Below are 57076 nucleotides of genomic sequence, written 5' to 3'. Positions count from 1 at the left end.
GGCGGCTGCGCGTGCCACAGCAGTGGGCTGTCCGTGCAGTCTTTCCTGCGCGGGATTCATGTCATCGACTACTCCCGGGAGGCGCTCGCGGAGGTCGCCGCCCATGTCGTCACGCTCGCCCAAGCCGAGGACCTGCCGGCTCACGGCGAGGCCGTAACGGCCCGCTTCGAGACGATGGCGGAGCGCTGAGCTGATGTCCACCGAGAGCCCGTCGAGCGGGCTGCGTGCCCTGCTGCGCGAAGATCTGCGTGCCGAAAAGCCCTATGGCGCACCGCAATTGACGGTCAGCGCCGCGCTGAACACCAACGAAAATTCCTACCCGGTTCCGGATGAGGTGGTCGCCGACATGCTTGCCGAGCTCGGCGAGGCGCTGCCTACCCTCAACCGCTATCCCGATCGGGAGTTCACGTCCCTTCGGGAGGCGCTCTCGGCATACCTCACCCGCAGCGGCACGGCGATCGCCCCCGACCAGGTGTGGGCGGGCAATGGCTCCAATGAGGTGCTGCTGCACCTGCTGCAAGCCTTCGGCGGCCCCGGCAGGCGCGCCATCGGCTTCACGCCGTCCTATTCGATGCACTCGATCATCGCGACCACGACGGGCACGGCGTGGACGTACGGACGTCGCAGCGCTGACCCGGAGCGACTGTTCACCCTCGACGCTGACTCGGTCGCGGCCCAGATCGCCGACGCCGCGCCGCAGCTGGTCTTCATCTGCTCGCCCAACAACCCCACCGGCACCGCGGTCGGCCTCGACGTCATCGAGGCCGCCTATGCAGCAGCCCCCGGCGCCGTGGTCGTCGTCGACGAGGCCTATGCCGAGTTTGCCCGCCCCGGCACCCCGAGCGCCCTGAGCCTGCTCGCCGGCCGCGAGCGGCTCGTCGTCACCCGCACCCTGAGCAAGGCCTTTGCGCTGGCCGGGGGCCGGCTCGGCTATCTCGCCGCCGACCCCGAGCTGGTCGACCTGCTGCGCCTGGTGCGTATGCCGTACCACCTGTCCGCACCCAGCCAGGCGGTCGCGCGGGCCGCGCTGCGGCATACCGACACCATGTTGTCCACGGTCGGTGCGGTGAAGGACCAGCGGGACCGGCTGGTGACTGAACTGACCAGCCTCGGCTATGCGCCAGTGCCCAGCGACGCGAACTTCGTGCTCTTCGGCGGACTGGCCGACGCCGGGCACACCTGGCAGGGCCTGCTCGACCGCGGCGTCTTGGTGCGCGATGTTGGCATCCCGCACTATCTTCGGGTGACGGCCGGAACACCGGCGGAAACCACCGCCTTCCTCGACGCCCTCGCGGCGCTCGGACCGACCCACCGCATCAACTCTGGAGACACGAATTAGCATGGCGCGCAAGGCAACTCGCACCCGCACCACGAGCGAGTCCGACGTCCGGGTGGTCGTCGACCTCGACGGGACGGGGCGTTCGAGCATCAGCACCGGCGTCGGCTTCTACGACCACATGCTCACCGCGCTCGCCAAGCACTCCCTGATCGACCTCGAGATTCAGGCCACCGGCGACCTCCACATCGACGCCCACCACACCGTCGAAGATGTCGCCATCGTGCTCGGTGAAACGCTCGGCGAGGCGCTGGGGGACAAGGCCGGCATCTCGCGTTTCGGCGACGCCACGGTGCCCCTCGATGAGGCCCTGGTGCACGCGGTCGTCGATGTCGCGGGACGGCCATACTGCGTGCACACCGGCGAGCCGGAGGGGCAGGTGTATGTCCTGATCGGCGGGCAGTATGCCGGCAGCCTCACGCAGCACTTCTTCGAGACCATCGCCTTCCGCGCCCAGATCGCCCTGCACATTCGCGTCCTCGCCGGCCGCGACCCGCACCACCTCGTGGAGGCGCAGTTCAAGGCCTTCGCGCGGGCGCTGCGCGCCGCGGTCGCCGTCGACCCGCGGGTCAGCGGTGTGCCGAGCACGAAAGGTGCTCTCTGAGAAGTGAATTCCCGCGGTGACGATTTCACGACAGGTGCCATGGTCGGCAACCTGTTGCTCGTGCGTGCCCGGGTGGATCAGGTCTCGACGTGGGTCGGGAAGGGCCTGGTGGCCGCGCATGTCACGCCGCTGGGTGACTGGACGGCCGTGACCCCGGCACGGGTCAGCGCCAATGCCGCCCCGCCATATGACGATGCCCGCAGCACCCTGGCGGCCCGCCCGCTGAGCACCTCGCTGCGGCCCGCCGTCGGCTTCTTCGTCACCGGCCGGCGCGGCATCGTCGTCGTCTCACCGCCCGGCTGGCGGGCCGTGAAACGTTGGCTGATCTGGGAGCCGGAGGACGGGCCGGTCCGTGCGCCGCGCCTGGCCAATGCTCGCCCTGTCGATCTCGCGACGGTCTCGGGAGTCGGTGGGGCTGGCCTGCCGAGTGTCGTCGCGGCCGTGAAGTCCGCGCACTCGGCGCCGATTGCCTGGCTCGCCGCGGTGCACGCCGCCTTGCGGCTGCCCGGCCACAGCTTGCTGCTCGAGCCGGATGCCCCACGCGGCAAGCTGGTCGAGCCGTCGCCGAAGCGCGTCGCCGCCTTCGACAAGGTCGCCCGCGAGGAGGCGGCGCACCGCGCCGAGGTGGCCGACCCGCCATACCCAGGAACACTCGCATGAGCGCCCCCTCGGTTGTTGTCTTCGACTATGGCTCCGGCAATATCCGCTCCGCCGTCCGGGCCCTGGAACGGGTGGGCGCCGCGGTCACCTTGACCGCCGATCCTGCGGCCGCCCTCGCCTGCGACGGACTGTTCGTGCCCGGCGTCGGCAACTTCCACGCGTGTATGTCCGGCTTGCGCGCCGCCGACGGGCCGCGGATCATCGACATTCGGCTCGCCGGTGGACGGCCGGTGCTCGGCGTCTGCGTGGGCATGCAGGTGATGTTTGACGGCTCCGACGAGCCGAGCATGGCACGCGTCGACGGCATCGGTGAGTGGCCCGGCGTGGTGCGCCGGCTGCCCGCCGAGGTCGTTCCGCATATGGGCTGGAACACCCTGGATGTCGCGCCCGGCTCGCGGCTGTTCGCCGGCGTTGCGGACCAGGCCTTCTATTTCGTGCACTCGTATGCCGCCCTCACCTGGGATCTGCCGCCCGCCGATGGTGCGATGGCCGCCGCCGCGCCGCTGGTCAGCCGCTGCCGCTATGGCACCGACTTCATCGCCGCGGTCGAAAACGGCCCACTATCTGCCACGCAGTTCCATCCGGAGAAGTCCGGCGATGCGGGATTGCAGCTCCTCCAGAATTGGGTGCAATCCCTATGAGTGCGACGCGCAAAACCACCCGCGGCCGGTCAAGCAGCAAGACCACGTCGCGAAGCGGCGCGGGCCGCTCGACAACGAGCCGGTCCACAACGCGCCGCTCCACGACGAGCCGCACCACCATGCGGCGCCGGACAACGCGGCGACGCACCACGCCCACGGTTGCGACGACGATCGGCTCGGCGCTTGGCCTGCTGATCGTCACGGCCTTGACGCGCATGACCTGGCCGCAGCGATTGGGCCTTGTCGCGGTCGTTCTCGTCGCCGGGCTGGCATACATCCTGTGGAGCAATCGCGCCGAGATCGCTTCAGCCGCGGCGGGCAGCGCCGCGAGCGATCCAAGCACCCTCGCCGGACTGCCCGTCGACGGCGCATCGGCGCCTGGCGATCACACCTTCGATGACTCCCCTCAGGACTCCCCATCCTCAGACTCTGGTCCGCCCGACTCTGGCCCGAGCGATGCCGGGTCCTCCGACTGCTCGACCGATTCCTCCACCTCGGATTAGGAAGCCATGACCGACACCCCCCGTCTCGAACTCTTGCCCGCCGTCGATGTCGCAGACGGCCGAGCCGTGCAACTCCAGCAGGGTGTCGCGGGCAGCGGCTGGGAGTTCGGCGACCCGATCGAGGCGGCGCTGGCCTGGCAGGAGCAGGGCGCGGAGTGGCTGCACCTGGTCGATCTTGATGCGGCCTTCGGCCGCGGTTCGAACGCCGACCTCCTCGCGCAAATCGTTGGTCGCCTGGACATCAAGGTCGAGATGAGTGGCGGCATCCGAGACGAGGAGACCTTGCGTCGGGCGCTGTCCACCGGCTGCCGTCGGGTCAATGTCGGCACCGCCGCGCTGGAGAATCCCGAGTGGACCCGCCAGGCCATCGCCGACTATGGCGACCGGGTCGCCATCGGCCTCGATGTGCGCGGCGAGACGCTGGCCGCACGGGGCTGGACGCGCGAGGGCGGCAACCTGTGGGAGACCCTTGCCCGCCTCGATGCTGAGGGCTGCTCGCGCTATGTCGTGACCGATGTCAACAAGGACGGCATGCTCCAGGGCCCCAACCTGGAGTTGCTGAAATCCGTTGCGCAGCATACGAATGCGCCGCTCGTCGCCTCGGGTGGCGTGTCCACTCTCGCGGATATCGCGGCCATTCGCGAACTCGTCGGCGTCGGCGTCGAGGGTGCGATCATCGGCTCCGCGCTCTACAAGGGCGCCTTCACCCTGCCCGAAGCCTTGGATGTCGCCGGCCGACCGTGACCCGGTGGCCCGGACTCTCGGCCCGGTCCTGGATGCCGCGCGGGCCCGCTCGACGCGGGATCCTTCTCGTCAGCCTGGCGGCAACCGGCGTCCTCGCGTATGTCGCGCATCACCTGCCAGAGCAGCACCAGGCCGTCCGGTCCGCCCTCGCCCTCGGCTCGGTCCTCACCGGCCTGCTCATCGGAGCCCTCTTCTTTTATGCGCTTTTTCGACCCGTCGCCCCGCGTCATGTCCTCGCCGCCGGGCTGTGGTCGGGTGCCTTGGTCGGTGCAGCGCTCTTCGAAGTCCTCAAACAACTCTCCGGGCGCTTGCTCGCCTCGACCGCCGGCGCACCGGCCATCCAAGCGTTCGGGATCTCGATGATCCTGCTCGTGTGGATCTACTACTTCTCCCGGGTCGTCATGTTCGCTGCCGCCTGGGCAGCGACCGCCGACCCCCGCCGCCTCGGAGCCGCCAGATGACGAACCCCCGCGATCACGCGCACCACCCTTCTCACGTCCCCGCGGCCGAGGCCACCGATTCCGCCGGTATGCCGTGGGCCCGCCGCGACCTGAGCCCGTCGGGCTTCGAGGGCGACACGGGCATAAGTGATCCGGTCGTGCTCGCCGCCCTCGGCGGGTCGGACGAGGAGGCCATGATGGCGGCCTTGGCCAGCGCACGATTCCTGGTCGCCGTCGTCGCCCACGCCGACGAAATCGTCACCGGGGACGATGGGCTGGTGCACGACGCGAGCGTCGACATGGCCCTCGTGACGCTCGTCGCTCCGGACGGGCGCCGGGCGCTGCCCGCCTTCACCGGCCTCACCGAGTTGACCGCCTGGGACGCCTCGGCCCGGCCGGTGCCGGTGACTGCCGACCGGCTGGCCCAGGCGGCCGTGGCGGAGGGCTGCGAGGTGATCGTCGTCAACCTCGGCACCCCGAGTGCGCGCGAGCTGCGAGCAAGCCAGGTGTGGGCGCTGGCGATGCAGCGCGGGTGGGTGCCTCCGCATACGGACGAGTTCGTGGAGCGCTCCGTGGCCGCCGCCTGCGCGGCACTGCCGGAGGTCACCGAGCACGCGGTGTATGCTGCCCAGCCCGCCGGCACCCTCGGCGTTGAGTTGACGTTGAGGCCCGGGCTGAGTGAACAGCAGGTCCGCGAGCTTCTGACCGGGCTGGGGGAGCGGCTCGCCGCCGACGGCGAGTTCCGCGCCCGCATCGACGGCCTCGCCTTCCGCCTCGGCCGGGCCGACACCGCGTCGCCCTGACGCCGACATCAGTCGTCCGAGCCCACCGCTGCACCCTGGTATGCTGGATGTCAACTGATTCGCCATGCCCCGGTGTGGCGGATGCTCAAGAGAAGACGACGGCACTCGACTTCCACCCGCGTTCCATTGCTCTAGATGGCCGGGTCTGACGGTCCCGCCCCTGTGGCGAGCCCGTCGCGAGCGTCCCAACGGACGCGCGCGACGGTATACCGTCCCGACTGCCGCCCGACCTCTCGCGAGCCTCGCGGGGGGTCTTCGTCATTTCTGGCGGGGGCGCCCCGAGAGCGCAGCACCACCGCATACGACCAAGGAGAAGCACATCAGCGAGCCTCGCATCAACGACCGGATCCGCGTCCCCGAGGTGCGGCTGGTCGGCCCCAACGGTGAGCAGGTCGGAATCGTCCGCGTCGAGGACGCGCTCCGGCTGGCCGCCGAGGCCGACCTCGACCTCGTCGAAGTCGCGCCGATGGCCAAGCCACCCGTCGCCAAACTCATGGACTACGGCAAGTACAAGTACGAAGCCGCCATGAAGGCCCGGGAGGCCCGCAAGAACCAAGTCAATACCGTCATCAAGGAGATCAAGCTCCGCCCCAAGATCGACGCGCACGACTACGGCACCAAGAAGGGCCACGTCGAGCGCTTCCTCAAGGCGGGGGACAAGGTCAAGGTCACGATCATGTTCCGTGGTCGTGAGCAGTCCCGTCCCGAGCTCGGTTTCCGCCTGCTGCAGAAGCTGGCCGCCGATATCGCCGAACTCGGCTTCGTCGAGTCCTCGCCGAAGCAGGACGGCCGCAACATGGTCATGGTGATCGGTCCGACGAAGAAGAAGTCCGAGGCCCGCGCCGAGCAGCGTCGCCGGCAGGCCGACCACGACGCCCCGACTGCTGAGGTCGCGGACGTCGAGCCGGCCATGGACGCTCCCGAAGCGTCCTGAATGACCTGACGGGGCAACCCGTCGAATGCACACACCCGGTGGCAGCGTGCGCTGCCGCAGTTCATAAGAAGGAGATCGGCTGCCATGCCGAAGAACAAGACCCACAGTGGGGCCAAGAAGCGCTTCCGCATCACGGGCAGCGGCAAGATCATGCGCCAGCGCGCCAACCACGTCCACAAGTTCCACGAGAAGAGCCCGCAGCACGCGCGCCGTCTCGCGAATGACGTCGAGTTGGCTCCCGCCGACACCAAGACGGTCAAGCGTCTCCTCGGCCGCTGAGGCCCACCCTCGCGGCCTTCGCCGCTTCCCCACCTCGAGTTTGAAGAAGTAACAAGGAGAATCACGTGGCACGCGTGAAGCGGGCGGTCAACGCCCACAAGAAGCGCCGGGTCGTCCTGGAGCGCGCCAGCGGTTACCGCGGTCAGCGCGGTCGTCTGTACCGCAAGGCCAAGGAGCAGCTCAACCACTCCATGACCTACAGCTACCGCGACCGCCGGGCCAAGAAGGGTGACTTCCGTCGCCTCTGGATCCAGCGGATCAACGCGGGCGCCCGCGCCAATGGCATGACCTACAACCGCTTCATCCAGGGCCTGCGCGCCGCCGAGATCGACGTCGACCGTCGCATGCTCGCCGAGCTCGCCGTAAACGACGAGGCGGCCTTCGCCGCGCTGGTCGAGATCGCCAAGGCCAATGTGCCGGCTGGCGACGAGAAGGCCTCTGCCTGAGCTTGTCTCGCAACGCTGAACGCCGGGCCGGAGCCCCGCTGACCAACCCCCGATCCGATCGGGTGCGTTCGGTCCGGGCCCTGGCCCGGCGTTCCGTGCGTATGCAGTCCGGTCGCTTCCTCGTCGAGGGCCCGCAGGCCGTCCGGGAGCTGGTGCGGTATGCCGCCCCGTCGATCGTCGATCTCTATGTCACCGCTGCCGCGGGGGAGCGGTATGCCGCCGTGCTCGACTCTGCCTATGCCGCAGGCGTTTTCGTGCACTCCGTGAGCGATGAGGTGCTCGCGGCAATGGCCGACGCCGAGACCCCACAGGGCATGCTTGCCGTCGCGCAGCAGCCAGAGGTGTCGTTGACGTCGGTGCTGGCTGGTTCGCCCCGCCTGCTGGTGCTGCTGCAGGAAGTCCGCGATCCCGGCAACCTCGGCACCGTGATCCGCGGCGCCGATGCCGCCGGGTCCGATGCCGTGCTCATCACCGACTCCTCCGTGGATGCCTACTCGCCCAAGGTCGTTCGCTCCACGGCCGGCTCCCTGTTCCACTTGCCGGTCGTCACGGGCCTGGAGGCCTCGGCGACGATTCAGGAGTTGGCGAGCCACGGCATACGCACCCTCGCCACGGAAGGCGAGGCTGCGACTTCGTTGGCCGATGTTGACTTGACAACCCCGCACTGCTGGGTGATGGGCACCGAGGCCCAGGGCCTGCCGGATTCCCTTGCCACCCAATGCGATCAGCGGGTCGCCATCCCCATCTACGGCAAGGCCGAGTCGTTGAATATGGCGATGGCCGCCACGATCTGTCTCTACACCTCCGCCACCGCCCAGCAACCCCTCGCGCCCTACTGACCCAAAGGCCGGGAACCCGGTGGGACGGCGGCGGATGGCATGCGCGATGCTTGTCCTCGCAGAGCCGCCACGCCGAAGGAGCACCAATGGACCACCAGGCCAAGGAGCAGGTCAAGGCAACCCTGCTCGAGCGACTTCGGCGCGACCTCGCCGCCTCGAAGGCCAACCTGCAGACGTTGCATGACGCGGCCGAAGTCGATCAAGACTCCTCCTCATCCGTCGATGACCTGTCACAGTCCGACAGCTCCGGCGACCTGACCGGCATCTTCGAGGAATCCACCGCGGCGCAGGAGGCGGAGGTCGCCCGGGTGGAAGCGCTCGACTTCGGGCCCAAGGACACCATCACCCCGGGGGCGATCGTGGGCTTCGACGGCTCCCGCTTTGTGGTCGGAGTCGTGGCCGACGAGTTCGATTGCGATGGCACGACCTACGAAGGCATCTCCGCAGACGCCCCGATCTTCGACGCCATCCATGGGCTTCGCGCCGGCGACCAGTTCAGCTTCCGCGGCCGCGAGCACACCATCGACTTTCTCGCCTAGCACCTGCGTCAACCGGCGCTGGGCGGTCAGTCCGTGATCGGCGCCCGGTCACGATGGATGCGCAGGAAACCACCCTGCAGGACCGGCGCGAAAGCGTCGGGATTGTCCTCCACGGTGACCTCGACGAGATCCCCGTCGCGGGCCTTGAACCGCAGGGCTTCGCTGGAATAGATCCCGAGCCGCACGCGGACCACATGCGTGCCGGGGTCGAGAACGCGAGTGCACGCTGAGCCACCTCGCGGCGCGCTTGGGCGTCAACGCCTCGAGTGCCCAGCGCCAGGTCGACCGATTGCTGGCTCTCGACTTGGTGGCCCGTCGTGAGGACGCGGAGGACCGGCGGCAGGTGCGCCTGCGGTTGACGCGAGCCGCCGAACGCCTGGTTGATCGCGTGGTCCGTCATCGTCGTGCGGCCATCGCGCGGATTGTGGCGGACATGCCCGAGGAACACCGCGGGGGTCTGGTGGACGCGTTGACCTCCTTCGCCGACGCGGCCGGCGATCTCCTCCCGTCAGATCCTGCCGCCCGGCTCGGGTGGTAGTTCGGGGGTGCCGATCAGCTGGCGCGCTCGGCAGCGGCCGCGATATCGGCCAGATCGCGGCGCATCACTTTCGCCGTCGCCTTGGCCCCCAGCGGCCCCAAGACCGACCACGCCAGACGCGCCACTCGGCCGGGAGTCGCCTGCTCGGCATCGAAATGCATCGTGATCCGCGAGCCGGACCCGGCAGGCTCGACCTGAAAGACCGTGACGTAGGCGACACCCTTGTCCTGCGTACGCACCACGGTCCGCCGCGGCGCATCGACCTCGGCCACCCACATTTCTTGAGTCTCTTCCTTTCCAAACATCCGGCGCGTCTCCCGCCACCGGGTGCCCACGGCATACGGCCCGGGGGTGAGCATCTCGACCGCCGTCACCCCCGACAGGGTCTCGGCCGCGCCGGCGATATTGGTCAGCACCCCCCACACGGCCTCAGGTGCCGCCGTGCTCTGCTGCGTCAGGTGTATGCCGTGCCCGGCCATCCGCGCTCCTCGTCTCGAATCTGGGGTCGGGACATTCTCCCTGATCGCCGTCGTGGCATAGGTTGCCAGGAGAGTCAGGGGAGGCGACGGTGACAGAACAGCTGGTCGGGTGGGCGCGGCACCATGCCGCCGTTGAGGGGCTGCGCGCGCAATTGGCCGGTATGCCGCCCGGCAGCCCCGTCCGTCTCGCGAAGCGCACCTCGAATCTCTTCCGCCCGCGCGGCAGCACCGGCGTCGCCGGCCTGGACGTCTCGGACCTCGCAGGAGTCATCGAGATCGACCCAGGCATACGAGTGGCCCAGGTCCAGGGCATGTGCACCTATGAGAGCCTCGTCGACGCCACCTTGCCGCACGGGCTCATGCCCTACGTCGTCCCGCAACTGAAGACGATCACCCTCGGCGGGGCCGTCACGGGACTCGGCATCGAGTCGTCGTCCTATCGCGCCGGCCTGCCCCACGAGTCGGTGCGCGAACTCGACATCCTGACCGGCGCCGGCGAGATCCTCACGGCGAGCGACACCGAGCGGCCCGACCTCTTTCGCGCCTTCCCCAATTCGTATGGTTCATTGGGCTATAGCGTCCGCATCGCCATCGACCTGGCCCCCGTGCAGCCCTATGTCCGTCTCCGGCACCTTCGCTGTCACTCCGTGGCGGACCTGGTCCAGGAGCTCGAAAACCTTTTGGCGACAAGGACGTTCGACGGCGAACGCTTCGACTTCCTCGATGGTGTCGTCTTCTCGCCGAGCGAGAGCTACCTGATCGTCGCCACCTTCACAGACAGCGCTCCGTACACCTCGGACTACACGCATCGGCGGATTTATTACCGCTCGATCCAGCAGCGCGACGAGGACTATCTCAGCGTGCGCGACTACATCTGGCGCTGGGACACCGACTGGTTCTGGTGCTCACGCGGGCTCTTCGTGCAGAAGCCGGCGGTGCGCCGCGTCATACCCAAGAGGCTCTTGCGCAGCGAGGTCTATGGCAAGGTCATCCGCTTCGAGAACCGGCATGGCTGGTATGCCGCACTCCAGCAGCGTCGCGGCGGGTTGCCGAAGGAGCGCGTGGTTCAGGATGTCGAGATCCCGCTCGAACGCACCGAGGAGTTCCTCGCGTGGTTCCTCGACACGATCCCGATCGAGCCGATCTGGTTGTGCCCCATCAGGCTTCGCGACACGTCCCATGGCTCGCGTCCGTGGCCGCTCTACCCACTCACGACCGGCAGGGACTATGTCAATGTGGGCTTTTGGTCCGCAGTCGACATCCTCCCGGGTGCCACGGATGGTGATGTCAACCGCGCCATCGAGCACCAGGTGCACGCGCTTGACGGCCACAAATCGCTGTACTCGGATTCCTACTACGACGAGGACACCTTCGGGTCCCTCTATGGCGGTGAGGAGTATGCCCGCGTGAAGAAGATCTACGATCCGCACTCGCGCCTGCCGGGCCTGTATGCCAAGGCCGTGGGCCGGCGATGAGCCTCACGATCGGGGCAATCGTCGATCAGATCTTCGGCGAGTCCGCACCCTTCTTGCTCCGGGCGTATGACGGGTCGTCGAGTTCCAATGTCTCTGCGCCGGTCGTGCTGCACCTGAAGACCGAGCGCGGCTTGCGTTATCTGGTCAGCGCGCCGGGGGAACTCGGAGTAGTTCGGGCCTATGTGCAGGGCGACCTGGACATCGACGGTCTCGATGAGGGCGACCCCTACGATCTCATCGACCAGCTCAAGGATGCCCTCGCGGTTCGGGTGCCTAAGCCGCGCAAGGTCACGGAGATCCTTGCGAGCCTCGGCCCGCGGATGTTCATCCCGCCGGAGCTTCCGGAGCTCGAGAACCCACCGGGGTGGCGCCGGTTGGCCGAGGGTCTGCGGCATTCCAAAAGCCGTGACGCACAGGCCATCTCGCATCACTATGACGTCAGCAATGCGTTCTACGAATTGGTGCTCGGGCCGTCCATGGCCTACACCTGCGCCTGCTATCCGCGCGCTGACGCGAGCTTGGAAGAGGCTCAAGCGCACAAGTTCGATTTGGTCTGCCGCAAGCTCGGCCTCCAGCCAGGGATGCGCTTGCTAGATGTCGGCTGCGGCTGGGGCGGCATGGTCCGCCACGCCGTGCAGCACTATGGCGTCCGGGCCATCGGCGTGACGCTTTCCGGGGAGCAGGCGGCATACGGCCAGCAGTGGATCGCCCGGGACGGCCTCGCCGACCGCGCGCAGATCCGGCATAGCGACTATCGCGATGTCACCGAGTCCGACTTCGATGCGATCTCCTCCATCGGGCTGACCGAACACATCGGCGTCAAGAACTATCCCGGCTACTTCGCCTTCCTCCACGAGCGGCTCGCGGACGGCGGGCGGCTGCTCAATCACTCGATCACCCGGCCGAGCACGGCGCACGGATCGATCATGCGGGGCGGGTTCATCAACCGCTATGTCTTCCCCGACGGAGAGTTGGCGCCCGTCGGGACGATCATCACGGCGATGGCCGATCAAGGTTTCGAGATCCGGCACACCGAGGACCTGCGCGAGCACTACGCCCGCACCTGCCGCGCCTGGGCGCGCAATCTCAGCACGAACTATGACGCCGCCGTCGCCGAGGCGGGTCGCAGCACGGCGCGGGTGTGGGGGCTCTATCTCGCCGGCAGTTCGCTCGGCTTCGCGCGCAACGAGATTCAACTGCACCAAGTGCTCGGGCAAAAGGTCGGGCCGGGGGGAGCGGCGGCATACCCCCTGCGGCCGCGCTTCGAGGACTGAAACTCGTATGCCGCCCGCCCACCCGCCCACGTAGACTCGGGGGCTGTTCGCGAGCGCCCTCGGGCGGCCCCTATCGAAAGCATCGAGCCACCTCCTGATGTCCGGACCCAATACCAACTACGACCCGGTCGAGGTCGCGGCGTTGGCACCTGATGCGGTCGAGGCCGCCCAGGCCGCCGCGCTCGCCGCCATCGCCGAGGCTTCCTCGCTGGGCGCCCTCAAGGCGGCCCGATCGGCGCACCTGGGTGACAAGTCGCCGCTCGCCCTGGCGAATCGCGAGATCGGTGCGCTGCCGCCGAGCGCGAAGGCGGCGGCCGGCAAGCTCGTAGGGCAGGCCAAGGGCGCCGTCAACCAGGCGTTCGCCGCGCGTCAGGTCGCGTTGGAGGCCGAGCGCGACGAGCGCATCCTCATCGACGAGGCCGTCGACGTCACGCTGCCGGCCGGTCGCCGGCCGCTGGGCCGGCGCCACCCGATCGAGTTGATGAGCGAGCGGATCGCCGACATGTTCGTCGGGATGGGCTGGGAGATCGCCGAAGGGCCCGAGGTCGAGGCCGAATGGTTCAACTTCGACGCCTTGAACTTCGACGCCGATCACCCGGCCCGCCAGATGCAGGACACCTTCTATGTGGAGCCGAGCGACGGGGGACTGGTGCTGCGCACGCACACCTCTCCGGTGCAGGCTCGCGCATTGCTAGAACGCGGTGCCCCGCTCGCGATCGCCTGCCTCGGGCGGGTCTTCCGCACCGACGAACTCGATGCCACCCACATGCCCGCCTTCCACCAAGTCGAGGGCCTGTGCGTCGACGAGGGGATCACGATGGCCCACCTCAAGGGCACGCTGGACACGCTCGCGACGCACCTGTTCGGCGAGGGCATCACGACGCGACTGCGGCCGTCATACTTCCCCTTCACCGAGCCGAGCGCTGAGATGGACCTGCTCTGCTTCGTCTGCCGAGGCACGGATTCGACCTGCCGCACGTGCAAGGGCACGGGTTGGATCGAGTGGGGTGGCTGTGGCATGGTCAACCGAAATGTGTTGTCCGCGTGCGGGATTGACCCCGACCGCTACACCGGCTTTGCGTTCGGTATGGGGATCGACCGGGCGCTGATGTTCCGGACGGGGGTCGCGGACATGCGAGACATGATCGAAGGTGATGTGCGCTTCGACGCGCAGTTCGGGATGGAGATCTAATGCGTATTCCCGTCGATTGGTTGCGGGAGTATGTCGAGGTGCCGGCCGATGCGCGCGGCCTCGACATCGCTGCCTCGCTGGTGCAGGTGGGCCTGGAAGAGGAGGGCTTGCACGGCGGGGACATCACCGGTCCCCTCGTCGTCGGCCGCGTCCTGACGATGGAGCCCGAGCCGCAAAAGAATGGCAAGACGATCAACTGGTGCACGGTCGACGTCGGCGCTGCGAATGGCACCGGCGAACCGCAGGGAATCGTCTGTGGCGCACACAATTTCGCGCCCGGTGATCTCGTGGTCTGCATCCTGCCCGGCGGTGTCTTGCCCGGCGGCTTCGCCATCTCGGCGCGCAAGACCTATGGCCACGTCTCGTCCGGCATGATCTGCTCGGTCCGCGAACTCGGCATCGGCGAGGACCATGACGGCATCCTGGTCCTGACCGACCGGCCCGACGCCGCATCGCTCGTGCCGGGGCAGGACGCCATCCCGTTGCTCGGTTTGGACCGCGAGACCGTCGAGGTCAATGTCACCCCGGATCGCGGCTACTGCTTCTCGATTCGCGGTGTGGCACGGGAGTACTCGCACGCCACCGGGGCCCGCTTCACCGATCCGGTGCTCGCCCTGGCCGCGGCCGCTCCGGCCGCGAATGGGGATGGGTATGCCGTCGAGCTGGCCGATGATGCCCCGATCCGCGGGCGGCAGGGCTGCAGTCGGTATGTCGCCCGCATCGTGCGCGGCATCGACGTGAGCGCGCCCACGCCCGCGTGGATGGCCGCCCGGCTCACCGAGGCGGGGATGCGTCCGATTTCGCTGCCGGTCGATGTGACGAATTACGTCATGCTCGGCCTTGGACAGCCGTTGCATGCCTTCGATCTGGCCACCCTGAACGGGCCGATCGTGGTGCGCCGGGCCCGTGCCGGGGAGTCCATGACGACCCTCGATGATGTGACCCGCACGCTGGACCCGACCGATCTGCTCATCACCGATTCTGGCGCCGACCGGGCGTTGGCCATCGCCGGCATTATGGGTGGTGCGGACACCGAGATCTCGTCTGTGACGACGGACGTTCTGATCGAGGCGGCGCACTTCGATGCCGTCTCCATTGCGCGCTCCGCCCGACGGCACAAGCTGCCGTCGGAGGCCTCGCGCCGATTCGAGCGCGGAGTCGATCCCCAATTGGCAGCTGCCGCAGCACAATTGGCAGTCGATCTGTTGGTCGAGCATGGTGGCGGTGTGGCCGATGCCGGGGTGACGGATGTCGGTGATCCGATCACGACCGCGCCGATCGACCTTGATCTGGAGCTGCCGTCGCGTCTCGTCGGAGTCGACTACTCCCCGGACCGGGTCGTTGCGGTCCTCACCGAGATCGGCTGCACCGTCCAGCGTGACGGCGAGCGAGCAGTGGTCACCCCGCCGTCCTGGCGGCCGGATCTGCGCAACCAGCCCGATCTGGCGGAGGAAGTCGCCCGGATCGATGGGTATGCCCGCATCCCCTCCGTCTTGCCCTCGCCCCCGGTCGGCTCCGGATTGACCCACGGTCAGCGGGTGCGACGCCTCGTCGCCAACCTCCTTGCCGCACAGGGCTACTCCGAGGTCTGGAATGCGCCCTTCGTGGGTGACGACCGGCATGCTGCCCTCGGGTATGACGTCTCCGCCGCCCGGGCGCGCACCGTGCGGCTAGCCAATCCGCTCTCGGACGAAGCGCCCTTGTTGCGGATTTCGCTGCTGTCGACGCTCGTGGATTCGTTGCGCCGCAACATTTCTCGCGGGTTCAAGGATGTCGCCCTCTTCGAGACCGGTCTCGTGCTCGCGCTGGAGGGCGCTCAGTCGCAGGCGCCCACCGAGGATGTCGGAGTGCTGCCGTCGGCGGAGGTGCTTTCGCGGATCCGCGATGCCGTCCCGCCCCAGCCCCGACACGTCGCTTTCCTCCTCGCCGGGGATCGCGATCGCTCGGGAGTCTGGGGTGCAGGTCGGCCGGCGGACATCTGGGACGCGCTGGAAACGGCATACGGCATCACCACGGCACTCGGTCTCACGGCCCGGGCGGTGGCCGACAACGCCATGCCCTTCCACCCGGGCCGGTGCGCTCGGATCGAGCTGACCGATGGCACTTTCCTTGGCCATGTCGGCGAGTTGCACCCGAAGGTCGTTGCGGCCCTGGGCCTTCCGGCCCGGACGATTGCGGGCGAGTTGATCGTCGACGCGCTGATCGCGGCGAGTGGCGAGCCCGCGAAGGCTGTGACCTTGAGTGGTTTTCCGATCGCCAACACCGATGTAGCGCTCGTCGTCGATGAGTCAGTGGTCGCGGCCGATGTTGAGGCGGCGCTTCGCCAGGGTGCTGGCGAGTTGTTGGAGTCGCTGACGCTCTTCGACATCTATCGTGGCGCGCAGGCGGGGGAGGGCAAGAAGTCGCTGGCATACCGTCTCGCCTTCCGCGCCCCCGACCGCACCCTGACGACCGACGAAGTCAGCGCCCTGCGCGACCGAGCCGTCGCCGCCGCCGCCAAGGCCACCGGCGCCATCCAGCGCTGACCGTCCCTCGCGGCGAGCCCTCAGCCGTCGAGCCGCCTTCTCGAACTTGCCCGCCGGCGAGCCGAGCGGGGTCTGTGAGTGGGAGCGGGGCTATATCCCCGCACCCACTCACAAACCGCTCCGCTGGGCCCACCAGTGGTCATACCCAGTTATACTCTCCGGACATGAAGACCGCGATCTCGGTGCCCGACGCCACCTTCACACGCGTGGAGCGCGTGGCGCGGGCCCATGGGCTGAATCGCTCGCAATTTTTCGCAGCCGCGGCTGAGGCCTATGCGGACACCTTGGAGGGTGATGCCCTGACGGCAGCCATCGATGCCGCGGCCCATGAGGCCGGCCAGGATTCTTCTTCTCGCTTCGCGGTGGCTGCGGCGTCCAGGGTTCTCGAGGTGCCGGGCGACGAATGGTAAGGCGTGGCCAGATCTATTGGTGCGACCTGGCTCCGGCGGTGGGGAGCGCGCCCGCCAAGCGTCGCCCGGTGCTGGTCATCTCCGACGATCGCTACAACCGCAGCAGGCTGGCCACCGTGATCGTCGCGACGCTCACCACCAACACGGGCCTCGCCGCCATGCCGGGAAATGTGTTCCTGTCGTCGACGTCGACGGGGCTGCCCCGCGACAGCGTGGTGAATGTGACGGCGCTCGCGACGCTCGATCGGCGATCGCTGGATGAGCATCCTGCGGGTGGAGTGCCCGAGCACCTCATGGATGAGGTCGATTCGGGCTTACGGCAAGTGCTGGGTCTCGCATAGCCCACAGCAACTGTGCATGAGATTGCGAAACTCTGTATACTCATGCGAGTGTCAATCAAGGTGGCCGTCGCCGGGGCGAGTGGGTATGCCGGGGGCGAACTCGTGCGCCTCCTGCTCGGGCACCCGCACGTCGAGATCGGTGCCCTGACCGCGAGCAGCAATGCCGGCCAGAGCGTGGGATCGGTACACCCGCACCTCACCCCCCTGTTCGATGCCGTGCTCCAGGACACCACCGCAGAATCGTTGGCCGGACACGAGGTGGTCTTCCTCGCACTGCCCCACGGCCACAGCGCAGCCCTCGCGGCCGAACTGCCGCCGGAGGTCGTCGTCATCGACTGCGGCGCAGACTTCCGGCTCGAGAGCGAGGCCGACTGGACCGGCTTTTATGACACGGCATATGCCGGTTGGTGGCCCTATGGTCTGCCGGAACTGCCTCTCGCACAAGGCGATCAGCGCAAGCATCTCAAGGACGCGAAGCGGATCGCCGTCCCCGGCTGCTACCCGACCGCCATCACTCTCGCGCTGGCGCCGGCCCTCAAGGCCGGCGCCATCGCCCCGGACGACCTCGTCGTCGTCGCCGCGTCGGGCACGTCAGGTGCCGGCAAATCCCTCAAACCACATCTCCTCGGCTCCGAGGTGATGGGGGCCATGTCGCCCTATGGCGTCGGGGGTGGGCACCGGCACACGCCGGAAATCGAACAGAACCTCGAAAGGGCCGCAGGGGAGCCCGTGACGGTCTCGTTCACGCCCACCCTCGCGCCGATGGCGCGCGGCATCCTCGCGACCTGCACGGGCAGGCTCGCGGCCGGGGCCACCGCCCAGGAGGTTCGCGCGGCCTATGAGCAGGAGTATGCGGATGAGCCCTGCGTCGTCCTGCTCCCCGAGGGCCGCTGGCCGCGCACCAGCGATGTCGTCGGCTCCAATGCCGTGCACCTCCAGGTGACTGTCGATGAGCGGGTCGGACGAGTGATTGCCGTTGCGGCAGAAGACAATTTGACCAAGGGGACGGCTGGGGCCGCGGTGCAGTGCATGAACATCGCCCTTGGCCTCCCCGAACTGACCGGCCTCTCGCTGGTCGGAATCGCCCCCTGACCGGCAGGAGTGAAGTATGTCCGTCACGCACCCCGCGGGCTTCCGCGCCGCGGGCATTACCGCTGGCCTGAAAGCCAGCGGCAAGCCCGACCTCGCCCTGGTCGTCAACGACGGGCCACAGCACACGGCGGCCGCTGTCTTCACCTCGAACCGCGTCGAGGCCGCGCCGGTCACCTGGTCGCGCCAAGTCCTCGCCGACGCCCGCGTCGACGCGGTGATCCTCAACTCCGGCGGCGCCAATGCGTGCACCGGCCACCAGGGCTTCCAGGACACCCATCGGACGGCCGAGAAGGTCGCCGAACTCCTCGGCCTCTCAGCCGGCGATATCGCCGTCTGCTCCACCGGACTAATCGGTGAGTTGCTCCCGATGGATCTGCTGCTCGCGGGCTGCGAAAGCGCCGCTGCCGCCTTGTCAGCTAGCGGGGGAGCGGACGCCGCGACCGCCATCATGACCACCGACACGGTCTCGAAGCAGGCGCTCTACGAAGCCGACGGCTGGAGCGTCGGCGGCATGGCCAAGGGCGCGGGCATGCTCGCGCCCGGCCTGGCGACCATGCTGGTCGTCCTGACAACTGATGCCGTGGCCGATTCCGAAGACCTCGCCGCGGCCCTGCGTGCGGCCACCAGCCGCACCTTCGATCGGGTCGATTCCGATGGCTGTATGTCGACCAATGACACGGTGATCGCCCTGGCGTCGGGAGCGTCCGGCATACCCGTGCCTGGTCATGGGCTGGAACGAGCCCTGACCGAGGTGTGCGCCGATCTCGCACTGCAACTGGTCCGCGACGCCGAAGGTGCAGCGCACGATATCCGGATCGATATCGTCTCTGCCGCAACGGAAGCCGAAGCCTTGGAGGTTGGGCGCGCCATCGCGCGCAGCAACCTCTTCAAGTGTGCGATCTTCGGCCGGGACCCGAACTGGGGACGCATCCTCGCCGCCGTCGGCACCACCTCGGCGGCCTTCGATCCTACGGCGCTCGATGTCGCGATTAATGGTGTGACCGTGTGCCGTGCCAGCGGCGTCGGCGACGACCGGAACCTTGTCGACCTGTCCGCTCGCGATGTGCACATCGTCGTCCACCTCAACGCAGGGGAAGCCGCGGCGACGATCTGGACCAATGACCTCACGCACGACTACGTCCACGAGAACTCCGCCTACAGCACGTGATCGCGAGCAACCAGACCATGACCGGCGCACATTTGACCGGCACCACCAAACGGGCGGCCCCAGACGCCGCCGCGATCGCCGCGGCCCAGGCCAAGGCCGCGACGCTGGCGGAAGCGTTGCCCTGGCTCGAGCAATTCCAGGATGCGCTGGTCGTGGTCAAATATGGCGGCAATGCGATGACCGACCGTTCCCTGCAGGACGCATTTGCCCAGGACATCGCCTTCATGCGCTTCGCCGGCCTGCGCGTCGTCGTCGTGCACGGCGGCGGGCCGCAGATCAAGACCATGCTCACCCGCCTGGGGATCGCGAGCGAATTCAAGGGCGGCCTGCGCGTCACCACACCCGAGACCATGGACGTCGTCCGCATGGTGCTCACCGGCCAGGTCGGTCGGGAACTCGTCGGCCTGCTCAACCAGCACGGCCCGATTGCTGTCGGCCTCTCCGGTGAGGACGCGGCGCTCTTCGGCGCCCGTCGTCGTGGCGTCATCGTCGACGGCATCGAGCACGACATCGGGCTCGTCGGTGACGTCGTTGAAGTCAATCCGTCTGCGGTGCAAGACATTCTGGCCACCGGTCGGATTCCGGTTGTGTCCACCGTTGCCCCGGACCTCAATGCCGACGGCCAGGTCCTCAATGTCAATGCCGACACCGCCGCTGCCGCGCTCGCGGCGGCACTGGGCGCCCGCAAGCTCGTCGTCCTCACCGATGTCGAGGGTGTGTATGCCGCGTGGCCCGACCGCGACAGCCTCCTGTCCGCAATGGACCTCACCGCGGCTCGAGATCTGCTCAGCAGGGTTGACGAGGGCATGATCCCAAAGCTCGAAGCCTGCATCGCTGCGGTGGAGGGCGGGGTTCCCCAGGCGCACGTTATCGACGGCCGGCAGCCGCACTCACTACTGCTGGAAGTCTTCACCTCCGAAGGCATCGGGACGATGATCGTGCCGGACACGCCACACGCCGCATCGGACGAGCTTCCGAAACAGTCTGGGACACAAGGAGTTCAGCCATGACCGCCAACGCAGAACTCCTCGGCCGCTATGGCGATTCCTTGCTTGGCGTCTTCGGCACCCCGGCGCTCGTGATCGAGCGCGGCGAAGGCTGCTACGTCTGGGATGCCGATGGCAAGCGCTATCTCGACCTGCTCGCCGGCATCGCTGTCAACGCCCTCGGACACAACCACCCCGAGATCGTCGGCGCCGTCTCGAAGCAGGTCGGCGAGGTCGTGCACGTCTCCAACTTCTTCACGACGCGAGCCCAGATCGGCCTGGCCGAGGCACTTCTGAAGGCCGCTGGTGCCCCCGACGGGTCTCGCGTCTTCTTCACCAATTCCGGCACCGAATCGATGGAGGCGGCGATCAAACTTGCACGTCGCACCGGCCGGCCCGGGATCATCGCCGCGCAGGGCGCCTTCCACGGGCGAAGCACCGGCGCGCTGGCGCTGACGGCCAAGGCGGCATACCGCGAGCCCTTCGAGCCCCTCCTCCCCGGGGTGAAGCACATCCCGTATGGCGATGCGGACGCCCTCGCCGGCGCGCTGACACCGGAGGTGGGAGCCGTTGTCCTGGAGCCTATTCAGGGCGAGGCGGGCGTCATCGAGCCGCCTGAAGGCTATCTGCAGCGGGTCCGCGAACTGACCCGCATGGCCGGCGTCTTGATGATCGTGGACGAGGTGCAGACCGGCATCGGCCGCACCGGCGACTGGTTCGCCTTCCAGTCCACGGGCATCGTCCCTGACGCCATCACGATCGCCAAGGGTCTCGGTGGCGGCGTGCCGATTGGCGCCCTGATGACCTTCGGGCCGGAGGTATCCGCGCTCCTCCAGCCCGGCATGCACGGGACGACCTTCGGTGGCAACCCGCTCGCCTGTGCCGCTGGGCTCGCGGTCCTCGCCACGATCACCCGAGACGGCCTGCTAGAGAACGCAATACGCGTTGGCGATGCCTTTGCCGCTGCTGTGGTGGCGCTGGAGCATCCACTGATCTGCGGCGTGCGCGGTCGCGGACTCTTGCGGGGCATTTCCCTCACTGAGCCGATCGCGCCCGCGGTCGCGACCCTCGCCCGGGACGCCGGGTTCATCGTCAACCCCGTGGCGCCGGACACCCTGCGCCTCGCGCCGCCGCTGATCATCACGGCGGCCGAGCTGACCACTTTTGTCGATGCCCTCCCCGCCCTGCTAGATGCCGCCGCGGCCTGAGCCAACTGACCCCACCCGAAAGCCGCTGATCTGTATGCCGATTCGCCACTTCCTCGCCGACGACGACCTGACCCCGGACGAGCAGGCCGAGGTGCTGCGCCGGGCCATCGCGCTCAAGGCGGCACCCTTCAGCGAGCGCCCACTCGAGGGCCCGCAGGTTGTCTCCGTCCTCTTCGACAAGCCGACCTTGCGCACCCAGGTTTCCTTCGTCGGCGCTATCACCGGCCTCGGCGGCTACCCCCTGGTCGTGGACGCCAAACTCGCCCAAGTCGGTGAGCGGGAGTCGATCGCCGATGTCGCCCGCGTCCTCGGGCCGCAGTCACGCGCAATCGTCTGGCGCACCTACGGTCAGGACCGGATCGAGGAGATGGCACGGCACGCTGGTGTTCCCGTCGTCAACGCCCTCACCGACGATTACCACCCCTGCCAGATCCTCGCCGACCTGCAGACCATCCTCGAGCACAAGGGCACCCTTGCCGGCCTGACGATGGCCTATGTCGGAGACGGCGCGAACAATATGGCCCACTCCTACCTTCTGGGTGGCGCGCTAGCCGGCATCCACGTCCGCATCGGGACACCCGCCACGCATCAGCCCAAGTCCGCGATTCTCGCTCGCGCGCAAGCGATTTGCGCGCAAACCGGTGGATCGGTCCAGGTGGGTGACGACCCGATCGCCGCGGTCCACGGCGCCGATATCGTCATCACGGACACCTGGGTCTCGATGGGTATGGAGGCTGAGAAGGACGACCGGCAAGGCGCGGGCTCGCCCTTCGAAAAGTTCGCCGTGACGCCGGAACTGATGGGGCTGGCCGACCCGGCCGCGATCTTCCTGCACTGCTTGCCCGCCTACCGCGGGTACGAAGTCGCCGCCGAAGTTATCGACGGCCCGCAATCCGTCGTCTGGGATGAGGCAGAGAACCGCCTCCACGCGCAGAAAGCGGTCCTCGCGTTCCTGCTCGAGCAGTCGGAGCAGGACGTATGACGGTCGCCACCTCCCGCGGTGCCCGCCAGCAGCGCATCAGCGACCTCCTGCATGAGCATGCGGTCAAGTCTCAGGTCGATTTGCTGGAACTCCTTGCGGCAGAGGGCATCGAAGTCACTCAGGCCACGCTCTCGCGCGATCTCGTCGAGCTTGGCGCGGAGAAGGTGCGAGTCGGCAAGGACCTGATCTATGCCGTGCCCGGCGAAGGCGGCGACCGCTCGGTGCGTCCGGCGCCAGAACGCGCCGAAGTAAGCCGGCGCCTCGCCTCCCGGTGCCAAGAACTGCTCGTGTCTACCGCCGTCTCGGCCAATCTTGTCGTGCTTCGCACTCCGCCCGGGGCCGCGAGCTTCCTCGCCTCGGCCATCGACACCGGTCAGGTTGAGGGCGTGCTCGGCAGCATCGCCGGGGATGACACGATCATGCTCATCACCGAAGGCGTGGCCGCCAGCGAGGCGGTCGCCGCTCACCTGCTCTCCCTGTCCGGGAAGGAAAGCCAGTGACCCACCACGACAGCGCCGACCAGTCGAGCGATGCGACGACTCAGGTGGGGGAGAAGCTCAGCCTCTGGGGCGGCCGCTTCGCGGGCGGACCGGCGGATGCCCTTGCGGCACTGTCGAAGTCGACCCACTTCGACTGGCGGCTGGCGCCCCACGACATCGCCGGCAGCCGCGCGCACGCGCAGGTCCTTGCCGCCGCCGGCCTCCTTGACGACGTGAGTCTCGCCGCCATGCTGGCGGGATTGGACGAACTCGAGGCAGATGTCATCTCTGGCGCCTTCACTCCCGCCGAGGACGACGAGGACGTGCACACCGCCTTGGAACGGGGCCTGATCGAGCGCGCCGGCGCCGATGTCGGCGGACGTCTGCGTGCCGGCCGCTCGCGCAACGACCAGATCGCAACCCTGTTCCGGATGTACCTCCGCGAGCAGGCACAGCACCTCAGTGGGCGCGTCCTCGATGTCGTGGATGCCCTTCTCGCGCAGGCGGATCGCCACCTCGGCGTCGCCATGCCTGGCCGCACCCACCTGCAGCATGCCCAACCGGTGCTGCTCAGCCACCACCTGCTGGCGCACGTCTGGGCGCTGCTGCGCGATGTCGAGCGCTTCGCCGACTGGGACCGGCGAGCCGACCACTCGCCATACGGCTCCGGCGCCCTCGCCGGCTCATCCCTCGGCCTGGACCCCGAGAAGGTCGCCGCGAACCTCGGCTTCTCCCGATCCGTCGAGAACTCCATCGACGGCACGGCCAGTCGCGATTTCGCCGCCGAGTTCGCCTTTGTCTGCGCGATGACCGCTATTGACATCTCCCGGATCGCCGAGGAGGTCGTGCTATGGGCGACCAAGGAGTTCGGCTTCATCCGTCTCGACGATGCCTACTCCACCGGGTCGAGCATCATGCCGCAGAAGAAGAATCCCGATATCGCCGAGTTGGCCCGCGGCAAGGCCGGCCGCCTCGTCGGCGACCTCACCGGCCTGCTGACGACCCTGAAGTCGCTGCCGCTGGCCTATAACCGGGACCTTCAGGAGGACAAGGAGCCGGTCTTCGATGCGATCGACACCCTCTATGTCCTCCTTCCCGCCTTCGCCGGGATGATCGCAACGATGACCTTCGACACCGAGCGCCTCGAAAGCCTTGCGCCCCAGGGGTTCTCGCTCGCCACGGATATCGCCGAGTGGCTGGTACGCCAAGGCGTCGCCTTCCGCATCGCGCATGAAGTCGCCGGTGCCTGTGTCCGCGAATGCGAAACGCGCCGCATCGAGTTGTGGGATCTGGGCGACACCGACTTGGCGGACATTTCACCCCACCTGACCCCCGGAGTGCGCGAGGTTCTCTCCGTCCCGGGGTCGCTGGCTTCCCGCGACGCCAAGGGCGGCACCGCTCCTGTCCGCGTCGCGGAACAGCTGATCGCTGCCAAGAACGCCGTCGCGCAGGCCCGGGCTCCCCGCTGAGTACGACATTCGGCGGGTTCTGGGCCGCCGAATGTCGTACTTTGCGAGGGTGCCCGAGGTTGAGCCCCTGAGTCGCAGCTTCTTCGCGCGCGACGTCCTCGAGGTCGCGCCGGCGCTGCTCGGCTGCCTCCTGATCAATGCCGGCGTGACCCTGCGCCTCACCGAGGTCGAGGCGTATGCGGGGGAGAAGGGTGATCCCGGTTCCCACGCCTTCCGCGGCCAAACCCCTCGCACCGCAGTGATGTTCGGCCCTGCCGGGCATCTCTACGTCTACTTCACCTATGGCATGCACTTTTGCGCCAATGTCGTCACCGGCAGCGAGGGCTTCGCCTCGGCGGTCTTGCTGCGTGCCGGCGAAGTCGTCGACGGTCACGACCTGGCGGCGGCTCGACGGCCGGGCATCCGCGAGCGCGACTGGGCTCGCGGCCCCGCGCGGCTGACCGTGACGATGGGCCTGGGCCGTCCCGACAATGGCGCCGACCTGTGCGGCCCCGCTGCGCAGCCCCGCATCCTTGCGCCATTAACCCCCATCGACCCCGCCACGATCCGCACCGGGCCACGGGTCGGGGTCAGGGGTCCGGGCGGGGACGGCACGGCATACCCCTGGCGGTTCTGGCTCGACGGCGAGCCGACCGTCAGCGTTTATCGTCCGGGAGTCGTGCGGAAGCGCGCGAGGTAGTCGGCGATCTCGCCCCGCACCCGGGTCTTGACGTCGTCGGGGGCGAACGAGACGTCGACGGCAGTAGTCGCCAGCTGCGCCAAGCCCGCCTCGTCCAGCTCGAGAAGCCTTGCCGCCGTAGCGTATTCGGCATTCAGCGTGGTGTTAAACATGGGCGGATCGTCGCTATTGATCGTCACGATCACCCCGGCATCGCGCAGCGCCCGGACGGGGTGATCCTCGATCCGCTCCACGACCCGCGTCGCCAGATTGGAGGTCGGCGAGATCTCCAGGGGTATGCGGTGCTCGGCCAGATAGGCCACGAGAGCGGGATCTTGTGCGGCCGCGATCCCATGACCGATGCGCTCGGCGCCGAGGTCGCGGATGGCGTCCCAGACGGTGTCGGGCCCGGTGGACTCCCCGGAATGCGGCACCGAGTGCAGGCCCGCCGCCCGTGCCCTCGCGAAGTGCGGGGCGAATTGCGGCCGGGGGACCCCGATTTCCGGGCCACCCAAACCGAAGCCGACGAGCGCGTCCGGGGCGTGCCTCTCGGCATACCCGATCGTCGCGTCGGCCGACTCCAAGCCGGCCTCGCCGGGGATGTCATAGATCCAGCGCAGCACGATCCCGTGGTCGCGTTCCGCGGCTCGGCGGGCGTCTTCGATCGCCTCCGCATACGCCTCGATGGGGATCCCTCGACGCACCGAGGTATACGGCGTCATGGTCAGCTCGGCATACCGAACCTGCTGCGCCGCAAGGTCTTTGGCGACCTCATACGTAAGCAGTCGCACATCCTCCGGCGTCCGGACGAGGTCCACGACCGCCAGATAGACGTCGATGAAGTGCGCGAAATCGGTGAACGTGAAGAACTCCCGCAGACCCTCCGGATCGGCCGGCACGGTTGGGCTCGGGTGCCTGGCCACCAGATCGGCCACGATCCGCGGCGACGCCGATCCGACGTGGTGGACGTGCAATTCAGCCTTCGGCAGGCCGGCGATGAAGGTGGTCAGGTCGGGTCCGGTCACGGCAGTGAGTATGCCGCTGCCCCGCCAATTCGCTCGCCCGACCATCTCGCCCTCGCCACCTTGTGGCCATGACCGAGCGCTCGTTATGGCCGCGCCGCACCCCGCGTATGGAGTTGCGCATCCCTTCGCTGGCGGACCTCGACCAGGTGCTGACCTGGCGCAACGAACCGGCCGTCACGCGCTGGATGTTGAGCACGACGGTCGATCCCGACTCCTGGCGGGTCATGGAGAAATGCGGAATGCGTCGTGAACAGCACGGCGTCCAGGACTCCTGGCATGCCGAGTTGGGCTGGGTCGACGGCTATACCTACGCGATCCTGGCCGAGGACTGGCGCGACAGGCTGGTGGCTGACGCGTCCGCGCAGCGGAGCGGCTAGCGTTCCGGGCATGGCGTATGACCGTGAGCTGGCCGAGCGCATCCGTGGCGCGATCTCGGGGGTGGAGGGCGTGCAGGAGAAGGCCATGTTCGGCGGCCTCGCCTTCCTCGTGGACGGTCATATGGCGATCGCCGCGGGCGGCAAGGGTCACCTGATGGCTCGGGTCGACCCCGCGGACGGCATGGACCTAGTCGAGCGACCGGGCGTCCATCTGATGGAAATGGGCGGCCGCTCGATGACCGGGTGGTTGCATGTCGACCAGTCCGCGGTGGACACCGAGACCGCCCTTAGCGAGTGGGTCGATCGCGGCGTGACCTATGTGCGCACCCTCCCGCCGAAGGCCGCGGCGAAGAAGCCCATGGGTCGCAAACCACGAGCTTGAAACCCCACGACGCGGTCCGCGCGCCGGAATCCCGCAGCCTTGGGTGCGAGCGCATGGCAGGCTGGTCGCGCTCCCGCGGCCAACGGCGGGGAGCACACACGGCATACGACCGAAGGGAACAACAAGCGTGAGCAACGTCCTCGATGAGCTGCAGTGGCGCGGAGCGGTGGCGCAGACCACCGACGAGACCGCCCTGCGCCGAGCCCTCGACGACGGGCCCATCACGGTCTATTGCGGCTTCGACCCCACCGCGCCATCCCTCCACTTCGGCAACTTCGTGCAATTGGTTGCCCTGCGTCGCATGCAGCGCGCCGGCCACAAGGTCATCTGCCTCGTCGGCGGCTCCACCGGCCTCATCGGAGACCCGAAACCCACCAGCGAGCGGGTCCTGAAAACCAAGGAGCAGACCGCGGCCAATGTCGCGCGGATCAAAGACCTGGTCCGGCCCTTCCTCGATTTCGATGGCACTGATCCCTCGTGTGCCCACCCGGCGACGCTGGTCGACAACTTGGACTGGACCGCGCCGATGACGGCGCTCGACTTCCTGCGCGAGGTCGGCAAGCACTTCCGGGTCAACCAGATGATCAAGAAGGAAGCTATCTCCGCGCGTCTGGAAAGCCAGGAAGGGATCTCCTACACGGAGTTCAGCTACCAACTCCTGCAGGCCCTGGACTACCTCGAGTTGTTCCGGGCCTATGGCTGTGCCCTCCAGATCGGTGGCTCCGACCAGTGGGGCAATATCACCGCCGGCGTCGACCTCGTGCACCGTGTCGAGGGGGCGACGGTCCACGCCATGACCTCACCACTGCTCACGGACGCTGCGGGCGTGAAGTTCGGCAAATCCGAGGGCAACGCCATCTGGCTGTCAGCGGACATGACCAGCCCCTACGCCTTCTACCAGTACTTCCTCAACATCGAAGATGCCTCGGTCATCACCTTGTTGAAGGTCTTCACCGACCGGACCTCGGCGGAGATCGCCGATCTCGAGCGGCAGGTGGCCGAAGAACCCTTCCGGCGCGCCGCTCAGCGTGCGCTAGCCGGGGACATGACCACCCTCGTCCACGGTGCCGACGCGACGAAGGCAGTACTTGCCGCCTCGGAGGCCCTTTTCGGAAAAGGCGATCTGCGATCGCTCGATGCCGACACGCTGCGCGACGCGACCGCCGAGTTGCCCGGGGCGAGCGTGCAGGTGGGTATGACGCTGACCGACGCCCTCGTCGCCGTCGGCTTGGCCGACTCCCGCAATAGCGCGCGTCGCACGCTGGCCGAGGGCGCGGTCTCGTTGAACGGGCAGAAGGTGACCGATCCGGAGCAGGTCCTGTCTTCCGAGGACTTCTTGCACGCAGCTGTGGCGGTGCTCAAGCGGGGGCGCAAGGCCCAGTTCGCGGCCCGCAACTCCACCGATGACGCCAATCCCACTGTGGCGCAAGAAGATTGAGCAGCTGACAAGGTCAGGACGCGCCCAGACACAGGGCCGATTTGCACGATCAGAGAAATGTCATCTACTGTTTTCCATGTCAGCCCGCAAGGGAGGAACGGACGCCACCGCAGGAGCGATACTCCTGACGAAGACGGCCGGTCCCACGGACTGAACGCCACTCTGAAGGCAAGGATCCCGATCCACACCTTCACGCCAGATCGGAAACCAAGCCGATTTGGAAGCAGCCGAAAAGGACTGCTAGAGTAGTGAAAAGCCGCGCAGATCCAAGCGCGTCTTCGCACCGGCCGGCTCACCTGCTGATCAGCAGAGAGCGGATGACGGAGTTGACGCCCAAGCATGGGTGCGGTAAGCTAGAACGGTTGCCCCAAATCGAGATCAGGTCAAAAGACCTGGGTCGTTTGGTGCGCGTCCGAACCTTGAGAACTCAACAGCGTGTCAAAAATCGATGCCAATAACCTCGTCGCAGGTTGGCGCAGAAGCGAGCTTCAGCTCGACGACGGCCACACTGCACGAAATCCTTTTGGTTGACAACGATCATCTAGCAATAGCTAGTTGTTCTTGCTCAGTCAGTTTTTTACCCTTCGTGGGTTAGAGATTTCCGGATGGCTTGCCATCCGGGCTCAAACATCAACGGAGAGTTTGATCCTGGCTCAGGACGAACGCTGGCGGCGTGCTTAACACATGCAAGTCGAACGGTGACGAGGAGCTTGCTCCTCTGATCAGTGGCGAACGGGTGAGTAACACGTGAGTAACCTGCCCCAGACTCTGGAATAACAGTTGGAAACAGCTGCTAATACCGGATACGAGACGGAGCCGCATGGCTACCGTCTGGAAAGTTTTTCGGTCTGGGATGGACGCGCGGCCTATCAGCTTGTTGGTGAGGTAATGGCTCACCAAGGCGACGACGGGTAGCCGGCCTGAGAGGGCGACCGGCCACACTGGGACTGAGACACGGCCCAGACTCCTACGGGAGGCAGCAGTGGGGAATATTGCACAATGGGCGAAAGCCTGATGCAGCGACGCCGCGTGAGGGATGACGGCCTTCGGGTTGTAAACCTCTTTCAGCAGGGAAGAAGCGCAAGTGACGGTACCTGCAGAAGAAGCACCGGCTAACTACGTGCCAGCAGCCGCGGTAATACGTAGGGTGCGAGCGTTGTCCGGAATTATTGGGCGTAAAGAGCTTGTAGGCGGTTTGTCGCGTCTGCTGTGAAAATCCGGGGCTCAACCCCGGACTTGCAGTGGGTACGGGCAGACTAGAGTGTGGTAGGGGAGACTGGAATTCCTGGTGTAGCGGTGAAATGCGCAGATATCAGGAGGAACACCAATGGCGAAGGCAGGTCTCTGGGCCATCACTGACGCTGAGAAGCGAAAGCGTGGGGAGCGAACAGGATTAGATACCCTGGTAGTCCACGCCGTAAACGTTGGGCGCTAGGTGTGGGACTCATTTCACGAGTTCTGTGCCGCAGCTAACGCATTAAGCGCCCCGCCTGGGGAGTACGGCCGCAAGGCTAAAACTCAAAGGAATTGACGGGGGCCCGCACAAGCGGCGGAGCATGTGGATTAATTCGATGCAACGCGAAGAACCTTACCAAGGCTTGACATATACGAGAATGCGGCAGAGATGCCGAGCTCTTTGGACACTCGTATACAGGTGGTGCATGGTTGTCGTCAGCTCGTGTCGTGAGATGTTGGGTTAAGTCCCGCAACGAGCGCAACCCTCGTTCTATGTTGCCAGCGCGTTATGGCGGGGACTCATAGAAGACTGCCGGGGTCAACTCGGAGGAAGGTGGGGATGACGTCAAATCATCATGCCCCTTATGTCTTGGGCTTCACACATGCTACAATGGCCGGTACAAAGGGCTGCGAAACCGCGAGGTGGAGCGAATCCCATAAAACCGGTCTCAGTTCGGATTGGGGTCTGCAACTCGACCCCATGAAGTCGGAGTCGCTAGTAATCGCAGATCAGCAACGCTGCGGTGAATACGTTCCCGGGCCTTGTACACACCGCCCGTCAAGTCACGAAAGTCGGTAACACCCGAAGCCGGTGGCCTAACCTTTTAGGAGGGAGCCGTCGAAGGTGGGACTGGTGATTGGGACTAAGTCGTAACAAGGTAGCCGTACCGGAAGGTGCGGCTGGATCACCTCCTTTCTAAGGAGCACTGGCCACGAACGTGGTCCAGGGCCTCGCCTGCGGCGAACGCCCGCAGGGAGGAGCTCATGGGTGGAACATCGATTAGTTGGCAGCTGCACGATCCAGCGCCGCAAGTACAAGTCGTAAGACAGTGGAACGCGAGCAGGACCGGCATGCTGCCTGACACGTTGTTGGGTCCTGAAGGCTCGGGCGCAAGCCCCCTTCACGGACCGAGGAAGTCGGTCTCGGACTTCACAAATCTGCCGAACCACTCGCGATGGCGAGCAGGCGCAGGACCTTGTGATGAGCCGCCCGTATTTTGAGAACTACACAGTGGACGCGAGCATCTTTGTGGCTCAAGTTTATAAGGGCACATGGTGGATGCCTTGGCACCAGGAACCGAAGAAGGACGTAGGAATCTGCGATAAGCCTCGGGGAGTCGATAACCAGACTGTGATCCGAGGATTTCCGAATGGGGAAACCCGGCTGGAGGCAAGTCCAGTCACTCTCACCTGAATATATAGGGTGAGTAGAGGGAACGTGGGGAAGTGAAACATCTCAGTACCCACAGGAAGAGAAAGCAACCGCGATTCCGTAAGTAGTGGCGAGCGAAAGCGGAACAGGCCAAACCGAGCGTGTGTGATAGCTGTCAGGCGTTGCACGTTCGGGGTTGTGGGATTTCTTAGCCGGCTCTGACAAGTCGGCATGGAGTCAAAAATTCGCGTCATAGTCGAAGGACATTGAAAGGTCCAGCATAGAGGGTGCCACTCCCGTAGACGAAATGGCGTGAACTTCAGAGAAATATCCCAAGTAGCACGGGGCCCGAGAAATCCCGTGTGAATCTGGCGGGACCACCCGCTAAGCCTAAATATTCCCTGGTGACCGATAGCGGACAAGTACCGTGAGGGAAAGGTGAAAAGTACCCCGGGAGGGGAGTGAAATAGATCCTGAAACCATGTGCCTACAATCCGTTGGAGCCTCCTTGTGGGGTGACAGCGTGCCTTTTGAAGAATGAGCCTGCGAGTTAGTGCTCGGTGGCGAGGTTAACCCGTGTGGGGAAGCCGTAGCGAAAGCGAGTCCGAATAGGGCGCCATAGTCGCCGGGTCTAGACCCGAAGCGGAGTGATCTACCCATGGCCAGGTTGAAGCGACGGTAAGACGTCGTGGAGGACCGAACCCACTTAGGTTGAAAACTGAGGGGATGAGCTGTGGGTAGGGGTGAAAGGCCAATCAAACTCCGTGATAGCTGGTTCTCCCCGAAATGCATTTAGGTGCAGCGTCACGTGTTTCTTACCGGAGGTAGAGCTACTGGATAGCCGATGGGCCTCGCCAGGTTACTGACGTTAGCCAAACTCCGAATGCCGGTAAGTGAGAGCGTGGCAGTGAGACTGCGGGGGATAAGCTCCGTAGTCGAGAGGGAAACAGCCCAGACCACCAGCTAAGGTCCCTAAGCGTGTGCTAAGTGGGAAAGGATGTGAAGTTGCATTGACAACCAGGAGGTTGGCTTAGAAGCAGCCACCCTTTAAAGAGTGCGTAATAGCTCACTGGTCAAGTGATTCCGCGCCGACAATGTAGCGGGGCTCAAGCACACCACCGAAGCTGTGGCATTGACACACTGCCTGGCGCAAGTCCAAGCGTGTTGATGGGTAGGGGAGCGTCGTGTGGCGAGTGAAGCGGCGGAGTGATCCAGCCGTGGACGCCACACGAGTGAGAATGCAGGCATGAGTAGCGAATGACGGGTGAGAAACCCGTCCGCCGAATAACCAAGGGTTCCAGGGTCAAGCTAATCTGCCCTGGGTAAGTCGGGACCTAAGGCGAGGCCGACAGGCGTAGTCGATGGACATCCGGTTGATATTCCGGAACCGGCGAAGAACCGCCCCTGATGAACCTAGTAATGCTAAGCGCCCAAAGCTCACGGACGTCTTCGGACTGATGTGAGTGGAGCGCGCGACCCGAACTAGTAGTAGTCAAGCGATGGAGAGACGCAGGAAGGTAGCCTCCGCGTGGCGATGGTAGTCCACGTCTAAGGGTGTAGGGAGTGAGATAGGCAAATCCGTCTCACACATATCCTGAGACCTGATAGTGACCGCGAATGCGGGAAGCAGGGTGATCCTATGCTGCCAAGAAAATCTTCTAGCGAGGTTCTAGCCGCCCGTACCCCAAACCGACTCAGGTGGTTAGGTAGAGAATACCAAGGCGATCGAGTGAATCGTAGTTAAGGAATTCGGCAAAATGCCCCCGTAACTTCGGGAGAAGGGGGGCCCGGATTCTGAAGTCCTTTACGGACTAGGATGATGGGCCGCAGAGACCAGGGAGAAGCGACTGTTTACTAAAAACACAGGTCCGTGCGAAGTTGCAAAACGATGTATACGGACTGACGCCTGCCCGGTGCTGGAAGGTTAAGAGGACGGGTTAGACGCAAGTCGAAGCTCAGAATTTAAGCCCCAGTAAACGGCGGTGGTAACTATAACCATCCTAAGGTAGCGAAATTCCTTGTCGGGTAAGTTCCGACCTGCACGAATGGCGTAACGACTTCTCCACTGTCTCAACTGCGAACTCGGCGAAATTGCATTACGAGTAAAGATGCTCGTTACGCGCAGCAGGACGGAAAGACCCCGGGACCTTTACTATAGCTTGGTATTGGTGTTTGGGACGGCTTGTGTAGGATAGGTGGGAGACTTTGAAGCCGGCACGCCAGTGTCGGTGGAGTCAACGTTGAAATACCACTCTGGTCGTTCTGAATATCTAACCTCGGTCCGTGATCCGGATCAGGGACATTGCCTGGTGGGTAGTTTAACTGGGGCGGTTGCCTCCTAAAATGTAACGGAGGCGCTCAAAGGTTCCCTCAATCTGGTTGGCAATCAGATTTCGAGTGTAAGTGCACAAGGGAGCTTGACTGTGAGACTGACAAGTCCAGCAGGGACGAAAGTCGGAACTAGTGACCCGACGGTGGCTTGTGGAAGCGCCGTCGCTCAACGGATAAAAGGTACCCCGGGGATAACAGGCTGATCTTGCCCAAGAGTCCATATCGACGGCATGGTTTGGCACCTCGATGTCGGCTCGTCGCATCCTGGGGGTGTAGTCGCTCCCAAGGGTTGGGCTGTTCGCCCATTAAAGCGGTACGCGAGCTGGGTTTAGAACGTCGTGAGACAGTTCGGTCCCTATCCGCTGTGCGCGTAGGAAACTTGAGAAAGGCTGACCCTAGTACGAGAGGACCGGGTTGGACGAACCTCTGGTGTGTCAGTTGTCTTGCCAAAGGCACGGCTGATTGGCTACGTTCGGAAGTGATAACCGCTGAAAGCATCTAAGCGGGAAGCACGTTTCAAGATGAGGTTTCCATGGGCTTTGCCCGAGAGGCTCCCAGTAGACGACTGGGTTGATAGGCCAGATGTGGAAGTGCGGCAACGCATGTAGCTGACTGGTACTAATAAGCCGATAACTTGACCAACACATCGCAAGATGTATTAGATTTTGCTCGCGTCCACTGTGCAGTTCCCGAGATACGGTCGGGAACAGATTGATATCTCCATAGAGTTTCGGCTGTCATAGCGAAGGGGAAACGCCCGGCTCCATTCCGAACCCGGAAGCTAAGCCCTTCAGCGCCGATGGTACTGCACTGGTGACGGTGTGGGAGAGTAGGACGCAGCCGGACAAACATTAGTCAAAACGCCCTCCCGGAAACGGTCGAGGGCGTTTTGCATTTTCCGGGCCATGGTGGCCTCGGAGCTGATTTGAGAGGATGCCGCCGTGAGCGAGCACGACAACGAGCGCGCGGGGCGCGGATCTGACCGCCGCGGTGGCGATGGCCGACGTAGCGACCGGCCCACGAACGACGGCGCGAGTGGTCGCCGGGATAGCAGTGATCGGCGCGGCCCGCGTGATGGTGGTGACCGTTGGGGCAACCGGACCGATCGCCCCCAGCGCACGGACCGGTACGACCGAGGGGAGCGGCCCGAGCGGCGTACTCCACGCGATGGTGATGAGCGGCGCGGCCCCCGGGATGGTGGTGGTGACCGTTGGGGCAACCGGACCGATCGCCCCCAGCGCACGGACCGGTACGACCGAGGGGAGCGGCCCGAGCGGCGTACTCCACGTGACGGTGATGACCGGCGCGGCCCCCGGGACGGCGGTGGTGACCGGCGCGGCCCCCGGGACGGCGGTGGTGACCGTTGGGGCAACCGGACCGATCGCCCCCAGCGCACGGACCGGTACGACCGAGGGGAGCGGCCCGAGCGGCGTACTCCACGTGACGGTGATGACCGGCGCGGCCCCCGGGACGGCGGTGGTGACCGTTGGGGCAACCGGACCGATCGCCCCCAGCGCACGGACCGGTACGACCGAGGGGAGCGGTCCGAGCGGCGTATTCCACGCGATGGTGATGATCGGCGTGGTCGCCGTGATGCGGACCGCCGAGGCCCGCGTCCCGGAGGGGACCGTTGGGGCAACCGCACCGATCGGCCGCAACGATCAGAGCGCTACGACCGCGGTGACCGTGCCGAGGGGCGTCCGGGTCGTGACGATTCTCGAGGTGCACGGCCGGACGGCAGCCGTGGCGGGCGGGACGAGCGCGATCTGCGGCCGCGGTATATCGACCGGCGCGAGCCTGGTGCCGATCGGCCACGGGAGTTGCCGATTGAGGAAGGCGTTACCGGCAAGGAATTGGACCGCGAGGTCTGGACTCAGCTTCGCACTCTGACAAAAGAGAACGCCGAGGGCGTCGCGCAACACCTGGTCATGGTTGCGATCCGGCTGGCCGAAGACGATCTGGACGCGGCCATGGGTCATGCCGAGACCGTCGTGCGCCGAGCCGGCCGTGTGCCGGCGGCTCGCGAGGCGATGGGAATGGTCGCGTACCGCCAAGGCGATTTCGCCCGGGCGCTGACCGAGTTCCGTACCGTGCGTCGGCTGAGTGGATCGTCGCACCTGCTGCCGCTGATGGTCGACTGCGAGCGCGGTCTAGGCCGCGGTGATCGCGCCCTGGCCCTTGCTACCAGCCTTGAGGCGCGAGAGCTGGGTGCGGCGGAGCAGGCAGAACTGCTGATCGTCGTCGCCGGCGTCCGCCGAGACCTCGGTCAGATCGACGCCGCGGTCCTCATGCTTGAGCGCGCGGTCTATGGGCCGCCTCGGCCGTGGAGCGCCCGCCTCTACTACGCCTATGCTGATGCCCTCACGGAGAAGGGTGACGTCGACGGCGCGCGCAAATGGTTCGCGATGGCAGCCGCGGCCGACACCGAGCTCGTCACCGATGCGGCCGAGCGTCTCGACGAGCTCGACGGCATCATCGTCGTGGACCTCCACGATGACCTCGATGAGGATGACGACTTCGAGGACCACGAGGACTTCGAAGACGACGAGGACGAAAACGTCGACGATGCGGGCACTATTGACGCTGTCGGCATCGACGATCGCGACCGAGAGCCAGAACCAGCCCAGGACCGCGATGCCTGACACGGCGGGCGGGCCGGGGAGCCTGGTAGCGGCATACGACGGGATCGTCTGCGACCTTGACGGGGTCGTCTATCGCGGCCCGGCGGCTGTTCCGGGCGCCGTTGAGGCGCTCGGCGAACTGGCCGTGCCGATCGTCTATGCGACGAACAACGCCTCGCGGCCCCCGGCCGCGGTGGCCGCGCATCTGCGCGAGCTCGGTCTGGCGACTGAGGCCGGCGCGGTCGTCAACTCCTCGATGGCCGGGGCAGCCGAGATCGCACGGCGAGTGCCGCCGGGCAGCCGAGTGCTGGCGATTGGCGGTGTTGGCGTCGCGGAAGCCTTGGCCGCGGTGGGTCTGGATCCGGTCGGCGACGCGACCGAGCCGGTGGCGGCGGTGCTGCAGGGCTACGGCCCGGACGTGCGGGCCACGGACCTGGCGGAAGCGGCATACGCCGTGGGCGGGGGAGCGCAGTGGGTCGCGACGAACACCGACCTGACCCTGCCGACCGACCGTGGCATCGCCCCAGGAAATGGCTCGCTCGTCCACTGTGTTGCGCTGGCGACCGGGCAGCAGCCCTTCGTCGTGGGCAAGCCGGAGGCGCCGCTCTATCTGATCAGTTGCGAAGTGCTTGGGTTGGCGCCCGCGCGCGTGCTCGCCGTCGGGGACCGGCTGGAGACCGACATCCTCGGGGCGTACGCCGCGGGCATGGACTCCGTGCTCGTCCTGACCGGCGTCCACGGCGCCCGTGATGCCGCGCTGGCCCCGGTGGGGGAGCGGCCGACATACCTCGTGGGCGACCTTGGGGAGCTGTCGATGCCCTATCTCGGCGTGGTGGCGGACGGCGACGGATTCCGTTGCGGGAGTATTCATGTCCGCCTTGACGGCGAGCGCCTGATCATGGCTGGCGACGACGATCCGTTGCCGGTGATGCGCGCCGGGATGGCGGCCATCTGGGCCGCTGCGGATGCTGGCGCGGCACCTGAGACGCTGCGCGAGCTCGCGGAGGCCCTGCCCGACCGGATGTAGCTCGAGAGCCGCAGGACGCAGTCGGCGCTGCGTCGCCGAACGCGCCAGTCCCGTGGCTTATCGTCGAAACGCTGTCTGTCTGTCTCGAAGGAGATCCGTCGTGAACCCGCTGTTACGCATGGTTGTGTCGACCTCGCTGTCCGGCGCCGAACTGGTGCTGACGACGGCTCTGGACGGAGTGCGCAAGATCAACGAGGCACTCGCCCCTGCCGCGCCGCGCCCACCCGTGGCGGTGCTGGCCAAGGATCCGGATGTCCGTGGTGCCGGATGGCGAGCCCCGGAACTCGGCGACCTCGACGCGGCATCCGCGATGCTGCGTGGTCGGGCGACGACAGGGACTTCGACACCCCCCACCGCGACCTCGCAGGCCACGACGGCGGCGTCACCAGCACCCTCCCGCACGCGGCCACCCCGAGCGCGAATCGCCAAGCAAGCGGCGAGCGACCGAGACAAGCCAGCCGCGCCCGCGGCGGCCAAGGCCACGGCGAGTCAGCGGCCATCGGCGTCGAAGGCCACGGCCAAGGCGGCGAAAACTCCGGCCAAGCGGCCGGCCCGCAAGGCCACCAAGAACGCGGTCAAAAAGAGCACGTCATGAGCCAGGATGCTGAGCCGTCCATCGCGACGAGCGAGAGCAACCCCGATGAGATGACGGTGGTGGTTCCACAGACCGGCGATTTGGTCATCGATGCCGCTCTGCAGGAACTCGCGGCGGCCGACCCGGACCGGCCGGATCAGGTCTTGGAGGCAGGTGGCCGGCTGGAGGCGGCCCTGCGTTCGCGGCTGACCGACCTCGGCGGATGACGACACCGCCGACCCAGCAGGGAGCAGGCCGACTCGATCTTGCGCTCGTCGAGCGTGGCCTCGCCCGCTCCCGAGGCGTTGCTCGCGAGCTGATTGACGACGGCCGGGTGCGGGTGTGCGGCGTACCTGCGGGCAAGGCATCGCTTCAGGTGGGGGCCGACGACGAGGTGACGGTTATCGATCCCGGGCCGGTGTGGGTCGGGCGCGGCGCCGAGAAACTGCTCGCGGCCCTCGAGCACTGGCCGCAGCTCGCGGTGGCCGGTCGGCGAGCCGCGGATGTCGGGGCAAGCACGGGCGGATTCACCCAGGTGCTTCTTCAACGGGGCATCGCCGCCGTCGTCGCGATCGATGTGGGTCATGGCCAACTCGCCGAGCCGGTGCGCCGCGATCCGCGGGTCATCGACCGCGAAGGCACGACCATCCGAGGGTTGACCGCGGACGACATCGGCGGCCCGGTCGACCTGCTGGTCGCCGACCTAAGCTTTATTTCGCTGGCGAGCGTCATACCCGACCTCGTGGGACTGTGCGCCGACGAAGCCGACCTGATGCTGCTGGTGAAGCCGCAGTTCGAGGTGGGTCGCGAGCGCCTCGGCAAGAAGGGCATCGTCCGTTCCGAGGCCAACCGGCGCGCTGCCTTGCGCGGTGTCTTGGAGGCGAGCCAGCAGGCCGGACTGGCTTATCTCGGACTGATGGCTTCGCCAATGACCGGAACCCACGGAAACCGCGAGTTTCTGCTCTGGCTGGCCCGCACGCGCGGGGCTGTCGGGGGCACCTGGCAGGCTGTGCTCACCGATATCGACAACGCAACGAGGACCGGACAATGAGTGGCGCGCGACGCATCCTGGTGGTCGTCCACCCACGCCGCCCGGACGCCGCGAGCCTGGCAGCCGAGGTGATCGCGCGGCTCGACGCGGCGGGCGTCACGGTGCTGCTCGACCCGCTGAGCGCCGATGTGCTGGATCCCGGCACGCGGGCGCTCGTCCACCTCGCCACCGGCCCTGATCCCGCGGCCGGCTGCGAACTCGTGCTCGTGCTCGGCGGGGATGGCACCATCCTGCGCGGTGCCGAATGGTCTCGCTCGGCCCATGCGCCCCTGCTGGGCGTCAATCTCGGACACGTCGGCTTCCTCGCCGAGACCGAACGCGAGCACGCGCACGCCTCCATCGACCGGATCCTCGATCGCGATTACGCCGTCACCGAGCGCATGACGCTGGACGTCATCGCGCATGTTGACGGGGTTGAAGTGGCGCGGACGTTCGCCCTCAACGAGGCCACGGTCGAGAAGGCCGCCCGCGAGCGGATGCTGGAGTTGACCGTCGAGATCGACGGCCGGCCCATCTCCACCTGGGGTTGTGATGGGGTCGTCATGGCGACCCCGACGGGTTCGACGGCCTATGCGTTCTCTGCGGGTGGCCCGGTGATCTGGCCCGATGTCGAGGCGATGCTCGTGGTGCCGATCAGCGCGCACGCGCTCTTCTCCCGCCCCATGGTGCTCTCGCCGCGCTCGCTCTTGGCCGTCGACATTGTGGCTGGGACCGAGGGCCATGGCGCCTTGTGGTGCGACGGCCGCCGGGCCGTCGACCTGCCGGCCGGTGCCCGGGTGGAGGTATGCCGCGGAGCCCACCCCGTGCTTCTCGCCCGGCTGATCGACCAGCCGTTCACGGATCGCCTGGTGGAGAAGTTCGGCCTCTCGGTTCACGGTTGGCGTGGGTCCCGGGCGGCCGACTCGCCATGATCAGTGAACTGCGGATCGGCGCGCTCGGCGTCATCGAGTCCGCCGAACTGCCCTTCCACCCCGGACTCAATGTGGTCACGGGCGAGACCGGCGCCGGGAAAACCATGGTCGTGACCGGTCTCGGCCTGCTCTTCGGGGACCGGGCCGACGCCGCCCTCGTGCGGACGGGCGCCAGCGCCGCCTCCGTCGAGGGCGTGCTCGAGCTGCCGTCCGAGCATCCGGGGATGCAGCGCGCCGCCGACGCGGGCGCCGATGTGGCCGACGAGTTGATCCTGGTGCGCACCGTGAGTGCCGCCGGCCGATCCCGAGGCTTCGCCGGTGGTCGCCAGGTGCCAATCGGCACCTTGGCCGAGCTCGCGCAGGTCCTCATCGCCGTGCACGGTCAGGCCGACCAGTGGCGGCTGCGCTCCGGTGATCAACATCGCGAACTCCTCGACGCCTATGGCGGTCCGGATCTGGTGGCGGCGCGCACGGCATACGTCCAAGCCCACGAGGAGTGGGGCACCGCGGATGCCGAGGTGAGTCGGCTCGAAGCTCTCGCGGCGGCCCGGACCGCGGACCTCGATGTGCTGCGCGCCGGCGTCGAACGCATCGAGGCGGTCGACCCGCAGCCCGGCGAGGACCTCGCGCTGCGAGCCGAGGAAGCGCGCCTGGCCCACGGCGACAGCTTGCGGGCCGCCGCCGCCACCGCCTCGGCGCAGTTGCTCGGCGATGACGCCATCCCTGACCGGCTAGGGGCGGCCGGCCTGGCCGCGGATGCTCTCTCCGCCATCCGGGCGGTCGAAGAGCACGACCCGGCGCTGCCGGAGTTGGCCGCGCGATTGCAGGAGTTGTCGGTGCTGGCCAGCGAACTTGGGGGTGACCTGTCCGCATACGCCGACGGGATCGAGGTCGATGAGGAGCGGCTGGCCCAGATCAACGAACGGCGCGCCGACCTCGCTGGACTCGTGCGCGCGCACGGCGGCGATATCGACGCGGTCATCGCGTGGTCGGCTCAGGCCAGCGCCCGCCTGCTCGAGGTCGACTCGGCAGCCGATGACCTGCCCGTGGCGCTCGAGCGGCGCGAGCGCGCCGAGGCCACCCGCGCATCCGCCGCCGATGACCTCAGCGCGCGACGGCAAGCTGCCGCCACGACCTTTGCCGCCGCCGTGACCGAGGAACTCGCCCATCTGGCCATGGGCTCGGCCGTCGTCGAGGTCGATGTGCGGCCGGGGCTCGGGTCGGATCGGCGCTATTTCGCGCATGGCGTCGACGAGGTCGAATTCCTCATGCGCTCAGGCAGCGGTATGCCGGCCCGCCCGATCGCGCGCTCAGCCTCCGGAGGTGAACTCTCCCGGGTGATGCTCGCGCTGGAGGTCGTGCTTGGCGCGGCTGGGGCTGCAGCGACGCGGGCTGGCGAGACGCCGCCTGTCGGTGGCGGCGCCTCGGTGCCCACCTTCGTCTTCGATGAGGTGGACGCCGGGGTTGGTGGCCGTGCGGCTTTGGACATCGGCGCGAGACTCGCCCGGCTGGCCGGGCGAGCTCAGGTGATCGTTGTCACCCACCTCCCGCAGGTCGCGGCCTTCGCCGACCGGCACCTGGTCGTCACCAAGACCGACGACGGCCGAATCTCGCGCAGCGATGTTCGGGTGCTCGACCAGCACGAACGCGAACGCGAACTGGCCAGGATGATGGCCGGAAGCGATTCCGAGACGGCGATCGAGCACGCCCGCGAACTCCTGGCAGGCGCGCAGGAGCGGCGCGCTGCGTGGGACCATTGACCCTGATGGCACTGTCCTTGTCCCGGCGTTCTCGTGGACCCGCACCGAGCGGGGCAACGGGTGCTGCCCGCGTTGACCGGCGCACCAAGAACCTCACGAAGCGATTGCAGCCCGGCGAGATCGCGGTGATCGACCACGAGGACATCGACCGAGTCAGTGCCGAGGCGCTCGTGGCGTGTCGGCCGGCCGCGGTGATCAACGCCTCCCGATCGATCAGCGGGCGCTATCCCAACGCCGGCCCGCAGATCCTCGTCGAGGCCGGCATCCCGGTCATCGACGCTGCCGGCCCGGAGGCGATGACCGCTCTCACGGAGGGCCAATGGCTGCGCATCGACGAGGGCCAGATCTTCGCGGCCGAAGGAAATGGCGACGCAACAGATGACGTGGCGCTCGTCGTCGGCATTCCGCTCACCGTCGGGGGCGTCGAGGATGCGATGGCACTCGCCCGCGAAGGCCTCTCCGGGCAACTTCAAGCCTTCGCGCAGAACACGATGGACTATCTCGTGCGCGAAAAAGACCTGCTCATCGACGGTGTCGGCGTGCCCGAGATCCGCACTCGCTTGGACGGGCGGCACGCACTGATCGTCGTGCGCGGATACCACTACAAAGAAGATCTGCTGGCGCTGCGCCATTACATCCGCGAATACAAACCGGTCCTGATCGGCGTCGATGGCGGCGCCGACGCCCTCATCGAATTGCGTTACCACCCGCACCTGATCGTCGGGGATATGGACTCGGTGTCCGACCGCGCCCTGACCAGTGGGGCCGAGATCGTCGTCCACGCCTACCGCGACGGCCGGGCGCCGGGCGCCGACCGCGTCCGATCTCTCGGCGTCGAACCGGTGATCTTCCCGGCAACCGGCACCAGTGAGGATGTCGCGATGCTGCTCGCCGACGACAAAGGCGCGAGTCTGATCGTCGCGGTCGGCACCCATGCGACGCTCGTCGAGTTCCTCGACAAGGGCCGCTCCGGCATGGCCAGCACCTTCCTGACCCGCCTGCGGGTGGGCTCCAAACTCATCGACGCCAAGGGCGTCAACCGGCTTTATCGGGCTCGCATCTCGGCGGCGAGCATGCTCGTCATGCTGCTCGTCGGCTTGCTCGTCCTCGGCCTGGCGCTGTGGGCCACCCCCGGCGGGTCGATCATTCTGCAACTCCTCGGGGCGCGCTGGGACGACCTCAAGGCTGCCATCGAGGGGATCTTCACATGATCGACTTCCGCTATCACGTCGTCTCGCTCGCCTCGGTGCTCATCGCGCTCGCGGTCGGGATCGTGCTGGGTGCCGGGCCGCTGAAGGAAGGCATCAGCGATTCGCTGAATCAGCAGGTCACCTCGCTGCGGGCGGAAAAGGCCGACCTGCGTTCCGAACTCGAAGCAGCCCAGAGCACCGTGAAAGTGCAAGAGAATTTCGCCGATGCGCAGTTGAGCCGGATGGTCGCCGGCCGTCTCGCAGACCGCTCGATCACGCTGGTCGCGCTGCCCGGCACCGCCGACGCCTTGCTCTCCGACACCGAGGACACGCTCGGCGCGGCCGGAGCGACCCTGATCGGACCCATCGATCTCCCGCAGGCGTGGACCGATCCCTCGGAGGCCGCGGCGAGCACTCGTTCCCAGCTCGCCGCGCAGCTGGCACCCACGCTTGGGCTGGCCGAAGACGCAAGCCTCGATGCCGTCCTCGGCACGGTCTTGCTGGCCAAGCTGCCGGCGACCCCGGATGACCAGACCAATTCGATCAGTGAGATCGCGCGCCAGGCAGCGTGGAACACACTCGCGGACGCCGGTCTCGTCAGCGGCGTGCTGCCCACCGATCGAGGCAGCCTGGTCGTCGTTCTCAGCCCGGCGACGGCCGCCACGACCGCAACCACCTCGACCGATACGGCAGCGCCCTATGCCGCGCAGGCCAAGCTGGTTGCGGCGCTCGATGACGCCAGCGATGGCTCGGTCATCGTCGGCCAGGTCGATCCGGCTGCCGCCGACTCCTCATCCCTGATCGCCGCGGCGCGTGACGCCTCCGGGGTCCGCCAGCGCGTTTCCACCGTCGACAATGCCGAATCGGCGGTTGGTCAGGCCAGCACGGTGGGGGCGCTGGTCGAACAACTGGCAGGCCGCTCCGGCCAGTACGGCCTCGCCGCCGGGGCGCGCTCGGCCTTCGCGGCGGGCTGAGCAGGATGCCGCGGCTCCTGACGGGCCTGCTGGGTGCCGCAGGCGGTGCCGTGGCGGCCGCCGCCGGGACCCGCGCGCTGCGTCGATATCCGCCGGGCGGCGCCGCCCGCTGGACCCGCACGAACCACGCCGGCCGGCCCATCTCCCTCCTCGAGGGGCCGGGGTATGTCCTGGGTTCCGCTGCCGGGGCGCTCGCCGCTGCCGTGGTGGCCGGCGAGGCGCGTGACGCGGGGCCGGCCCTGCTTGCCACGACCGGCGCCGGGCTCGCCGGCCTGCTCGACGATCTCGCCGGGGATAGCTCGAGCAAAGGCTTGAAGGGTCATCTCGGGGCGCTGCGGCGCGGCCAGGTGACGACCGGCGCCATCAAGATCGGTGCCCTTGGGGTCACGGGCTTGGCGGCCGCCGCCTTGGAGGACCGGCGCGCCGGCCGCGTTCTCGGCCTCTCGACCCTGCTCGGGGCCGGGGTCATCGCGGGCAGCGCCAACCTCGGCAACCTGCTCGACCTGCGACCCGGCCGGGCGGGGAAGGCGACGGTGCTGGCCGGCATACTCCCGGCCCTGCGGGGCGAGCCGGCAGCCGCCGGTGCCGTCGGGGCCGCCCTCGGCGTGCTGCCGGGCGATCTGGCCGGCGCGACGATGCTCGGCGACACCGGGGCAAATGCCGCAGGCGCACTAATCGGCAGCGCCCTCGTCGCACGAACCGGCGTGGTCGGCCGCTTCCTCACCCTCGCATTGCTGGCCGGCCTCACGCTCGCCTCGGAACGCATCAGCTTCACCGCCGTCATCGAGTCCACCCCGGGGCTGCGAGAACTCGACGCCTGGGGACGGGGATGAGCCAGCGGGGGTTGAGCCAGGTCGGCGGGCCCGCTCGCATTATCGCCGCCGCGACGATGGCAGCGCGCATCGCCGGCTTCGCGCGCATGCTCGTCTTCTCGTGGGCGGTCGGCGCGACGGTCGTGGGGACGGCATACCAAAGCACCAACACCATCCCCAATGTCGTCTTCGAGATCGCCGCCGGCGGCATCCTCGCGGCTGTTGTGGTGCCGCTGTTGGCGGGCCGGGTGGAGCGTAAGAAGCGGGACGAGGCCGCACCGATCGCGTCGGCGCTGCTGGGGTGGGCGCTGCTTGTGCTCGTGCCACTCGCGCTCCTCGTCGCGATCCTCGCCCCGTGGATCGCCCGCGCCCTGCTCGGACCCGACGGGGACGCACGCCTCGGCACCCGGATGCTGTGGGTGTTCGCCCCGCAGATCGTGCTCTATGGCGTCGGGATCGTCGCCTCCGGCATCCTGAACGCGCACCGCCGCTTCACCGCTGCCGCCCTCGCGCCGCTGATCTCCAGCCTCGTGGTCATCGCGACCTATCTGCTGTATGCCGTGCTCCGGGACCAAAACCCGGACGGCGCGGTCTGGGTGCTGGCCGGCGGGACGACACTCGGGGTGGTGGCGCTTGTTGCGACGGTGCTGCCCTCGGTTCGGGCCCTTGAGTTGCGGATACGCCCGACGCTGAGCTTCCCGCCGGGCGTCGCCGCGCGGGCGCGTCGACTCGGTGGGGCCGGCCTGATCGCGCTCTTCGCACAACAACTCAGCGTCCTCGGGGTGCTGTGGCTGGCCAATCACCGCGCCGGGCAGGGGAGCATCAACGGCTATCAATATGTCCAAGCGGTCTACCTGCTGCCCTATGCCGTGTTCGCCGTTCCCCTCGCGACGGCGGCCTTCCCGGTGCTCGCCGCATCCGATGGGCACGGCGCCAACGCCGCAGCGACCCTCGAGCGCACGGGGCGGCAGATCGCCCTGCTGAGCGGCCTGGCCGCAGCCGTCCTGGCCGCGACAGCGACGGACCTCGGCGCCTTCTTCACGGCCATCGACGCGGGACGCGATGGCACCGGTGCCGCCGCGCTCGCGGCGCTGCCGGCCACGATGCGCGCCTTCGCCCCCGGGCTGGTCGGCTTCGGGCTCGCGGCCCTGCTCACCCGGGCCATCTATGTCCGCGGTCGCGCCCGCACCGCCTCGCTCGTCATGGGGGCCGGCTGGCTGCTCGCGATCCTCATCCCCTTTCTGGCCACCCTCGGCCGTCCCGGGACGACGCCCACCCTGCGCTGGATCGGCCTCGGCTCGAGCCTGGGTATGACGTTCGCCGCCCTCGGACTGCTGCTCCTGGTTCGTTCCGCGTGGGGTTTGCCAGCTGTCGAACACATCCCGCGCACGGCGGGTGCGGCGCTCGTGGCCGGCCTTCTGGCAGCCGGGGTTGGAGGTCGAGCGCGCGGGCTGTTTCCGATCGCCGAGGGTGCGGTCGAGGCGGTGCTGGCCGGGCTCGGGGCGGCCGTGGTCGCGGCGACCGCGTTCGTCGCCTGGATGTGGGTCTTCGATTCCTCCGCACTCGCGCTCTTCACTCGAGGGCGTCGCCTGCTGGGCGATGATGCCGCGGCCGAGGACGCCGAGGCTGAGCGGGTCTCGCGGAGGATGACATGAGCCGCATCGTTCTGGTCGTCGGCAAGGCAACCGGCGGAATCGGCATCCATGTGCGCGATCTGGCGGCTGGGCTGGCCGGTCTCGGGCATGACGTCGAGGTCGTCACCGATCCGTTGACCGCCCGCACCTTCGGGCTCGATCACGCCCGCCTCCTCTGGCCCGACCCGACCCGGCCCGATCCGCGCCGGCTCGCGCAACTGAGGCGGCTGCTGCGTGGCGCCGACCTGGTCCACGCGCACGGCCATCAGGCCGGCATCGTGGCGGGGGCCGCGCTCGGACGACGGCGCCGCGGCGGCGTGCCGCTCGTCATCAGCCTGCACAACGAACTACCCGCCGTGCCCGGTCCCGCGCGGGCTGCCGTCGAGCGCGCGGAGCGGGCCGCCTTGGGCCGGGCCGAGCTGGTGACCGGGGCGAGCGACGATCTTGTCGCCGCAGCACGCAGCTTGGGGGCCGGGCATACCCAGCTCGCGCCGGTGCCCTCACCGCGGGTGCCCGCGCTCGCGGGCGCGGGCCCCGAGCAGCGCGCGGGCGCCCGCGAGCGGGTGCGGACGGCATACGGCCTGCCGGGGGACCTTCCCTGGATCGTGACGATCTCCCGAATCGCCCCACAAAAGGGCCTGCCGACCCTCGTGGCGGCGGCCGCCCAGCTGCGGACCCGAGTGCGATGGCTCGTCGCGGGCTCGGGCGTCGCCGACCTGCTCGCCGACCTTCGGGAACAGGCCGCCACCTTGGGCAGCCCCGTCGACTTCCTTGGGCCGGTGAGCGATCCGGAGGACCTGCTGCTGGCGGCCGATCTCTTCGTGCTCACCAGCACGTGGGAAGCACGAGCCCTCGTCGTGCAGGAGGCGATGGCGGCCGGCCTGCCGGTGATCGCCCCCGCCGTCGGCGGGCTGCCCGGCCTGCTGGCCGATGGCGGGGGAGTGCTCGTCCCGCCCGGCGACCCGGCCGCCACCGCCCAGGCCGTCGAGGAACTGCTCGCCGACCCGGCCCGGCGCGCGGCCCTCGGCGCGCGGGGGCGGGAGGTCGCCCGCGGCTGGGACGATCTCGACGCGGCGACACGGGCGTGGTCGACGGCATACGACCGGCTCATCGTGGGATAGGTTTGAACCCCGTGGCGACCACGACGAAGCACATCTTTGTGACCGGAGGCGTGGCCTCCTCCCTCGGCAAGGGTCTGACGGCCTCCAGCCTCGGCAATCTGCTCCGAGCGCGCGGCCTGTCGGTGACGATGCAGAAGCTCGACCCCTATCTCAATGTCGACCCGGGGACGATGAATCCCTTTCAGCACGGAGAGGTCTTCGTCACGGAGGACGGCGCGGAGACCGACCTCGACATCGGGCATTACGAACGCTTCCTCGACGTCAACCTCCAGGCCAATGCCAATGTGACGACCGGGCAGGTCTATAGCCAGGTCATCGCCAAGGAACGGCGGGGGGAGTATCTCGGCGACACCGTGCAGGTCATCCCGCACATCACCAACGAGATCACCGCTCGCATGCGGGCGCAGGCCGCCGGTCCGGACGCCCCCGATGTGATCATCACCGAGATCGGCGGCACGGTCGGCGACATCGAGTCGCTGCCGTTCCTCGAAGCCGCACGCCAGGTCCGCCACGAACTCGGCCGCGACAACTCGATGTTCCTGCACGTCTCGCTCGTGCCCTATCTCGCGCCGAGTGGCGAGTTGAAGACCAAGCCGACCCAGCACTCCGTCGCCGCGCTGCGGCAAGTCGGCCTCCAGCCGGACGCGCTGGTGCTGCGCGCCGACCGCGAGATTCCCGAGGGCATCAAGCGCAAGATCTCGCTGATGTGCGATGTCGACGCCGAGGCGGTCGCGGCCTGCGTCGACGCGCCGTCGATCTACGACATCCCCAAGGTGCTGCACCAGGAAGGTCTGGACGCCTTCGTCATTCGCCGCCTCGGCCTGAACTTTCGCGATGTCGCGTGGAGCGAATGGGATCAGTTGCTGCGCCGGGTCCACCATCCCGCGCACCAGGTCGAGATCGCGCTCGTCGGCAAGTACATCGACCTGCCGGATGCCTATCTGTCCGTCACGGAGGCGCTGCGCGCCGGCGGCTTCGCCCATGACGCCAAAGTCACCATCCGCTGGGTCGCCTCCGACACCTGTGAGACGCCGGCCGGGGCCGCGAAGGCGCTCGGCTGCGTCGACGCCGTTCTCGTCCCCGGTGGCTTCGGGATCCGCGGCATCGAAGGCAAGCTGGGCGCGCTGCGCTGGGCGCGGGAGAACGGCATACCAACCCTCGGGATCTGCCTCGGCCTGCAGTGCATGGTGATCGAGTACGCCCGCAATGTCGCCGGTATCGACGGCGCCTCCTCCAGTGAATTCGACCCCGATACCCCTGCCCCGGTCATCGCGACGATGGCCGAGCAGCTGGCGTATGTCGAGGGCGCCGGTGATCTCGGCGGCACCATGCGGCTGGGCACCTATCCCGCCGAGTTGGCCGAGGGCTCGGTCATTGCTGGGGCCTATGGCGCGACGCAGGTCGACGAGCGGCACCGGCATCGCTACGAAGTCAACAATGCTTATCGCGACCAGATCGCGGAGGCGGGCCTGGTTTTCAGTGGCACCTCGCCGGACGGCAAGCTCGTGGAGTTCTGTGAGCTGCCGGCGAGTGTGCACCCGTATTACGTTGCGACACAAGCGCATCCGGAGTTCAAGTCCCGCCCGCACCGTGCCCATCCGCTCTTTGCCGGCCTGATCGGAGCCGCGATCGAGCAGCAGCGCTCCGCGCGATTGGTCGAGGTCGAGCCGCCGGCCGTGCCGGTCGAGGCATGACCGACGCGGGCGGCGTGATCGCGGATCGGGCGGACCGGGCACCGGTGCTCGCCAGCCGCACGGTGTATGCCGGCCTGGTCTGGGATGTGCGCCGCGACGAGGTGGACCTCGGGCACGAGGTCGTCACCCGCGATGTCGTCGCGCATCCCGGCGCCGTGGGCGTCTTGGCGATGGACGAGCAGGGCCGGATCGCGCTGATCCAGCAGTACCGCCACCCCGTCGGCATGCGCCTGTGGGAGATTCCCGCCGGGCTCCTCGATGTCGCGGGGGAGGACCCGGCGCTCGCGGCGGCCCGGGAGTTGGCCGAGGAGGCCGACCTGGTCGCCGAGCAGTGGGCGGTGCTGACCGACTACTTCACCTCGCCGGGCTTCGCCAGCGAGTCGATCCGGCTCTATGTCGCGCGCGGGCTGTCCGTCGTGCCGGAGTCCGAGCGGCACGAGCGCACCGGCGAGGAGCGGGATATGCCGCTGCGCTGGGTGCCCCTCGATGAGGCGCACGCGGCGGTGCTGGCCGGGCGGCTGCACAATCCGCATACGGTCATCGCCGTGCTCGCTGCCGTGGCCCTGCGCGCTGATGGGTGGGCCGGGCTGCGGCCGGCCGACGCGCCCTGGCCCGAACGCGTCGTCCTGGCCGACTAGCGTGACGGGTATGCCGCTTCGCTCCGGTCTGCGCCGGGTCCGCACTGCGTTGTCCTCTGAGCCCGAAAAGCCGGCTGCCGCAACGTCTTCCGCAGCGCCGGTGCCGATCTTCTATGGCTATACCCGCTATAGCGTCTTTTCCCCGACGAGCCGGTCGTGGAAGTTGACCCGCGGCAAGGACAGCGACCGGGACTACTTCGAGCAGTTGTATGCCGAGCAGCGGATGCGGCCGCGCGCCGATATCTTTCTCGAACTCTCGGTGCCGATCCTGCAGCAGATGGCGCAGGCGCACGACTATCGCCATGTCGTCCACTACTCCGCGGACATGCCGCAACCGTGGCTCGGGCCGTTGCAGGAGGCCGCCCGACGCTATCCGGTGCTCTGGCTGGTCGAGGCCGATGAACAGCCGGTGCTCGCCGACACGCTGGCCGCTGACCTGCGCGAGCGCGGGGTGGGGGATTGCACCGTCGTCAACTTCCGGATCGATGATGACGACATCCTCGCGACGACCTATCTCGATCAATTGAGCGCCTTCGCCGGTCGGGCCGACCGCAACCGGGCAATCAGCCTGGCGCGCGGCGCGGCAGGCGTATATCTCGACGGCCGCATTGAACCCCTGCTGGATCAGCAGCGGCCGTTCGGCGCCCAGGGGCAGGCCTATGTCGGCAACTTCCGCGCCCGCGACGGTCGGCTTTTCCTGCGCGGTGGGCCCGGGATCGACCACACAAAGGTGGCCCGGCACCTGCCGACGATCGTCGACGCCCGGGAGATCGCGTGGCTCCAATTGCGCCACCCGGGGCAGGACATGCTCACCGATGAAGCCGACGCGCTCGATCGGATCCGGCGTTCGATTGCCCACCTGCCACCGCTGACCGATACGGACATCGCGGCCCTTTTCCCGACCATCGTGGACCGGCTGATATCCGGCTGAGAGCCCGCCGCACGGTCAGTAGACTGGTGGGGCCCCGGGTGGGCGCGGCCAAGCTGGTCGGCGAGCCCGCGGCATACCTCCTGATCCCCGACGAAGGAACCCCTGTGCTTCGCACTCACCAGGCCGGCACGCTCAGTGCCGCCCAGATCGACCAGAACGTCACTCTCACCGGATGGGTCGCCAAGCGCCGCGATCACGGCGGCGTGGCGTTCATCGATCTGCGCGACGCCAGCGGCGTGGTGCAGGTGGTCGCCCGTGATGAGGTACTGACCGGCGCGGCACACGACCTGCGCAGCGAATACTGCATCAAGGTCGTCGGCACCGTCATCGCCCGCGGGGAGAAGAATGTCAACCCCGACCTCGCGACCGGCGCCATCGAGGTGGTCGCGAGCGAGATCACCGTTCTCGGCCCCAGCGAGCCGCTGCCCTTCCAGATCGACGAGCGGCTCACGGTCGGCGAGGAAGCGCGCCTGAAGTACCGCTATCTCGACCTGCGCCGGCCGGGCGCGCACAACGCGGGACACGGCATACGCCTGCGTTCCAAGGTCAGCCAGGCCGCGCGAAAGGTGTTGGGGGAGCGCGACTTCGTCGAGATCGAGACCCCGACGCTGACGCGGTCGACCCCCGAGGGCGCCCGAGACTTCCTGGTGCCCGCGCGGCTCGCGCCGGGCTCCTGGTATGCCCTGCCGCAGAGCCCGCAGTTGTTCAAGCAGCTGCTCATGGTGGCCGGGATGGAGCGCTACTACCAGATCGCGCGCTGCTATCGCGACGAGGACTTCCGCGCCGACCGGCAGCCGGAGTTCACCCAGCTCGACATCGAGATGTCCTTCGTCACCCAGGACGACATCATCGAGCTCGGCGAGGCGCTAGCCGTCGAGATCTGGAAGCTCATCGACGTCGACTTGCCGACGCCGTTCCTGCGGCTGACGTATGCCGACGCGATGGCGCGCTATGGCTCGGACAAGCCGGACCTGCGCTTTGGTGTCGAGTTGACCGAGTGCACGGACTTCTTCAAGGACACGACCTTCCGGGTCTTCCAGGCTCCCTATGTCGGCGCGGTCGTCATGCCGGGTGGGGCCTCGCAGCCGCGCAAGGTTCTCGACGGCTGGCAAGAGTTCGCCAAGCAGCGCGGGCACAAGGGACTGGCATACGTCCTGGTCCAGGAAGACGGGACGCTCACCGGGCCGGTGGCCAAGAACCTCACCGAGACCGAGACGGCGGGCCTGGCCGCGCATGTCGGCGCGGCGCCTGGCGACTGCATCTTCTTCGCCGCCGGCCCGGCTAAGGCGGCCCGCAGCCTGCTCGGTGCCACCCGGCTCGAGATCGGCAAGCGCGCCGGGCTGATCGACGAGAACGCCTGGTCCTTCCTGTGGGTCGTCGACGCGCCGCTCTTCGAGCCGACCGCGGACGCCGAGGCGGCGGGCGATGTCGCCGTCGGTGCGGGCGCCTGGACCGCTGTCCACCACGCCTTCACCAGCCCCAAGGACGAATTCCTCGACACCTTCGACACCGACCCCGGCCCCGCGCTGGCCTATGCCTACGACATGGTCTGCAATGGCAACGAGATCGGCGGCGGCTCGATTCGTATCAACCGCAAGGACATTCAAGAGCGCGTCTTCGCGGTGATGGGCCTGAGCCAGGAGCAGGCGCAGGAGAAGTTCGGCTTCCTGCTCGACGCCTTCAAGTTCGGCGCGCCGCCGCACGGTGGCATCGCGTTCGGCTGGGACCGGATCGTCATGCTGCTCGGCGGCTATGCCTCGATCCGCGATGTCATCGCCTTCCCGAAGTCCGGTGGTGGGTTCGACCCGCTGACCGAGGCGCCGGCGGCGATCTCGCCGGAGCAGCGCAAGGAAGCGGGCATCGACGCCAAGCCGGCCGCTCCCAAGGCTGATTCAGCCGGGGCCTGAGCGCCGTTGTCCCTCAGCTCGATCGCGACGCCCGGTGCGTGCCCCTGTGGCACGGGCCGGGCGTTCGCGTCGTGCTGCGCGCCCTACGTCGTGGACGGCCTCGCGCCGCCGACGGCCGAGGCGACGATGCGATCCCGGTATGCCGCCTATGCCCTCGGTATGCCCGACCACCTCTTTCGCACCTGGCATCCGCGGACGCGGCCGGCCGAGCTGCCGGTGCCGGATGAGACCAGGTGGACGGGCCTCGACGTGCTCGACGTGGTGGGTGGCAGCGCCGACGAGGCCACCGGGATCGTGGAGTTCGTGGCGCACTGGAGATCCGGTGATCAGCAGGGCGTCCTACGCGAACGCAGCACTTTTGCTCGTCGCGGCGGCCGCTGGGTCTATGTCGACGGCGTCACCTCGTGAGCCCAGTCAGGCCACGGACCAGCGCCGGCCTCCTGCCGGTCCGGCTGGGTGCGAACGGGGCCATCGAGGTGCTGATCGCCCACATGGGCGGGCCGCTGTGGGCGTGCAAGGACGACCGGGCGTGGAGCATCGTCAAAGGTGAGTTCGACCCCGCGGCTGAGGAGCCGCGGGCCGCAGCCGAGCGAGAGTGGCGCGAGGAGACAGGATCGGTCGTCCCGGAGGGGCCGGTTGTGGAACTCGGGACGGTGACGCAGTCCGGCGGCAAGACCGTGCATGCGTTTGCCGTGTTCATCGACGGCGAGGTCGGAGTCGATCTGGCGGCCGGCGATCAGGTGACGATGGAGTGGCCGCCACGATCCGGGCGCACGATCACCTTCCCGGAGATCGACCGCCTCGAGTGGTGCGTGGCCGAGGTTGCGGCCCGGCGGCTGGTCGCCGCCCAAGTCGGTTTCCTCGACCGGCTCGATCTGCCCTCGTGAAGCTGCCGCGGCGCACTGACATCGATCTGGATGCCGTTCTCGCGGAATTGGATCCGAGCCTCGCCGGTGCCCGGCTGAGCGAGCTCGGGGAGGGTTGGGACAACATCGCGTATGCCGTGCACCCCCCTTCCGGGGGCCAGCCGCTGGTGCTGCGGGTCAGCAAGTTCGCCGACGAGACCGAGCGCTTTGACACCACGACCAAGGACGCCGAGCTGTTGCGGTTCGTCGCGCGGCGCTCACCGCTGGTGACCAACACCGTCCGCGCAGTCGACGCTTACGCCGGGGTGTTGCTCCTGACGATGGTGCCGGGGATCGGTGCGGGAACAGCGCCGATCCGGGACCGTCCGGCCCTGGCCGAGTCGCTCGGCACCCTTCTAGGGCCCCGGCGATGGCGGCGATGGCGCCGACCACGGGAATCCCGGCGGCCACGAACCCCCCGAAGACAACGATCATGACGAGGAAACTCAGCGGCAGGGCGATCCCCTCGCCCCGCTGTCCATCGATCTTGATCTGCTCCACGATGCGGTCCACCAGCGCCCGAATGCTGCCGCGCTGCGAGTCGTGCGCCCCGCTCGCGCGCACGAGTTCGTCGAACACCGCGTCGATGCGGTCATGGGTCTCGTCCTCCGACGAGCGGCTGAGCCCCTGCTTGAGCAGGACGATCGTGGCGAAGCCACCGGAGTACTGACTGCGGTCGGCGAACATCGCCCGCGCCCCGGCGGAGTCGAGTCCGCCGGGAACGACATACGGATTCGCGGCGCGCTCCACCCCGGGGATCGCCAGGAGCTCAGTCACCGCCGTGCGGGCGGCAGCCGCGACGCGCGGCGGCCGGGTCGATTCCGGCCACCAGCAGCGTGTAACTCCCGCCGAGGCCCTGCTCCCGAGTGGTTCCCCGCAGGAGGTCGCGGCCGGTCAGATGTTCCCCGGGTGCCTCGATGTCACTGGTGTGCAGCCGCGGAAACAAGCCCTCCCCGACCACGCCGGTGGCGGCGAGGAAGGCCACGACCACCGCGACGAACCACACCCCGACGACGACGCGGGCGTGGCGACCGACCCAGCTGCCCCAGCCTCGCACGGACCGAGCCTAGGGCGTCATAGGGTCGAGCACATGGACGGTGACTCTGTGGGTCTGCCCGTGCTCGACGCGCCCGAGCAGCGCATCCTCGGGGCGCTGTTGGAGAAGCAGGTGACCGTCCCGGCGAGCTATCCCCTCTCCCTCAACGCCCTCCAGGCGGCGTGCAACCAGGCCACCAGCCGCGACCCGGTCACGGACTACTCCACCAACGAGATTGAGTCCGTATGCCGCGCGCTCAAGGACCGCTCGCTGGTGCGGTTCGTCTGGGCGGGCACGGGCGCGCGGGTGGTCAAGTTCCATCAGCGCCTTGAGGAAGCGCTCGACCTAGCCCCGGACGAGCGCGCCCTCGTCACGCTGCTGCTGCTGCGCGGGGCCCAAGCTCCGGGGGAACTGAAGACTCGGGCCGAGCGACTGCACTCCTTCGCCGATCGCGGCGAGGTCGAGGCGGTGCTGACCCGGTTGGCCGACCGGCCGGCTCCCGTGGTGCGCCAGCTCCCACGCCGGCCCGGCCAGCATGACTCGCGGTGGATCCATCTGCTCGGCCCGGTCGTGGCGCACGCGGACGACGTGTCCGCGGCCGCCGCCTCGACTGTCGATCGCGATGTGGTGCTCTTGGATGGGGCCGAGGCGCGGGACCGGCGGGTTCGGGCGGCATACGACTCGTGCGCGCCGAACTATGCCGAGGCGCTTTCGGATGAGTTGTCCCACAAGGCATTTGACCGCTGGCTGCTGGATCGGATCGTCGCCGACACGATCGGCCCGATCGCGGATATCGGCTGTGGCCCCGGTCAAACGACCGCGTACCTTGCGGCGGCCGGTGCCGACGTGATGGGAGTCGACTTCGCCGCAGCGATGATCGAGCAAGCGCGTGCCACCCATCCATGCCTGGCCTTCCAGCAGGCTGACTTCACCCGGCTCCTCCGCCCGCCACACGCGAGCGCGTGGGGAGCGATCACGGCCTGGTATGCATTCGTCCACCTCGCGACCTCGGAACTCCCGGCCGTCCTCGGCTCGCTGGGCCGGATTCTGTCGCCGGACGGGCTGCTGGCGTTCGCGGTGCATATCGGCAACGCGGTCCACCACAGCGACGAATTGTTCGGTGCCCCAGTCGATCTCGACTTCGTGCTGCACGATCGCGACGACGTGCTCGCGGCCGTCGCGACGGCAGGGCTGAGCGTCGCGGAGTGGTATGTCCGCGGGCCACTGCCCACCGAGGCTGCGACCGAACGCCTCTATGTCCTCGCCCGCCCCTGAGTCGGCCACGTGATCGTCAAAGGGCGAGGCGGTAACCGCGCTTAACCACGGTCTGAATCAGCTCCAAACCGACAGACTCGCGCAAGCGGGCGATGGCGACTTCGGCGGCATGAGGGTCGGCGCTGCTGCCCGGTAGTGCACCAAGCAACTCTTCTCTGGAGACGACCCGGCCCGCCGACGCGACGAGCACGCGCAGGACGGCCAGGCTGCTGGGCGTCAAGGCGACGGGAACGCCGTCGATCAGGGCGGACGTCGCGAGAAGGCGCACGTGTCCCGCACGCGTTCGGACCGTCGGATCGTGCTCCTGCACATGGGCGAGCAGCGCTCGAATCATCGATCCCAGGCGGCCTCGCTCCGGGGCGAGAGGCCCCAATCCGGCCTCGACGAGTGGTCGTGCGGTCACCGGCCCCACGGCGAGCGCGATGGTGTTGCCGCGAACGCAATGCTCCACGATCGCCGGCAGCACGCCGGCCCCGTCGGCGGCGTGCAACCAGGCGGCAGCCCCCGGGGCCGAGGTGAACACGACGACATCAACCTCGCCATTGGCCACGGCCCGGGTGGACTCGGTGAGCAGGTGTCGGTCCCGAGGCGGACCCCAGCGATAGACGACCAGCGGTGTCACCTCTGCCCCCGCGTGAGTGAGCGCGTCGTCAATGCCATCCGAGCCTGCACCATGGTGTTGCACGGCCACACGCAACCCGGAAACACCCTCGGCGAGTAGGAAGTCCGTCAACTCCGCCGCCGTCTCCGATTCGGCCACCCAATCCGTGTGCAGGGCCGCTTGCTGGACGGCGCCATGGGCTTTCGGGCCGCGTGCAACGATCCGCGCCTGAGCGAGGAGGTGATGCAGGGGCTCGCTCAAGCCAGCAGCATCAGCCGCCTCGAGCCAGCCGCGAAAGCCGATGCCGGTCGTCACGATCACGACATCCGGAGGGTCGGCGATGAGCCGCTGCGTGCTCTCGACGAGTTGGGCGTCGTCGAGATGCGGCACGATCGACAGAGCGGGCGCGTGGTGCACGTGCGCCCCACGTCGGGACAGAGCCGCCGTAATGTCCCCTGCGCGACGGTCCGCAGTGACCAACACGGCATACCCCTGCAGGACCTGATCCACCATGCCCCAAACCTTTGATCAGGACGCCTGCGCCACGAACGCGCGCAGTGCGTCGGCCGCGGCGACCCGGCCCAGAACGATGACGGCAGGCGGCTGGACGCCGAGTGCTTCGGCGAGCGCCGGCAGCGCCTCGAGAGTGCTGCGCGTGATGCGCTGCTGCGGCAGCGTCCCGCTCTCGATGATCGCGGCCGGAGTCGACGGGTCGACGCCGGCGGTCAGGGCCGCTGCGACGTGGGCCTGCAGTTCGGCAACGGCCATGAGGAGCACCAACGTGCAGGTCCCGCCGGCCACGCTCGCCCAGGCGCTCTGCGCGACCGGCCGGTGACCGTGCGCGATCTGAACGGCGTCCGCGATCCCGCGATGGGTCACCGGAATGCCGGCCGCCGCGGGGGCGGCAAGCGCGCTACTCACCCCGGGGACCACCTCGACGGGTATGCCGTTGGCCTCGCACGCGGCGGCCTCCTCGCCTCCCCGGCCGAAAAGGAAACTGTCGCCACCTTTCAGGCGCACGACGCGTCGACCCATCCGCGCGTGCTCGATGAGCAGGCTGTTGATCTGCTCCTGAGTTCGGGTATGCCGACCGGGCTGCTTGCCGACGTCGATCACCTCGATCCCCGGGGGTAGTTCCTCGATCAGGCCGACGGGTGCCAGTCGGTCCGTGACGACGACATCCGCGCACATCAGTGCGCGGTAGCCGCG

58 protein-coding genes, 3 rRNA genes and 1 pseudogene (1 of these 62 cut by a window edge) are annotated in these 57076 nt (G+C 67.7%); 55 read left to right on the top strand and 7 right to left on the bottom strand.

The window, feature by feature from the left end; all coding sequences use genetic code 11:
* The 14 genes from hisD to ABD225_RS00300 all read left to right on the top strand — a co-directional run.
* Positions 1 to 189 carry the final stretch of a histidinol dehydrogenase gene (gene hisD, locus ABD225_RS00365; protein WP_344079611.1) on the top strand. The gene continues 1149 nt to the left of window position 1, outside the view, so only the last 189 of its 1338 coding nucleotides appear in the window; its start codon lies off the left edge, out of view; the stop codon is at positions 187 to 189.
* A gap of 4 nt (positions 190 to 193) precedes the next feature.
* A complete protein-coding gene (locus ABD225_RS00360; protein WP_344079610.1) occupies positions 194 to 1339 on the top strand; it encodes a histidinol-phosphate transaminase in 1146 nt (381 codons plus the stop codon).
* A 1-nt stretch (position 1340) separates the two neighbouring features.
* A complete protein-coding gene (gene hisB / locus ABD225_RS00355) occupies positions 1341 to 1940 on the top strand; it encodes an imidazoleglycerol-phosphate dehydratase HisB (protein ID WP_344079609.1) in 600 nt (199 codons plus the stop codon).
* Positions 1941 to 1979: 39 nt separating this feature from the next.
* Positions 1980 to 2600, top strand: coding sequence for a hypothetical protein (locus ABD225_RS00350; RefSeq protein ID WP_344079607.1), 621 nt, complete (start codon positions 1980 to 1982; stop codon positions 2598 to 2600).
* The gene (gene hisH, locus ABD225_RS00345) at positions 2597 to 3241 is read left to right on the top strand and encodes an imidazole glycerol phosphate synthase subunit HisH (RefSeq protein WP_344079605.1); all 645 of its coding nucleotides are present in this window, start codon (positions 2597 to 2599) and stop codon (positions 3239 to 3241) included. The genes ABD225_RS00350 and hisH overlap by 4 nt, the downstream gene beginning before the upstream one ends.
* 119 nt (positions 3242 to 3360) lie before the next feature.
* Entirely contained in the window at positions 3361 to 3744 is a 384-nt protein-coding gene (locus tag ABD225_RS00340) for a hypothetical protein (RefSeq protein WP_344079603.1), read from the top strand.
* Positions 3745 to 3750: 6 nt separating this feature from the next.
* Positions 3751 to 4488, top strand: coding sequence for a bifunctional 1-(5-phosphoribosyl)-5-((5-phosphoribosylamino)methylideneamino)imidazole-4-carboxamide isomerase/phosphoribosylanthranilate isomerase PriA (priA, locus tag ABD225_RS00335; protein ID WP_344079601.1), 738 nt, complete (start codon positions 3751 to 3753; stop codon positions 4486 to 4488).
* Positions 4485 to 4949: a YhjD/YihY/BrkB family envelope integrity protein gene (locus ABD225_RS00330; RefSeq protein ID WP_344079599.1), complete on the top strand. Its 465-nt coding sequence runs from the start codon at positions 4485 to 4487 to the stop codon at positions 4947 to 4949. Before priA ends, ABD225_RS00330 begins: the two co-directional genes overlap by 4 nt.
* Positions 4946 to 5731: an SseB family protein gene (locus ABD225_RS00325; protein ID WP_344079597.1), complete on the top strand. Its 786-nt coding sequence runs from the start codon at positions 4946 to 4948 to the stop codon at positions 5729 to 5731. The genes ABD225_RS00330 and ABD225_RS00325 overlap by 4 nt, the downstream gene beginning before the upstream one ends.
* Positions 5732 to 6050: 319 nt before the next feature.
* Complete coding sequence (gene infC / locus ABD225_RS00320) at positions 6051 to 6665, top strand: translation initiation factor IF-3 (RefSeq protein WP_344079743.1); 615 nt, start codon at positions 6051 to 6053, stop codon at positions 6663 to 6665.
* Positions 6666 to 6749: 84 nt separating this feature from the next.
* Positions 6750 to 6944 (top strand): 50S ribosomal protein L35, encoded by a 195-nt coding sequence (gene rpmI, locus ABD225_RS00315; RefSeq protein WP_344079595.1) that lies wholly within the window; start codon positions 6750 to 6752, stop codon positions 6942 to 6944.
* 65 nt (positions 6945 to 7009) lie between these two features.
* Positions 7010 to 7390: a 50S ribosomal protein L20 gene (rplT, locus tag ABD225_RS00310; RefSeq protein WP_344079593.1), complete on the top strand. Its 381-nt coding sequence runs from the start codon at positions 7010 to 7012 to the stop codon at positions 7388 to 7390.
* 2 nt (positions 7391 to 7392) lie between these two features.
* Positions 7393 to 8229, top strand: coding sequence for a TrmH family RNA methyltransferase (locus ABD225_RS00305; RefSeq protein WP_344079589.1), 837 nt, complete (start codon positions 7393 to 7395; stop codon positions 8227 to 8229).
* 86 nt (positions 8230 to 8315) lie between these two features.
* Positions 8316 to 8768 carry a hypothetical protein gene (locus ABD225_RS00300; protein WP_344079588.1) on the top strand — a complete coding sequence of 151 codons (453 nt, stop codon included), beginning with the start codon at positions 8316 to 8318 and terminating at the stop codon, positions 8766 to 8768.
* A gap of 26 nt (positions 8769 to 8794) precedes the next feature.
* Here ABD225_RS00300 and ABD225_RS00295 read toward each other — a convergent pair whose 3' ends face one another.
* Positions 8795 to 8953, bottom strand: coding sequence for a hypothetical protein (locus ABD225_RS00295; protein WP_344079587.1), 159 nt, complete (start codon positions 8951 to 8953; stop codon positions 8795 to 8797).
* Positions 8954 to 8982: 29 nt separating this feature from the next.
* On the opposite strand from ABD225_RS00295, the pseudogene ABD225_RS00290 reads away from it, so the two are divergent.
* Positions 8983 to 9306, top strand: a pseudogene (locus ABD225_RS00290) (MarR family winged helix-turn-helix transcriptional regulator); the annotation flags it as partial.
* 14 nt (positions 9307 to 9320) lie between these two features.
* Here the strand turns inward: ABD225_RS00290 and ABD225_RS00285 are convergent.
* Positions 9321 to 9785 (bottom strand): SRPBCC family protein, encoded by a 465-nt coding sequence (locus tag ABD225_RS00285; RefSeq protein WP_344079586.1) that lies wholly within the window; start codon positions 9783 to 9785, stop codon positions 9321 to 9323.
* A gap of 89 nt (positions 9786 to 9874) precedes the next feature.
* On the opposite strand from ABD225_RS00285, the gene ABD225_RS00280 reads away from it, so the two are divergent.
* From ABD225_RS00280 to ABD225_RS00215, 14 genes are all read left to right on the top strand, one after another.
* On the top strand, positions 9875 to 11260 hold the full coding sequence (locus ABD225_RS00280) for an FAD-binding protein (protein WP_344079585.1): 1386 nt from the start codon (positions 9875 to 9877) through the stop codon (positions 11258 to 11260).
* A complete protein-coding gene (locus ABD225_RS00275; RefSeq protein ID WP_344079583.1) occupies positions 11257 to 12534 on the top strand; it encodes a class I SAM-dependent methyltransferase in 1278 nt (425 codons plus the stop codon). Before ABD225_RS00280 ends, ABD225_RS00275 begins: the two co-directional genes overlap by 4 nt.
* Before the next feature lie 97 nt (positions 12535 to 12631).
* Complete coding sequence (gene pheS, locus ABD225_RS00270; protein ID WP_344079581.1) at positions 12632 to 13726, top strand: phenylalanine--tRNA ligase subunit alpha; 1095 nt, start codon at positions 12632 to 12634, stop codon at positions 13724 to 13726.
* Positions 13726 to 16251, top strand: coding sequence for a phenylalanine--tRNA ligase subunit beta (gene pheT, locus ABD225_RS00265; protein ID WP_344079579.1), 2526 nt, complete (start codon positions 13726 to 13728; stop codon positions 16249 to 16251). Before pheS ends, pheT begins: the two co-directional genes overlap by 1 nt.
* 164 nt (positions 16252 to 16415) lie before the next feature.
* Positions 16416 to 16661: a CopG family transcriptional regulator gene (locus tag ABD225_RS00260; protein ID WP_344079577.1), complete on the top strand. Its 246-nt coding sequence runs from the start codon at positions 16416 to 16418 to the stop codon at positions 16659 to 16661.
* The gene (locus ABD225_RS00255) at positions 16655 to 17002 is read left to right on the top strand and encodes a type II toxin-antitoxin system PemK/MazF family toxin (protein WP_344079575.1); all 348 of its coding nucleotides are present in this window, start codon (positions 16655 to 16657) and stop codon (positions 17000 to 17002) included. The genes ABD225_RS00260 and ABD225_RS00255 overlap by 7 nt, the downstream gene beginning before the upstream one ends.
* A gap of 48 nt (positions 17003 to 17050) precedes the next feature.
* On the top strand, positions 17051 to 18094 hold the full coding sequence (gene argC, locus ABD225_RS00250; protein WP_344079573.1) for an N-acetyl-gamma-glutamyl-phosphate reductase: 1044 nt from the start codon (positions 17051 to 17053) through the stop codon (positions 18092 to 18094).
* 16 nt (positions 18095 to 18110) lie between these two features.
* A complete protein-coding gene (gene argJ / locus ABD225_RS00245; protein WP_344079571.1) occupies positions 18111 to 19262 on the top strand; it encodes a bifunctional glutamate N-acetyltransferase/amino-acid acetyltransferase ArgJ in 1152 nt (383 codons plus the stop codon).
* 17 nt (positions 19263 to 19279) lie between these two features.
* Positions 19280 to 20272, top strand: coding sequence for an acetylglutamate kinase (gene argB / locus ABD225_RS00240; protein WP_344079569.1), 993 nt, complete (start codon positions 19280 to 19282; stop codon positions 20270 to 20272).
* Positions 20269 to 21456, top strand: a complete 1188-nt coding sequence (locus ABD225_RS00235) for an acetylornithine transaminase (RefSeq protein WP_344079567.1) — start codon at positions 20269 to 20271, stop codon at positions 21454 to 21456. The genes argB and ABD225_RS00235 overlap by 4 nt, the downstream gene beginning before the upstream one ends.
* A 34-nt stretch (positions 21457 to 21490) precedes the next feature.
* Positions 21491 to 22438 carry an ornithine carbamoyltransferase gene (argF, locus tag ABD225_RS00230; RefSeq protein ID WP_344079565.1) on the top strand — a complete coding sequence of 316 codons (948 nt, stop codon included), beginning with the start codon at positions 21491 to 21493 and terminating at the stop codon, positions 22436 to 22438.
* Positions 22435 to 22938, top strand: a complete 504-nt coding sequence (locus ABD225_RS00225) for an arginine repressor (RefSeq protein ID WP_344079563.1) — start codon at positions 22435 to 22437, stop codon at positions 22936 to 22938. Before argF ends, ABD225_RS00225 begins: the two co-directional genes overlap by 4 nt.
* A complete protein-coding gene (argH, locus tag ABD225_RS00220; RefSeq protein WP_425564287.1) occupies positions 22935 to 24386 on the top strand; it encodes an argininosuccinate lyase in 1452 nt (483 codons plus the stop codon). Before ABD225_RS00225 ends, argH begins: the two co-directional genes overlap by 4 nt.
* Before the next feature lie 31 nt (positions 24387 to 24417).
* The gene (locus tag ABD225_RS00215) at positions 24418 to 25065 is read left to right on the top strand and encodes a DNA-3-methyladenine glycosylase (protein WP_425564286.1); all 648 of its coding nucleotides are present in this window, start codon (positions 24418 to 24420) and stop codon (positions 25063 to 25065) included.
* On the opposite strand, the gene ABD225_RS00210 is transcribed toward ABD225_RS00215, so the two are convergent.
* Positions 25029 to 26069 carry an adenosine deaminase gene (locus ABD225_RS00210; protein WP_344079558.1) on the bottom strand — a complete coding sequence of 347 codons (1041 nt, stop codon included), beginning with the start codon at positions 26067 to 26069 and terminating at the stop codon, positions 25029 to 25031. The two genes, ABD225_RS00215 and ABD225_RS00210, sit on opposite strands and share 37 nt — an antisense overlap.
* 68 nt (positions 26070 to 26137) lie before the next feature.
* Between ABD225_RS00210 and ABD225_RS00205 the strand changes: the two genes are divergently transcribed.
* From ABD225_RS00205 to ABD225_RS00085, 25 genes are all read left to right on the top strand, one after another.
* Positions 26138 to 26446 (top strand): GNAT family N-acetyltransferase, encoded by a 309-nt coding sequence (locus tag ABD225_RS00205; protein WP_344079555.1) that lies wholly within the window; start codon positions 26138 to 26140, stop codon positions 26444 to 26446.
* A gap of 10 nt (positions 26447 to 26456) precedes the next feature.
* On the top strand, positions 26457 to 26828 hold the full coding sequence (locus tag ABD225_RS00200; protein ID WP_344079552.1) for a TfoX/Sxy family protein: 372 nt from the start codon (positions 26457 to 26459) through the stop codon (positions 26826 to 26828).
* A 127-nt stretch (positions 26829 to 26955) separates the two neighbouring features.
* Positions 26956 to 28266, top strand: a complete 1311-nt coding sequence (gene tyrS / locus ABD225_RS00195) for a tyrosine--tRNA ligase (protein ID WP_344079549.1) — start codon at positions 26956 to 26958, stop codon at positions 28264 to 28266.
* 630 nt (positions 28267 to 28896) lie between these two features.
* A 16S ribosomal RNA gene (locus ABD225_RS00190) occupies positions 28897 to 30418 on the top strand.
* Between the two features lie 336 nt (positions 30419 to 30754).
* Positions 30755 to 33847, top strand: a 23S ribosomal RNA gene (locus tag ABD225_RS00185).
* Between the two features lie 87 nt (positions 33848 to 33934).
* Positions 33935 to 34051 (top strand): 5S ribosomal RNA (rrf, locus tag ABD225_RS00180).
* The 16S, 23S and 5S rRNA genes sit together here, the layout of an rRNA operon.
* Positions 34052 to 34195: 144 nt before the next feature.
* Positions 34196 to 35095, top strand: a complete 900-nt coding sequence (locus ABD225_RS00175; RefSeq protein WP_344079746.1) for a hypothetical protein — start codon at positions 34196 to 34198, stop codon at positions 35093 to 35095.
* A complete protein-coding gene (locus ABD225_RS00170) occupies positions 35026 to 35847 on the top strand; it encodes a tetratricopeptide repeat protein (protein WP_344079546.1) in 822 nt (273 codons plus the stop codon). Before ABD225_RS00175 ends, ABD225_RS00170 begins: the two co-directional genes overlap by 70 nt.
* Positions 35840 to 36853, top strand: coding sequence for an HAD-IIA family hydrolase (locus tag ABD225_RS00165; RefSeq protein WP_344079543.1), 1014 nt, complete (start codon positions 35840 to 35842; stop codon positions 36851 to 36853). Before ABD225_RS00170 ends, ABD225_RS00165 begins: the two co-directional genes overlap by 8 nt.
* Before the next feature lie 100 nt (positions 36854 to 36953).
* A complete protein-coding gene (locus ABD225_RS00160; RefSeq protein WP_344079540.1) occupies positions 36954 to 37448 on the top strand; it encodes a hypothetical protein in 495 nt (164 codons plus the stop codon).
* Positions 37445 to 37654 carry a hypothetical protein gene (locus tag ABD225_RS00155; RefSeq protein WP_344079537.1) on the top strand — a complete coding sequence of 70 codons (210 nt, stop codon included), beginning with the start codon at positions 37445 to 37447 and terminating at the stop codon, positions 37652 to 37654. Before ABD225_RS00160 ends, ABD225_RS00155 begins: the two co-directional genes overlap by 4 nt.
* On the top strand, positions 37651 to 38478 hold the full coding sequence (locus tag ABD225_RS00150) for a TlyA family RNA methyltransferase (RefSeq protein ID WP_344079534.1): 828 nt from the start codon (positions 37651 to 37653) through the stop codon (positions 38476 to 38478). Before ABD225_RS00155 ends, ABD225_RS00150 begins: the two co-directional genes overlap by 4 nt.
* Positions 38475 to 39389 carry an NAD kinase gene (locus tag ABD225_RS00145; RefSeq protein ID WP_344079531.1) on the top strand — a complete coding sequence of 305 codons (915 nt, stop codon included), beginning with the start codon at positions 38475 to 38477 and terminating at the stop codon, positions 39387 to 39389. Before ABD225_RS00150 ends, ABD225_RS00145 begins: the two co-directional genes overlap by 4 nt.
* Positions 39386 to 41149, top strand: a complete 1764-nt coding sequence (recN, locus tag ABD225_RS00140) for a DNA repair protein RecN (RefSeq protein ID WP_344079528.1) — start codon at positions 39386 to 39388, stop codon at positions 41147 to 41149. The genes ABD225_RS00145 and recN overlap by 4 nt, the downstream gene beginning before the upstream one ends.
* A 5-nt stretch (positions 41150 to 41154) precedes the next feature.
* Positions 41155 to 42360, top strand: a complete 1206-nt coding sequence (steA, locus tag ABD225_RS00135) for a putative cytokinetic ring protein SteA (protein WP_344079525.1) — start codon at positions 41155 to 41157, stop codon at positions 42358 to 42360.
* Positions 42357 to 43313 (top strand): copper transporter, encoded by a 957-nt coding sequence (locus ABD225_RS00130; protein WP_344079522.1) that lies wholly within the window; start codon positions 42357 to 42359, stop codon positions 43311 to 43313. Before steA ends, ABD225_RS00130 begins: the two co-directional genes overlap by 4 nt.
* Positions 43314 to 43318: 5 nt before the next feature.
* Positions 43319 to 44146 (top strand): hypothetical protein, encoded by an 828-nt coding sequence (locus tag ABD225_RS00125; RefSeq protein WP_344079520.1) that lies wholly within the window; start codon positions 43319 to 43321, stop codon positions 44144 to 44146.
* On the top strand, positions 44143 to 45780 hold the full coding sequence (murJ, locus tag ABD225_RS00120; RefSeq protein WP_344079517.1) for a murein biosynthesis integral membrane protein MurJ: 1638 nt from the start codon (positions 44143 to 44145) through the stop codon (positions 45778 to 45780). The genes ABD225_RS00125 and murJ overlap by 4 nt, the downstream gene beginning before the upstream one ends.
* A complete protein-coding gene (locus ABD225_RS00115) occupies positions 45777 to 46880 on the top strand; it encodes a glycosyltransferase family 4 protein (RefSeq protein WP_344079514.1) in 1104 nt (367 codons plus the stop codon). Before murJ ends, ABD225_RS00115 begins: the two co-directional genes overlap by 4 nt.
* 11 nt (positions 46881 to 46891) lie before the next feature.
* Positions 46892 to 48574, top strand: coding sequence for a CTP synthase (pyrG, locus tag ABD225_RS00110; protein ID WP_344079511.1), 1683 nt, complete (start codon positions 46892 to 46894; stop codon positions 48572 to 48574).
* The gene (locus ABD225_RS00105; RefSeq protein WP_344079508.1) at positions 48571 to 49212 is read left to right on the top strand and encodes an NUDIX domain-containing protein; all 642 of its coding nucleotides are present in this window, start codon (positions 48571 to 48573) and stop codon (positions 49210 to 49212) included. The genes pyrG and ABD225_RS00105 overlap by 4 nt, the downstream gene beginning before the upstream one ends.
* A gap of 10 nt (positions 49213 to 49222) precedes the next feature.
* Positions 49223 to 50143: a glycosyltransferase gene (locus ABD225_RS00100; RefSeq protein WP_344079505.1), complete on the top strand. Its 921-nt coding sequence runs from the start codon at positions 49223 to 49225 to the stop codon at positions 50141 to 50143.
* Between the two features lie 104 nt (positions 50144 to 50247).
* A complete protein-coding gene (aspS, locus tag ABD225_RS00095) occupies positions 50248 to 52050 on the top strand; it encodes an aspartate--tRNA ligase (RefSeq protein ID WP_344079737.1) in 1803 nt (600 codons plus the stop codon).
* 6 nt (positions 52051 to 52056) lie between these two features.
* Entirely contained in the window at positions 52057 to 52458 is a 402-nt protein-coding gene (locus ABD225_RS00090) for a YchJ family protein (RefSeq protein WP_344079502.1), read from the top strand.
* Positions 52455 to 52937: an NUDIX domain-containing protein gene (locus ABD225_RS00085; RefSeq protein WP_344079499.1), complete on the top strand. Its 483-nt coding sequence runs from the start codon at positions 52455 to 52457 to the stop codon at positions 52935 to 52937. The genes ABD225_RS00090 and ABD225_RS00085 overlap by 4 nt, the downstream gene beginning before the upstream one ends.
* Before the next feature lie 156 nt (positions 52938 to 53093).
* Here the strand turns inward: ABD225_RS00085 and ABD225_RS00080 are convergent, their stop codons facing one another.
* Positions 53094 to 53732 carry a hypothetical protein gene (locus ABD225_RS00080; RefSeq protein WP_344079496.1) on the bottom strand — a complete coding sequence of 213 codons (639 nt, stop codon included), beginning with the start codon at positions 53730 to 53732 and terminating at the stop codon, positions 53094 to 53096.
* Positions 53725 to 54012: a hypothetical protein gene (locus ABD225_RS00075; protein ID WP_344079493.1), complete on the bottom strand. Its 288-nt coding sequence runs from the start codon at positions 54010 to 54012 to the stop codon at positions 53725 to 53727. Before ABD225_RS00075 ends, ABD225_RS00080 begins: the two co-directional genes overlap by 8 nt.
* A 33-nt stretch (positions 54013 to 54045) precedes the next feature.
* Here ABD225_RS00075 and ABD225_RS00070 point away from each other — a divergent pair, with 33 nt between their 5' ends.
* On the top strand, positions 54046 to 55266 hold the full coding sequence (locus ABD225_RS00070) for a DUF480 domain-containing protein (protein ID WP_344079490.1): 1221 nt from the start codon (positions 54046 to 54048) through the stop codon (positions 55264 to 55266).
* A gap of 16 nt (positions 55267 to 55282) precedes the next feature.
* Here ABD225_RS00070 and ABD225_RS00065 read toward each other — a convergent pair whose 3' ends face one another.
* Positions 55283 to 56380, bottom strand: coding sequence for a uroporphyrinogen-III synthase (locus ABD225_RS00065; protein WP_344079488.1), 1098 nt, complete (start codon positions 56378 to 56380; stop codon positions 55283 to 55285).
* Positions 56381 to 56395: 15 nt separating this feature from the next.
* Positions 56396 to 57076 (bottom strand): uroporphyrinogen-III C-methyltransferase (gene cobA, locus ABD225_RS00060; protein WP_344079485.1); only part of this gene is annotated, 681 nt, incomplete at its 5' end.

The sequence above is a fragment of the Nostocoides veronense genome (assembly GCF_039531185.1).
Lineage (GTDB): Bacteria > Actinomycetota > Actinomycetes > Actinomycetales > Dermatophilaceae > Nostocoides_A > Nostocoides_A veronense.
This window is presented reverse-complemented; position numbering and strand designations above follow the sequence as displayed.

Coding starts and splice junctions, on each gene's coding strand:
- ABD225_RS00225 (WP_344079563.1), top strand. CDS start 22,435: ATGACGGTCGCCACCTCCCGCGGTGCCCGCCAGCAGCGCATCAGCGAC.
- argB (WP_344079569.1), top strand. CDS start 19,280: ATGACCGGCGCACATTTGACCGGCACCACCAAACGGGCGGCCCCAGAC.
- ABD225_RS00165 (WP_344079543.1), top strand. CDS start 35,840: ATGCCTGACACGGCGGGCGGGCCGGGGAGCCTGGTAGCGGCATACGAC.
- ABD225_RS00325 (WP_344079597.1), top strand. CDS start 4,946: ATGACGAACCCCCGCGATCACGCGCACCACCCTTCTCACGTCCCCGCG.
- ABD225_RS00125 (WP_344079520.1), top strand. CDS start 43,319: ATGCCGCGGCTCCTGACGGGCCTGCTGGGTGCCGCAGGCGGTGCCGTG.
- ABD225_RS00200 (WP_344079552.1), top strand. CDS start 26,457: ATGGCGTATGACCGTGAGCTGGCCGAGCGCATCCGTGGCGCGATCTCG.
- ABD225_RS00150 (WP_344079534.1), top strand. CDS start 37,651: ATGACGACACCGCCGACCCAGCAGGGAGCAGGCCGACTCGATCTTGCG.
- recN (WP_344079528.1), top strand. CDS start 39,386: ATGATCAGTGAACTGCGGATCGGCGCGCTCGGCGTCATCGAGTCCGCC.
- argJ (WP_344079571.1), top strand. CDS start 18,111: ATGTCCGTCACGCACCCCGCGGGCTTCCGCGCCGCGGGCATTACCGCT.
- rpmI (WP_344079595.1), top strand. CDS start 6,750: ATGCCGAAGAACAAGACCCACAGTGGGGCCAAGAAGCGCTTCCGCATC.
- pheS (WP_344079581.1), top strand. CDS start 12,632: ATGTCCGGACCCAATACCAACTACGACCCGGTCGAGGTCGCGGCGTTG.
- pheT (WP_344079579.1), top strand. CDS start 13,726: ATGCGTATTCCCGTCGATTGGTTGCGGGAGTATGTCGAGGTGCCGGCC.
- ABD225_RS00260 (WP_344079577.1), top strand. CDS start 16,416: ATGAAGACCGCGATCTCGGTGCCCGACGCCACCTTCACACGCGTGGAG.
- ABD225_RS00215 (WP_425564286.1), top strand. CDS start 24,418: ATGTCGTACTTTGCGAGGGTGCCCGAGGTTGAGCCCCTGAGTCGCAGC.
- murJ (WP_344079517.1), top strand. CDS start 44,143: ATGAGCCAGCGGGGGTTGAGCCAGGTCGGCGGGCCCGCTCGCATTATC.
- ABD225_RS00115 (WP_344079514.1), top strand. CDS start 45,777: ATGAGCCGCATCGTTCTGGTCGTCGGCAAGGCAACCGGCGGAATCGGC.
- priA (WP_344079601.1), top strand. CDS start 3,751: ATGACCGACACCCCCCGTCTCGAACTCTTGCCCGCCGTCGATGTCGCA.
- ABD225_RS00145 (WP_344079531.1), top strand. CDS start 38,475: ATGAGTGGCGCGCGACGCATCCTGGTGGTCGTCCACCCACGCCGCCCG.
- ABD225_RS00255 (WP_344079575.1), top strand. CDS start 16,655: ATGGTAAGGCGTGGCCAGATCTATTGGTGCGACCTGGCTCCGGCGGTG.
- ABD225_RS00235 (WP_344079567.1), top strand. CDS start 20,269: ATGACCGCCAACGCAGAACTCCTCGGCCGCTATGGCGATTCCTTGCTT.
- ABD225_RS00065 (WP_344079488.1), bottom strand. CDS start 56,380: ATGGTGGATCAGGTCCTGCAGGGGTATGCCGTGTTGGTCACTGCGGAC.
- ABD225_RS00275 (WP_344079583.1), top strand. CDS start 11,257: ATGAGCCTCACGATCGGGGCAATCGTCGATCAGATCTTCGGCGAGTCC.
- ABD225_RS00105 (WP_344079508.1), top strand. CDS start 48,571: ATGACCGACGCGGGCGGCGTGATCGCGGATCGGGCGGACCGGGCACCG.
- steA (WP_344079525.1), top strand. CDS start 41,155: ATGGCACTGTCCTTGTCCCGGCGTTCTCGTGGACCCGCACCGAGCGGG.
- ABD225_RS00100 (WP_344079505.1), top strand. CDS start 49,223: ATGCCGCTTCGCTCCGGTCTGCGCCGGGTCCGCACTGCGTTGTCCTCT.
- ABD225_RS00340 (WP_344079603.1), top strand. CDS start 3,361: ATGCGGCGCCGGACAACGCGGCGACGCACCACGCCCACGGTTGCGACG.
- ABD225_RS00285 (WP_344079586.1), bottom strand. CDS start 9,785: ATGGCCGGGCACGGCATACACCTGACGCAGCAGAGCACGGCGGCACCT.
- ABD225_RS00070 (WP_344079490.1), top strand. CDS start 54,046: ATGGACGGTGACTCTGTGGGTCTGCCCGTGCTCGACGCGCCCGAGCAG.
- ABD225_RS00155 (WP_344079537.1), top strand. CDS start 37,445: ATGAGCCAGGATGCTGAGCCGTCCATCGCGACGAGCGAGAGCAACCCC.
- ABD225_RS00130 (WP_344079522.1), top strand. CDS start 42,357: ATGATCGACTTCCGCTATCACGTCGTCTCGCTCGCCTCGGTGCTCATC.
- ABD225_RS00350 (WP_344079607.1), top strand. CDS start 1,980: ATGGTCGGCAACCTGTTGCTCGTGCGTGCCCGGGTGGATCAGGTCTCG.
- ABD225_RS00360 (WP_344079610.1), top strand. CDS start 194: ATGTCCACCGAGAGCCCGTCGAGCGGGCTGCGTGCCCTGCTGCGCGAA.
- hisH (WP_344079605.1), top strand. CDS start 2,597: ATGAGCGCCCCCTCGGTTGTTGTCTTCGACTATGGCTCCGGCAATATC.
- ABD225_RS00205 (WP_344079555.1), top strand. CDS start 26,138: ATGACCGAGCGCTCGTTATGGCCGCGCCGCACCCCGCGTATGGAGTTG.
- ABD225_RS00300 (WP_344079588.1), top strand. CDS start 8,316: ATGGACCACCAGGCCAAGGAGCAGGTCAAGGCAACCCTGCTCGAGCGA.
- hisB (WP_344079609.1), top strand. CDS start 1,341: ATGGCGCGCAAGGCAACTCGCACCCGCACCACGAGCGAGTCCGACGTC.
- argF (WP_344079565.1), top strand. CDS start 21,491: ATGCCGATTCGCCACTTCCTCGCCGACGACGACCTGACCCCGGACGAG.